Origin of the sequence: Erysipelatoclostridium sp. AM42-17, assembly GCF_003480255.1 — a bacterium.
In the GTDB taxonomy this organism is placed as follows: domain Bacteria; phylum Bacillota_I; class Bacilli_A; order Erysipelotrichales; family Coprobacillaceae; genus Faecalibacillus.
In genome coordinates this window covers 1-47465 of record NZ_QUIN01000019.1, presented here as the reverse complement: position 1 = coordinate 47465, position 47465 = coordinate 1, and the positions used below count along the sequence as shown (strand labels likewise).

Here is a 47465-nt window from a genome sequence, read left to right as displayed (position 1 = left end):
AACCCACGTAGTCAGCTTGGAAGGCTGAAGTTCTACCATTGAACTACACCCGCATGAATAATACTTCTATTTATTTTTTAAATGGAGCGGGTGATGGGAATCGAACCCACGTAGTCAGCTTGGAAGGCTGAAGTTCTACCATTGAACTACACCCGCTTATTTAATTGGTGCCCAGGGCCGGAATCGAACCGGCACGGATTTTAAAGGTCCGCAGGATTTTAAGTCCTGTGCGTCTACCAGTTTCGCCACCTGGGCCTTTGGTGACTCGCAGGCGATTCGAACGCCTGACCCTCTGATTAAAAGTCAGATGCTCTACCAACTGAGCTAGCGAGTCATTTTGGCTGGGGTAGCTGGATTCGAACCGGCGCAATGACAGAGTCAAAGTCTGTTGCCTTACCGCTTGGCTATACCCCAATTTTCAAATGGTGGAGAGGAGTGGATTCGAACCACCGAACCGTTAGGAACTGAGTTACAGTCAGCCGCGTTTAGCCACTTCGCTACCTCTCCATCATGGTGCCGGCTAAAGGACTTGAACCCTCAACCTACTGATTACAAGTCAGTTGCTCTACCAATTGAGCTAAGCCGGCTTATTTAATTAATGGTGGAGGTTAACGGGCTCGAACCGCTGACCCTCTGCTTGTAAGGCAGATGCTCTCCCAACTGAGCTAAACCTCCTTGACCAGTGCCCATTTATAATATCATCTCATTCTTTTGAAGTCAACGGTTTTTTTCATTTTTTTTATATAAGTTTTCGACTTCTCATTTTCTTTCCATTATTTGAAAAAAATGATAAAATATATATGTCTTAAGGAGGACCTTGTATGAACGTATTAGTAACAGGTGGTACTGGTTATATTGGAAGTCATATTTGCGTAGAATTAATTCAAGCAGGACATCAAGTTATTGTTATTGATGATTTTTCTAATTCTAAACCAGAAGTACTACAATATATTAAAGATATTACAGGAAAAGAAGTTAAGTTTTATGAATTTAATGTTTTAGATGAAGTAAAAACAAAATCTGTATTTAAAGAAAATCATATTGATTCAATTATTCATTGCGCTGCATTCAAAGCAGTTGGTGAATCAGTAGAAAAACCTATTGAATATTATACTAACAACTTAATGACAACTTTGATTGTTGCTAAAATGATGAAGAAATACCATGTTAATAACATCGTATTTAGTTCAAGTGCAACTGTTTATGGTGATCCTGAAGTTGTTCCATTAACTGAAGATTGTCATTTAGGTGATACAACCAATCCATATGGAGCAAGTAAAGCAATGATGGAACGTATTTTAACAGATGTTCAACACGCTTGCCCAGATATGTCAGTTACATTGCTTCGTTATTTTAATCCAATTGGTGCTCATCAATCAGGATTACTTGGTGAAGATCCAAAAGGAATTCCTAACAACTTAATGCCATATATCATGAAAGTAGCTACAGGTGAACTTCCATGTTTAGGTGTATTTGGTAATGATTATGACACTCCAGATGGTACCGGTGTTCGTGATTATATTCATGTTGTTGATTTAGCTAAAGGACATGTTCTCGCTATCGAAAAATATAACACACCTGGTGTCCATATTACTAATTTAGGTACCGGTAAAGGATATAGCGTTTTAGAATTAGTCCATGCTTTTGAAAAAGTAAATGGTGTTAAAATTAATTATGAAATTAAACCTCGTCGTGCCGGAGATATTGCCACATGCTATGCTGATCCATCTAAAGCAAAAAAAGAATTAGGTTGGCAAGCAACTCATAATATCGAAGACATGTGTCGTGATACTTGGAACTTTGCTAAAACTCATTTAAAATAAAAGTCAATCATTAGATTGGCTTTTTTATTTATATATGTATTTTTCTTTTCTTTCTTGTGCATTCATCTTCATAATTATGTCATAACACATGTTATTGACAACAGTACAAAATAAAGAAAAAGTTTTTGGTGATTGATTCCTTAGTGATAAAATAAATTTTTTAGCAACGGCATTATGTTTTTCACTTTTTGAACGTGCCATATCTCTTGTTAATCCCGCAGAGATAATTTTTAGACCAAATATTTTTTTCGATTCACGATTGAATAACAGCATAAAATTATACAAATCTAAATTTCTTTTAGGAAGACTTGCAATCGTTTTAGAAATGGTTTCTCTTTCACTAAGTAAAATAATGGCTGTACGATAACTAATTTCATTAAATTCATCAATTTCCCCCTCATTTATATCTGATAAATAATAATAAAGGGTATTCCCTAACAATATAAAAGCTTCTTCATTACTAAGATAATCATGTTGAAACAATCCTTGAGTAGGTAATAACCTTGTTTTTATTCTTTTTCCTCTTAAAGGTCCTGCTTTAATAGTATTTGAAACACTCATATTTTCATTATTAAAATAAGATATTTTCATATAATCCCCCTTTTCATATTATTTTACTATGATTTAAAAGGAAGCTCTGAGCATTCCGTGATAGTCAGATGGTTGTCTAGGAAAAACAACTTTATAATTTTGGTTTTTTATGTGATAGCGATTTATTATTGTTTCATACACTAAAATTTGCTATTATATATAAAAGTGAGGAGGACTTTTCATGAAAATACTTAAAAAATTATGGAAAGAAATAAGTGTTTTTGGATTAGTACTTGTTGTTTTTCTTTGTTTATATGGCTATCGTACTGTTACCCATGTAGAAATGACAACAATTAGCCAAACAAAACTAGAATCAAAAATTAAAGATAAAGATAGTTTTGTCGTTGTTGTTGGTAAAGATAGCGATAATACAACTTTAAATTATCAAGATGTATGCTTAAAATACTTAAAGAAAAATCGTAGAGATCGTATTTATTATGTAAATCTAGATAGCGAAAGTGATGCAACAAAATATATTCAAAAAACATTTAAAACATCAGATGGTACTGTTCCTTCAACTTTTGTTTTAGAAAAAGGAAAAGTGACAAAACAAAAAGATGGTGCTCTATCATATTATCGTTTAGCACAATTATTTAAATAAAAAATCTAGCAGCCAGCTAGATTTTTTTATTATGATAAAAGGCATCTCAATGATGCCTATTTAAATTCAACTATTTTTTTTATAGAACCATTTTGCATATAGATGCGTGGAACACGATTAGAAACTAAACACATAATTTCATATGAAATGGTATTTAAATCTTTAGCCATGCTTTCTAAAGAAATATGAGGTCCAAAAATTTCAACTTCATCACCAACATGAACACGATCATCTACGCGTACCATCATTTGATCCATGCATACACGTCCTACAATTTGATATCGTTGTCCATTAATCCATACATATCTTCCTTGATTACGTCTTGTAAAACCATCAGCATAACCTATTGGTAACGTAGCAATATATTCTTCTTGCCTTGCTTCATAAGTTAAACCATAGCCCACTTTTTCTCCAGGATATATTTTTTTAATCATCGCCACTTTTGTATAAAGTGACATCACTTGTTTAAATTCATCACTTTCTTTACCGGCAGGATCACATCCATACATTGTAATCCCAATTCTTCCTAAATTTGAACGTGTATCTTCATGATAAGCCATAGCCGCAGAGTTACAACAATGAATATATTTAAATTTTAAGTCTCCTACCATATCATAAAAAGTATCAACTTGTTTTTGATAAGCAACATCATCACAATCTGCTGTAGCAAAATGAGTAAAGATACCTTCAATTTCAAATTGATCAGGATTAATTGTAGCAAGTAACTCATGCAATTGTTCTTTTGTTGTCAAACCAATTCGATGCATCCCTGTATCTAATTTAATATGAATCTTTAATTTGTGATGTGGTTCAATTAAATGAGTAAGTAAATGCATGTAATCTAAAGAAACCATCGAAAGAGAAATATCATATTTTATTGCTAAATCTATATCTTCTTTGCTTGTAGGAATAGCCCCTAAAATAAGAATCCCTTCTTTGATTCCTAATTCTCTTAATTCTATTGCTTCTTTTAATGTTGCAACAGCAAACATTTCTATATAGTCAAAGTCTTTTAAAAAACTTGCTACTTCTTTATATCCATGTCCATAAGCATCGGCTTTGATGACTGCCATCAAAGGTCTTTTAAATTGTTGATGAACTTTTTCTACATTATATTTTAAATGATCTAAATCAATTAGTGCATATGTGTCACGTTTTAGAAACATCGATCATACCTCCAGTTACCTTATAAGTATAATCTTTTTTGTTTTATAATTCAATCTACTTCGTTGCACAAGATTGCATACTTGTCATGACTGAGACCATTTCATCTTTAGTTAAGTCCTGAGAATAAATACTGCATATCAATCCAGAATTAATCATTGTAAGTTTATTATTACTATAATATGCAAAACCATCAACCATATCAATCACTTCATCTTGAATAACATTGACTTGTACATCGTCTTTACGTCCATAAGATTCAACAACAGTATAGCTCTTTTCTCCTTTAAATTTTAATACATGATTTTTCTTCCCATCTATGACACTTACGGTTTCACTATCTAAGTCACTACCAAGCATCGCTACCGGATAAAGAATAGAACTATCATAAGATACTCTTGTTTCTTTTTTAGCTTTTTTTAAAACCTGATTTTGGTTAAATTGAGATAATTTTAGTTTGATATGAGGATCAAATGTTGATATTTTTGTTGTAATAATTTCAGTTTCATCTTTATCAAGACAAACAACTCGTTTAGGATTGAGTGCTTTATCAAAGGTCATTTCTTGTGATACAATACGCTGATCATTAGGATACTTTACTTTTGCTTGCACCTTATATCCATCTTTTATCTTTTCTACTTTATTTTTTTCTAATAAGGAAATTAAAGAACGATAAATATAAGGCTTAGGACTATTAGTTGGCCAATCACTTTGAAACTTAAATATCTGGTTCATGGTAGGCGTTAAAACAAAAACACCTTCTTGGTTACGAATAATAATTTGTGCTTGATTCAACGATTTATCGTATAACTCTACTTTATAATATTCATCTTTTTCTTTTTTTAAGTAATCTACTTTGACTTCATAATTTTTAAGTTCATCATTTTGAGCCATTTCCATTTGACATGTTAATTCATAGCGATCATAAGCCTTTACTTTTTCAATCGTTTTATCTAAAGAATGATCTTTAAATTTAAAAAAAATCAATGTCCCTACTAACAATGCCACAACAACTGCTACAATCATATATATCTTTTTCATTATTCTTCCTCCTAAATAAAATTATGAAATGAATATATATTTATGTATAAATAATTGATTAATGGGATAGACTTTGTTTAAGGAGGTAAAAAAATGAATGCAATTCAAAAAACAGCTCTTGTATTTACTATTATTGGTGGTATTAACTGGGGCTTAATTGGTTTATTCCATTTCAATTTAGTTGAGTCATTATTTGGTATCAACAGTTTTCTTACAATGCTTATTTATATTATTGTTGGAATTGCTGCACTTATTAATATTATGCTTTTATTTCAAGATTTAAATCAAAAAGAGTAGCTTTCGCTACTCAATAATAAATGGTGACATATGACCATCTTTCGTATCAATTTTAACTCTGTTTTTAACCATCTTTAACATGGGAATATCATGCTTTGAATCTGAATAAGCAAAAGAATGATCATAATCTATTTCTAGATTATGATTTTTTATTACTTCCATAATCCTATTAATCTTTTCTTCATTCTTACAATTTTTACCAATCATTTTACCTGTATAATGATTATTTTTGATAACCGTCTTGGTACCCAAAATAGCATCTACAGGTAATCTACAATAACGTAAATAAGCCTCTACTGAAGCACTACAAATATAAATCACATATCCTTCTTCTTTTTTCTTTTTTAATTCTTCAATAACATGAGGATAATAATGTTTTTCTACTTCTTCTTCAAAGAAAGCTTGTACTTCTCTTTCACTCATTCTATTTAAAGGAAAAAGTGTTGCACTTTTAGCTTGATTAAAAGAAGCAAGTTTTAACACATAAAGAATACACACTATAGCCATAGGAATTAAATAAATCACACCTAAAGGATGCTTTTTTAAATAGTAACGAATTAACATTGTTCCTGAACTACCATGAATTAAAGTATCATCAAAATCAAAAAAACAAAATTTTTGTTTCATTATATTAACCCCAAAGCAACATCCATCATTTCAGTAAATGTTTTTTCTCTTTCATCTGCTGATGTTTTTTCATTAGACACTAATGAATCAGATACTGTAAATAATGCCATTGCTTCCTTCTTTAATGATGCTGCTGTTGTAAATAAAGCATAAGTTTCCATTTCTACCGCTAAACAACCCATTTTAGCCCATTTACCATTACAATCATCTTGATGATAAAAAATATCTGACGAAATCACATTTCCTACATGATAATTTAAACCTTTTTCTTTACATAAAGTGGCTGCTTGTTGTAATAAATTAAAAGTAGAAATAGCACTAAATGTTCCTGGTAATTCATATTGATGGGCGTAGTTAGAATCCGTACATGCTCCTTGAGCTAAAATAATATCACGAATATGAACATCTTCTTGTAAAGAACCACATGTCCCTATTCTAATAATTCTTTCTACATCATACATCGTATAAAGTTCATAACAATAAATACCCATACTTGGCATTCCCATCCCTGAAGCCATCACTGAAACTGGTTTTCCTTTATATGTTCCTGTATAGCCAAACATATTTCTCACACTATTAAACTGCTCAACGTTTTCTAAATATTTTTCAGCTAAAAATTTTGCTCGTAAAGGATCACCTGGCATCAAAACTGTTTTAGCAATTTGTCCAACTTCTGCTTGATTATGTGGTGTTGACATCTTCATTCCTCCTTATTGTTTAACCTTTCCATCTTTTAAATAATAAATTGTTTCAATTTCATTATTTTCTTTAATCTTTTTTCCTTCAATGGCATTGATTAATCTTGTAACATACTCATCTTTATTACCTGCTCCTAGAACTGCAAAATAACCATCTAAAATAACTAAAGGCCCATAACCATAATGATCTTGATTAAAATCTATAAACTGATTGATATAACCATCATAAGCATTTTTCATTGCTTCAACATTTTGATCACCATCCATGTTCCACGCTTTAATTTTTATATGTTTACCAAACTCCTCTTTAATTGCTGGTAAAACACTCTTTTTAAAATACTGACAATTAGAACAGTCTTCTAAATAAAAATAAGTTAAATGATATGTTTCTTTCCATTCATGTTTTTGACTCGTACAACCTGTTAAAAATAATCCTAAAATTAAAAAAACTTTTATAATTTTTTTCATATTCCACCTCATTTCGTATTATAACCCAAACCTGATTATTTGTATATCTTCTTGCTATATCATTAAAATAATATTTGTTGCATAAAAATAATATTTATAATACAATGTAATCAGAAAGGGGATTACTATGGGATTTATATGGTCGACAAACGAAGTGACAAAAAAGACAGTCACAATTTATAGTTCAAATATTACTTTAAATACTGCTGCATGTCATCATTTTGAAAATGTAGAATATGTTCTTTTAGGGCTAGATCATGAAAATAACTTATTAGGTATTAAACCAGTAGATAAAACAATGATTGAACAAGAACTTTATCCTCAAGATCAATTACATCGTATTTCTATTGGTAAAAGTTATGGAAGAATATCTAATAAAACATTTATTCAAGAACTAGCTCAACTCTATCATCTTGATTTAGATAAAAAGCAAGGAATTAAATATTCTGCTCACTATGATGTCGTCCATCAAATTCTTACTGTAAAATTATAAAGGGGTGAAATCATGATGATTTTAATTTGGCTATCTATTATTATTGTTGCCACAATTATTGAAATTATTACAGTAGATTTAGTAAGTATTTGGTTTGCGATTGGTGGTGTTGGTGCTGCAATTGCCACCCTGCTTCATCTTTCGACATCTATCCAAATCACATTTTTCATTGTTTTAAGTTTCATTTGTATTATTCTTACTAGACCACTAGCAAAAAAGTATCTTAGAACAAATATTGTTCATACTAATTATGATCGTGTTATTGGTCATCATGGAGTGGTCACTAAAAGAATGGACATGGACTCTAAAGGGGAAGTTAAAGTCATGTCTACACTATGGATGGCATGTTCATGTAATGGTGAAACATTAGAAATGGGTGATTATTGTGAAGTGCTTGCTGTGGAAGGTGCACATTTAATTGTAAAAAAAATTAACAAGGGAGAATCTTAATATGTTTACATTTATTTTATGGGTTATTTTAATTTGTATTATTGTGAGTATGATTGGTTCAACAATTCGTATTGTTCCTCAATCAAAAGCTTATGTTGTAGAAAGAATCGGTGCGTATAATCGCACATGTAATGTTGGTTTACACATTCTTATTCCTTTTTTAGATCGTGTCGCTAACAAGGTTTCATTAAAAGAACAAGTCGTTGACTTTGCACCACAACCTGTTATTACTAAAGATAACGTTACAATGCAAATTGATACCGTTGTTTATTATCAAATTACTGATCCAAAATTATTTACTTATGGGGTTGATCGTCCTATTAACGCTATTGAAAATTTAACAGCGACAACACTTAGAAATATCATTGGAGATCTTGAATTAGATGAAACACTCACTTCTCGTGATATTATTAATTCAAGAATGCGTAGTATTTTGGATGATGCGACTGATCCATGGGGAATTAAAGTTCATCGTGTAGAAGTTAAAAACATTATTCCTCCTCGTGATATTCAAGAAGCAATGGAAAAACAAATGCGTGCTGAACGTGAAAGACGTGAAGCTATTTTACAAGCTGAAGGTAAAAAGACAGCTGCAATCTTAAATGCTGAAGGAGATAAGGAATCAACAATTCTACGTGCTACTGCCGAAAAAGAAGCAGCTATCGCAAAAGCTGAAGGTGAAGCAGAAGCATTAAGACTTGTTTATGAAGCTCAAGCTAAAGGGATTCAATATATCAATGATGCTCGTCCTGAACAAGCTTATGTTACATTACAAGGATTTAAAGCTTTAGAAGAACTTGCTAAAGGTGATGCAACAAAGATTATTATTCCAAGTGAATTACAAGGAATGGCAGGGCTTGCTTCATCACTCAAAGAAATCGTAAGTGATAAAAAAGAAAATAAAGAATAAAAGAAGTCATTGACTTCTTTTTATTTTGTTTAAACATATACATATTTTGAGGTGATTTTATGTGTGGTATTTTATGTATGTATAATACTCAAGATAATCTTAATGATAAGACCCATTTGTTTCATAAAATGTTAACATTGATGAATCATCGTGGACCTGATGATTGCCGTGTTCATTATGAAGATCATGTTTTATTAGGACATTGTCGTTTATCAATTATTGATCTTCAGGGAGGAAAACAGCCTTTTGAATATACCTATCAAGGGATCACTTATCAAATTATCTTTAATGGTGAAATTTATAATATGAATTCACTCAAGCAACAATTGATTGATGAAGGATTTCATTTTCATAGTCAAAGTGATAGTGAAGTACTTTTAGTAAGTTATATTGCTTATAAAGAAAAATGTTTAAATAAGCTAGAAGGCATCTTTAGTTTTATTGTCAGTTATCAAGATAAACTTTTTATTGCCAGAGATCATTTAGGTGTAAAACCTCTCTATTATTTACATCAAGATCATACTTTTATTTTTGCTAGTGAAATAAAATCTATTCTCTTATATTTAGGTAAAGCTGTTGTTGATCAAACCGGTATTAAAGAACTTCTTGGCTTAGGTCCTAGTTTAACTCCCGGAAGAACACTCTACCAAAATATTTATAGTCTTAGAGCTGGGCATTATATGTATATTGATCATGATGACTATTATCTTGAACGTTATTGGCAATTAGAAAGAAAATATCATCCCCATAATTATGAACAAACTGTCAAACATGTACGTTCTCTTGTAAATGAAAGTATTCACCAACAACTATTAAGTGATGTTCCCATTTCCTGTATGTTATCAGGAGGTTTAGATTCCAGCATCATCACTGCTCTTGCTACCCAATATGTCAACCATGTTTCAACATATAGTATTGACTACCAAGATCAAGATCAATACTTTAAACCTTATGATTATCAAATGACAAAAGATAGTGATTATATTGATGATATGGTCAATCGTTACCAGACAAACCACTACAATGTTGTCCTTTCACAAAAAAACCTGATTATGTTTTTAAAACAAAGTATGATTGCTAGAGATGGTCCAGGAATGGCTGACATTGATTCTAGTTTTCTACTCTTTTGTAAAGAAATTCATCGTCATCATAAAGTAGTCTTATCAGGTGAATGTGCTGATGAAATATTTGGTGGCTATCCTTGGTTTTATAAAAAAGAACTTTATAGTTTAGATACTTTTCCTTGGATTAGAGACATTGATAAAAGACTTGATTTATTAAATGAAAAAACAAAGAATCTGCATATTAAAGAATATGTTAAAGAACGTTATTTAGATAGTTTAGCAGAAATAGATTATTTTGATCATCACTTCTATGATTCTAATAAAAGAAAAATGATGTATCTTAATATGGAATGGTTTATGCAGACACTCCTTACTCGTAGTGATAGTCAATCTATGTATAATGGCGTTGAGTTAAGGGTTCCTTTTGCTTCTAAAAAGATTGTTGAATATATGTATAATGTTCCTTGGGAATATATGTATCAAGGTAATCGAGAAAAAGGATTATTGCGTGATGCTTTTCAAGACTTTTTACCAGAAGATATCTATAATCGTAAAAAGAATCCTTATCCAAAAACACATTCTCCTTTTTACCTATCCTACATTAAAAATCTACTAATAGAATCTTTATCAGATAAAAATAATATTCTATTCCAATTATTTGATGAAAATAAACTTAAAGAAATGATTGAACATAGTGATAAAATTCATGTTCCCTGGTTTGGTCAATTAATGATGGGACCACAATTACTTGCTTATTTTTATCAAATATACATTTGGGGTAAACTCTATCATATTGAATTACACTTCTAACAAGCAAGGTTATACTCCTTGCTTGTTTTTAAGTTCTACAACAATATTATTATCTTCTATTTTCATATTTTCTATCCATTCATTTTTAATAATGATAGATTCATCATTCACAGTAAGATATCGATTTTGATTTAGATATTCTTTTAAGATTTTATTAAAATCAAAATAAATAAAACCATATTTTATTGTTCCTTTTGTATCAATAATGATGTCATCTTCTACTCTTATTCTAGCAATTAATTTTACTATGGTTTCCATATGATAATATTGGACGAGTAATTGCCCGTGTATATAGTGATCAATATCTATTTCGACCCTTTTTAAAATAATTTCTTGAAAATCAAAATAACGATCATAAAGCATCCAAATGATTCTTTCTAAACTTGTAGCATCAATTTTCATAGACTCACCTAATTTATCATATGCAAATAAATTAAAAAGGCTCTATAATAATACAAATAAAGCCACAATAAGAATACTTGGCAGCATATTAGCTACTTTTATTTTCGTATTCACCGTTAAATTTAAACCCACAACAAAAATTAACATCGATCCTAATACTGAAATATTAAATATCACCTGCTTCGTTAATAGTGGACTAATAAATGAAGCTAACAGCGTGATACAATCTTGAAATATAAATACCGGCACAAATGAAAAAAGTGCTCCCTTTCCCATTGAACTAGCTAATACCATAACAATAATAAAATCTAATATTGCTTTTGCTATTAAAATGGAATAATCTTGATATAAAGCATCTTGAATTGAACCAATAATCGCCATAGCACCAATACATACTGTTAATGATGTAGTAATAAAAGCATCCAAAAACATTGAGTCTCCATAACTATGACTTTTTTGTTTTAGCCATTTTCCAAACTGATTTAATCTTCCTTCTATATCAATAAATTCACCTATCAATGTTCCTAAAACAAGACTTAAAATAATCATCATACTTAAATCTTCTTTGGTTTGAAATCCTTTCAAACCACCACTTAATCCTATAAATAAAACTGCTAAACCTGATGCTTTCAATAATGATTCTTGTATTGTTTGTTTAAGAATCTTTTTAAATTTCATTCCTAATAATCCACCAGCAATAATAGCACTGGTATTGATTATTGTGCCTAAACCAATCATTAACTTCCTCCTTATAAAAAAAGATTGATTTTCATCAATCTATTTTTCAATACTATTATGAATAACATCAAGAATAGTAACCATATCTTGATAATTGATTTGTCCCGGCGCACTGGCTTTACCATCACTAGCAAAAGTAATACTACTTCCGAACTGTTCCCCAGATAAACGAGTAACTAAGCCAAGTGGAGACATTGACATTGTTACAATTGGTTTATTATATTTTTCTCTGGCAACATTTGTAAAATTCATTAATGATAAAACATCTTTTTGATCTTCTGGCATAACTGCAATTTTATAAATATCTGCTTCATATGATTCCATCACATCAAATCTTTGAATTAATGTATCAATTTCTGGTGTTCTTTTAAAATCATGATATGACATAAGCATGAAACATCCTGCTTGATGAATTAAATTTTTAAATTCAATGGCATAGTTTGTTCCTACTTCTACTTCAACATCATAAATATCAAATGCTTTAGATTCAATACCTTGTTCATATAAATGATAATATTCTTTATTTTCTAATGAACTTTGCCCTCCTTCTCGCATAGAACGGCATGTTAAAATAACTGGTTTGTTCAAATTTAAATTCTTAATATCAGCAAATAATGCTTTAACACTACTTTCATCAGATAAATTTTCAAAATAATCTATTCTTAATTCTACTAAATCAAACTGTTTATCTTGTGTTTGTTTTAAACTATTGATAATTGCATCATGTGTCGTTTCAACAACTGGTACACATACTTTGGGTTTCCCTTCACCCAAGATTACATCTCTTACTTTTATAGACATATTTTCACCCTCTTTTACTCACATAATAAGTATAATGATTCTAACAAAAAAGAAAAGTCTTTTTCATAAATTAAAATAAAAAAGATAAACCTAAAGTTTATCTTTTTTGTTCTTTAATTACTTTTTGTCTTGAGAATTCCTCACGTTCTTTTTCTTCTAGTGATTCAGTAATAAATTTTGCTGTTGCTTGAAATTCAGGAATAGAAATATTCTTAAGGGCATTGGCTCTTTTTTGAGTTTTTCTAATAGCGTTAGCTAAACGATAAACTGAGTTTTCTACTTCTGCTAAGATAACAGTTAATTCTTTAACACGATAGAAACATTCAAAAGCATAATCCACTTTCGAATTAGAACGATCCATGTTATAACTACAAACCATTGGTGGTTTACTATAAGAAATTTTAGGAATTTCAACTCCCATTACACTTCGATAAACAATGGAAATTCCATAATCAATAGAAGTGGCATTAACAAGATCACTAATTAATCCTAAAGAGATATTGGCTTCTTGAAGCGCATCATATGCTTGTTGATAAGCATCCGTGATCTGATCACGAACAAGTTTAACATCATCTAGTAATGACATCATTTCTTTAATAAGGACATTTCTTTTTTTATCTAATAAGTCATATCCTGTAATGGCTAATTCTAATGATTTTTTTGTTGCAATCAGATTTCCTTTAGTAGGAACTACTTTCAATGCCATGATTAATCACCTGTTTCTTGTAATTCTTTAATAATCTTTTTCTCTTTAATATTAAAGCGCATAACAGCTTTTTCATGATCATAAAATTCATCTAGTAATTTGTTATCTAGACGATCTAATGCTTCTCTTGGAAGTACAGAAACTAAATCCCATCCTAAATCTAATGTTTCTTCAATTGAACGGTTAGAATCAAAACCTTGATTTAAGAAGTATTCTTCAAATAATTTACCAAATGATAAATATTGTTTATCTAATGGTGATAATTCATCTTCACCAATTACCGATGTTAATGATTTAACATCTTGTACATGAGCATAACATGCAAATAATTGGTTTGCGATGTCTTGGTGATCACTACGGGTATAACCTTCACCAATACCATCTTTCATTAAACGTGATAATGATGGTAAAACATCAACTGGTGGATAAATACCAGCAGAATTTAATTCAGCACTTAATGAAATTTGTCCTTCTGTAATATATCCAGTTAAGTCTGGCACCGGATGAGTAATGTCATTGTTAGGCATTGTAAGGATTGGAATTTGTGTTACTGATCCTTTTGCATCCTTAATAATTCCAGCTCTTTCATATAAAGAAGCTAAGTCTGAATATAAGTATCCTGGATAACCTTTACGACCAGGAATTTCACCCTTACTTGAAGAGAATTCACGTAATGCTTCACAATATGAAGTCACGTCAGTATAAATAACAAGAACGTGCATATCTTGTTTATAAGCTAAATATTCAGCTGCAGTTAATGCACAACGTGGTGTTAAAGTACGTTCGATAATTGGGTCATTAGAAAGATTTAAGAACATAACAACTCTTTCCATAACTCCGGCTTCTTTAAAACTACGTTTGAAGTAGTTTGCTACGTCATTAGTAACCCCCATAGCTGCAAAGACAATTGCGAAACCTTTACCTGATTCATCAGCAACCTTTGCTTGTTTAACAATTTGTACTGCTAAACGGTCATGTGGTAAACCAGATCCTGAGAAGATTGGTAACTTTTGTCCACGAATAAGTGTAGCCAAACAGTCAATAGAAGAAATACCAGTATTAATATAGTTACGTGGATAAACACGGCTTACTGGATTTAATGGTAAACCATTAATATCCATCATTTCTTCTGCATAGATTTCTCCTAAACCATCAATTGGTCTACCTGCACCATTAAAGATTCTTCCTAAGATTTCTTTAGATACAGGTAATTCCATTGGTCTACCAAGTAATCTTGTTTTTGTATTTTCTAGAGATAATTCGTTTGTTCCTTCAAATACTTGGACAACGACTTTTTCTCCTTCAATTTGAACAATACGTCCTGAACGTGTTGTTCCATTATTTAATTGGATTTCAACCATTTCATCGTATGAAGCCCCTTTAACGTGGTCTAAAACGACTAATGATCCATTAATTTCATTTAATCCTACATATTGTAGTGCCATCATCATTCCTCCCTACGCTACAGATTTTACTGCTTCATCAATATCATGATAATAAGTATCTAATTTTTCAATATGATCATTTGGAATATCATATTTCATTTTAATAACTTGTTCAAAGATACCTGTTTCACTAATAGCACGAACGACTTTACCTTGTGCTACAGCTTCTTGACATTTTTTATTTAAATATAGGATAACTTCCATCATCTTTAATTGTTTTTCCATAGGTACATAAGTATCATCTTTATGGAAAGCATTTTGTTGAAGATATCCAACACGAACGACTTTAGCAATTTCCATAATTAACTTTTGATCTTCAGGTAATACATCAGGACCCATTAATTTAACAATTTCATTTAATTTAGCTTCTTCAGCTAAAATATATGAAAGTTCTTGACGGTCACTAACAAACTTAGGACCAACATTTTTATCATACCATTTTTCTAAATCATAAACATAATCACTATATGATTGTGTCCAGTTAATCGCAAAATAGTGACGAGCATAAGCTAATGCTTTATCTAACGCCCAGAAACATCTTACGAAACGTTTTGTATTTTGAGTTACTGGTTCAGAGAAGTCAGCCCCTTGTGGTGATACGGCACCAATGATTGATACTGAACCTTCTGTTCCATTTAAGTTTTTCATATATCCAGCACGTTCATAGAATTGAGATAAACGTGATGGTAAGTATGCTGGGAATCCTTCTTCAGCTGGCATTTCTTCTAGACGACCAGAAATTTCACGTAAAGCTTCTGCCCAACGAGAAGTTGAATCTGCCATGATAGCAACATGATATCCCATATCACGATAATATTCAGCTAAAGTAACTCCAGTATAAATACTTGCTTCACGTGCCGCAACTGGCATGTTTGATGTATTCGCAATTAATACAGTACGATCAGTTAATGGTTTACCACTCTTAGGGTCAATTAATTCACTGAACTCTTCAAGTACTTGAGTCATTTCGTTACCACGTTCTCCACAACCAACATAAACGATAATATCTGCATCACACCATTTAGCAATTTGGTGTTGTGTCATTGTTTTACCAGTACCAAATCCACCTGGAATGGCTGCTGTTCCACCTTTAGCAATTGGGAATAATGTATCAATAACACGTTGACCAGTTACTAAAGGAATAGAGATAGGTAAACGTTCATTGATAGGACGAGGTGTTTTAATTGGCCATTTTTGACATAATGTACATTCATGAACATTTCCTTGTTCATCTTGTACTTTCACTACCCAATCATTAACTGTATATTTTCCATTTTCTTTAACTTCTACGACTGTTCCTTTTAATCCTGGAGCAATCATACATTTATGAACAATTAAGTCAGTTTCAGGACATGTTGCATAAACATCTCCACCTTTTACTTGATCACCAACTTTAACTGTTACTGTTACATCCCAAAGTGCACCGACATCTAAAGAATCAACATCACTACCTGCTTCAATAAAAGCACCTGATTGTTCAGCAATAGCTTTTAATGGTCTTTCAATCCCATCAAAGATATTACGTAAGATTCCTGGACCTAATGTCGCACAAATTGGTGAACCCGTTGAAATAACTGGTTCTCCTGGTTTTAAACCAGTTGTTGTTTCATATACCTGAATCGTTGTAAATTGATCAGAAATAGAAATAACTTCCCCCATTAATTTAGCATGACCTACATAGACCATTTCCAACATTGAAAATGATGAGGCATTTTTTACTTTTACAACAGGTCCGTTAATTGAATAAATTACATTTTCACTCATTGATTAACCTCCCTATCTGATCATTAATCCTGATGTTTTATAAAACCAATCTTTTTGGCTTTCTAACGCAAAATCTAATGATTCATCCACAACAACATGTGTTGTCTTGTTTTCTAAAATAAATCCACCAATTAAAATATCTTGACTTACTTCTACTTCAACTGGTAATTGATAAGCTTTAACTAATTCATCTTTTAAAGCTTGATCTGCTTCTCTTACTTTTAAAACACAGTTTTCCATTTGATATTCTTTAGAAACTGCACTGACACGATTAACTAAATAATCATGATATTCATTTCCTGAAGCAAAAGAAACTAATTTTTCTTTTGCTTCATTAAAAATATCAGCTACAAAACCATCTCTTTTTTCAACTAATTGTTTTGTTCTTGTTTCAAGATTAGCTGCAGCTTCAACACTTGCTTGTGATGAAATTTCAGCTAATTCTTTATTTAATTGAGCACTTGCATCTGCTTTAGCTTCAGCTTTCATTGATTCATATGCTTCTTGTTCTAACTCTTTAGCTTCGCTAAGAATTTGTTCTTCTTCTTTTTTAGCAAGTCTTTCAATTTCTTCTTTCATATAAAGAAAGATTTGTTCTTTACTTTGCATAGCGTCATCTCCTATAACTTCACACCAATTGCTTCAGAGACATACCTATCAATGGTTTCACCAATTTTGCTGTCCCCATGACGGTCAGGTATTTCTACAAGCAATGGTTTTTGTTGTTTCAGTTTGATTTCAGAAATAACATCTGGTGCTAATTCAATTAATTTAGTTGTAATTAAGATAATACCAATTGTGTTATCTTTAAGTTTTTCTTCTAATAATTCTAAGAATTCTCTTCTTTTATGAACAACTTCACCTTCAATACCAACTAAACGTAATCCAATTTGCGTATCGATGTTATCGCTAATTAGATAAAATTTCATATTACCAGCTCTTTCTAGATTTTATTGATAATTAAGATAGAGATTAATAAACCATAGATAGCAACCCCTTCACCTAAGGCTACGAAGATTAATGATTTACCAAAGTTCTTTTCATTTTCAGAGAATGCTCCAATTGCAGCAGGAGCAGCAGCTGCTACGGCAATACCTGCGCCTAATGCAGAGAAACCAGTTGATAAAGATGCAGCTAAGAATCCTAAACCTTGAGCGATAGTTCCTGTAATTGATGCAACACCACTTGCAGCGAATACGCTTGATCCAGACATAGCTAAAGCTAATGTTAATAATACAGCACCAGCAAATCCACTAATGTGTAAAGCTAATCTTGTTTTTGCTTGTTTTACAGAAGCTTTTCCTGTAAATACTTTTACTAATGGTAATGATAATAATACAACGATATATAATGGTACTAAAATTTCTAAAACTGTCATGATAAAATCCTCCTAAAATTACTCTTTAATCGTTTTAAATGGGATACCATTTCCCTCATAATATCTTGAGAACATTTCATAGAATTCAAGACGTAAGACTTGAATACCAACGATCATTCCCTCTAAACACATAACAAAGATGTTACCTAAAATGATAACAACCAGTTCACCAATACTACCGAACATTCCGGCAAGTGTATAAACAACTAACATCATTCCGGCATGGGATAAAACGAACCCACCAACACGTAAGAATGACATCGTATTTGTGATAAAAGATAATACTACTTCAAATAATTCAAAGAAACCTTCAACAAAGAATGCACCAAATCCATTTGGGAACATTGGTTGATGTTCTTCAAATTTTCTAATAAGTGGTTCCTTTAAGAAAATTAAGAAAATAGGAATCACGATAAATACAATCACATATAACGCATTAACAATATTTAATCCGGTAAACATTCCAACAACAGCAACAATAACTGCAACATAGAATGTTACCCCGCAAATACCATTTTGACTTAACAATGCTTCACCAATGTTTTTCTTCTTAAAATTCAAAACAACATTGAAAATCATTGAAATCAAAATCAAGACAACACCTAAACCAATAGCCGCCATTAATAACGTCATTGTATTTTCAGGTGACATCGCGTTAAACATTGGAATCAGTATTTCTTCACTACCAAATACCGAACCAAAGATAATTCCAAAGAAAGCACTAGAAATACCTAAACGCATTCCTACTGCACCTAATTCTAAGTTAAATTTCTTATAAGCAACAAAGCCTACAATTGATAATAAAATACCTTGACCTAAATCGCCAAACATAATACCAAATAACAATGTATAAGATAACGCTACTAATAAAGTAGGATCAACATCATTGTATTTTGGTACACCATACATTTCTACGAACATTCTAAATGGTCTTGCAAACCAAGAATTCTTTAATAATGTAGGTGGTTCTAAACGAACATCTGATGTAGCTGGAAGAACTTCTACATGAACATTACCAATACTTTCAAAATCATTTTTAAAAGCATCAACTTTTTTAGCAGGAACAAATCCTGTAACTGTAAGTTTATCTCCCATAACTACAATATACTTTTGCATAATATAGACTGAATTTAATTCACTGGCAATCGTATAAATACGATTCACTTCATCTATATTATCACTAATAATCTTATCTATTCTTTTTTGTAACTGTACACTATGTTCTTTTGCTGAATTTGTTTCATCTTGGATTTCTGCAATCGCTAAATCTGCTTCACCATGAATGAATTCAGGAATATGAATACGTTCAAAGTAAAGTGAAGTAAAGACATTGTCTACCTCAGGTGCATCTCCTGGTGTTGTAATATACATACACCAAGTATAGCGCTCATCCATTTCAAATGATTTGTAAACAAATGGTAGTGATTCATAAAACTCTAATTTTCCAACATTACTATTAGGAATTTTACCAAATCTGACTTGTAGATACTGACAACTAAATAAATCATCAAAATTGACATCCAAACCAGCAACATGCCTAAGTTGTACGATAGCATCATCATTTTCTTTAATCATCGCTAATAACTGTTCTTTAACAGCATCAATTCGATCAATATCAAGAAATAAATCATCCAAGAATTCTTTAACTTTAACAACATTCAACTGATTACTTTCAGTTTTTACTGTTTGTGCTTGAAAATGATACTTTTCAGTCATTTCTTGAATACGCACTAACAATTCTTCATAAAGATTATCTTTATTATAAACTGTAAGTCCTGCAACACTATCAGTAAACTTAGATGCAAGTTCAGGATGAAAATCATCATGATTATATAATTTCAATAATACTGAGTTATAACAGTCTTTATTGAAATCAACATTGACTAAGTTTAACTTTGTAATTGCCATTGTATCCCTCCTTTATATTTTTATTGTTTTTCTTGTTAACTTCTTAATGATAATTAAAATCACAACCACGATTACATTAAATAAAACAAATAACATAAACAAATGAACACGATCTAAAGGCATTGTAAATAATGCTGGATAAAGATGTTTTGAATAGAAGATACTTCCTTCAATCAATCCACCTACAAAAATCGCAGCGCCCATTCTCTTTAAAATACCTGAAAAATGGTTTTTATTTTTACCTAACAAATATCCTAAAATAATAAGAACAAGTCCTACTCCAAAATCACCAATTAATAGTGCTGCTGAAATCATTAATGATAAGGCAACAACTGTTGTTGGATCAAATGTATCACCAATCTGTGCTGTTAACAGATTTTCAAATGGAGCAAAAACACGATTATTTCTTAAAATTACTGGGCTAATAATATCTCTTTCTTGATAAATATTAACTGGTAATTCATGAATTTGGATACTTTGAATATCTTTTAATTTTGCTTGCATTTGAGTTGCATCAAAATCACTGAATGCATAAATAGCATCTTTATGTGAAAAATCTACAACATATTGGCATTGATCATATAAATGTTTTAAGTGATACACGATTGTATATGTTTGATTTAATTGATCTTTATACTGATTTGCAAGTTTTTCAAGTTTTCCATTTGCTTCTTCAATGAATTTTTCCATATTTGTTTGTTCATTGTCTAATTCTTGAATAGCTTCTTCAAATTTACCATGAGCAAATTCTGGTAAGACATTTTCTTTAAATCCCATTGAATAGAAAATATTATCAATTTCACTCATCTTATCAGTCATTCCACAATACACTAACCATAAATGGTTTTTAGTACGATGTAATTCATGATAAATAAACATGTAATCTTTAAAATATTTAATCTTTTCAACTTGGCTAATTGGTAAACGTCCAAAACGAACTGTTATATAATGTGTATTTTCTAAATCATCTAAAGAAATATTTGATTTCTTTAAATGATTTAAAAGAATTACAGCTTCTTTATTTTCTTGACATTCTGTTTCAAGATTTTCTTTAATTTGAAGAATTGATTCATATTGTTGTTCAACTTCATCAATCATTGATTTAACTTCATTTAAATCAATTTCTTCTTCATGATATTGACCTACTTTTTGTTCAATATTCAATTCACCAAAAATTCTAAGTAAATCATCTAAAGGTTCATTGTAAGGATTGCTTCCATCCATTACTGAAACACCTTTAACTTTATTGACAATCTTTTTAGAATCTTGAGGAAATACATCCTTTTTTAATTTTGTCATTCTAAATAATACTTTCATTAAATCTTGTTGTTCAAATGAAATATTATATAAATGTGTTTGTACAACTGCCATCCACAATACCTCCCTTAAGCATAAATTAACGTTTCTTCAATACTTGATGGATCACGATTATAACGGATACCTTCAATAATATGTTTCAAGTTATCGATTTCTACTCTAAGTAAAATACAATATGTCATATAAACAAGTGGAGCAGATCCCGAAAAACGCATATATCTTTTGGCAATGTTATATTGAATACTATCCATATAGTATTCAATATAAGGATAATCTCGATCATCCTCATATAATTTATACTTTGATTGTGCTAGTAACATTAAAACTTCTTTTTCCCCCGAAGCACAAACAAGTTTATCAATCATTTCTTTTGGTAAGCGTGAATACTCCAAATATAATGATCGACGAATAACTTCTTCGCTTTCGTTAAAATACTTTTTATAACGATAGATTTTAGTAATGTTTTTTAACTCAATTGATGTATAGAATAGATTAAGTAAATCTTTTCTAGTACGTCCAGAAAAGTTATTCTTTATTGATGATATGGCTGTTTCATAATAAAGTTTTTGTAATTTCATCTCTAAACCATTGAAATCAATTGGTGATGAAAAATCAAAATCCTTTAATACTTTATAATACTTTGTATCTTTTAAATACAATACCAAATCTTTAAAACTTTCAATATTAATTAAACCATATAAGTTAAAACTTGTTTTATGACTTAAATAATCTGGAATATCTAAATTAAAACTATTCTTCTGCTTTGCGGCTAAAGACATGACTTTATCCATAATTAAGTCAATTTCAAAACTAGCAAATTGATATAAGTAAAAATCTTGATTCTTACGAGGTGCATACTTCATTAACTTTGCACATCGATCAAAATACTCACGATTTAAAGCAGATTCAACTTGTCCACGATGCACATTACGCACATTAACATCTTTTAAAGCATCACTATAACGTGTTTGTGTTTTTAAGTAAGTGACAGCTTCACCAACTGTTAGCTTTCGTGATAAATCACTATAAACAGTTTCTGTTAATCGGTTACCATACATCGCCTTTGCCTTCGCGCATAATGCATTTGAAGATAATGACATTATTTCACCTTCTTACTTTAAACATCTTTCTACTATTTCTTGAACCCATTTATCTTTGTTTTCACGATATAATGACTCCATTTTGTTCATCGAATCAAGATATTCTTTCTCTTGATTAGCGGCTTCATCTTTATTTTTAGCAAGCAAATCATTTTTATGTTTTTCAACTTCTTCTTTTTGACCTTCAATATACTCATCATAAATTGAAGCTTTCTTATCATTCATGTTTGATTGTGCATCTTTCTTCTTTAATTTTGCACTTTCTACACGTTTGACACATTCACGATCTACTTCTACTAATCTTTGAATAATATCTTCCATCATGTAACCCTCCTTTAAAATTTCCAGACACCTATAAAATGCTCATTATTGGCATCCTATAGCGTATTTTCATTTTTGTCATTAGTAGTTTACTCCCATTATTTTAAAAGTTCAACTACATTTTACTTGAATATCCAAATAAAATAATGTAACCGTTATCGAGTTATTTTGTTATATAAAATTGTTATAATGGCTATATAAAAAAGACATATTTAAAACGAAATAAACCCCTAAATAACTCCGTTCAAATTTGAAGTCCTATTTTACGGTTCCAAGCGGAAATAAACTACGAAACACCTTTCTTGAAACAGGTCCTACAATCATGAGCTGTAATGGTAAAGCCATAATAAAATTTTTAGGTATATTACTTAACCAAATAATAGGTAAAGCATTAAATTGACCCATTGTAACACAAGCTTCTAAAGCACCATATAAAGACATGATAATGACCATACAAACAACCATACATGATGAAATACAAATTGCTATTTTAAGTGGTTTATCATGAGATTTGATTAGATAACGAAAAGCAAAACCTTTAGCTATTTTGGATACAATAACTAAATCAAAAAATAAAGCAAAAATAAAACCAATCGGAAAACCTAACCAAGCTGCCTTGACAACCGCTAAAGTCAATTCACCATGATGAAGTGTCACGTTGTAAATAGACATTACAAAAACCATTAAAAAACATACAATAATTGAATAAATAATACTTTCTCTTTTATTTTGTGGCATATATAATTCCTCCCTTTCAAAAAAATAGTGGAGTCAAAACTCGATTTTGACTCCACTAAGTGTGCATCTCACTGCGTTTATATGCTCAAGCATTTTAACACATCATTTTCCTTTATGTAAGTATTTTTTTTATGATATGATAAATAAAGAAGTGAGGTAGAATTATGATTAAAGAAAGAATTAAACAATTACAAGATTTAATGAAACAGCATGACATTGATCTTTACATTATTCCTACAAGCGATGATCACCAAAGTGAATATGTTGGTGAATACTTTAAATGTCGTCAATTCATGTCTGGTTTTACAGGTTCAGCTGGAACAATGGTGGTAACTCATGACGAAGCTTATCTATGGGTAGATGGTCGTTACTTTATTCAAGCTGAAAATGAAATTAAAGATACTGGTATCCATTTAATGAAGATGGGATTACCCCATGTTTTAACTCTTCACGAATTTTTAAAACAACATCCTGATGATACTATTGGTTTTGATGGAAAAGTGATGGCTTATGGTCAAGTCGAAGGTCTTCCTAATAATATTATTGGTGATTATGATTTAGTTGGTGAAATATGGCAAGATCGTCCTGCTCTTTCCTGTCAAAAAGCTTATCTTTATGATTTACAATACTGTGGGCAATCAAGAAAAGAAAAATTAGAAGCTATTAGAAAAGAAATGAAAGATTATTCTTATCATTTAATTACCAGTTTAGATGATATTATGTGGATTTTTAATATCCGTGGTCAAGATGTTCATTGTAATCCTGTTGTTAATAGTTATGCTTTAATTGAAAAAGATAAAGCTACGCTTTACGTTCAAAAAAATGTCTTTGACCAAAAAGCTATAGAAGAATTAAAGCAAGACGATATCAATATCAAAGACTATTATGACATCTATCAAGATGTTGAATATTTAACAGGTCATATTATGTTAAATAAAAATACAGTAAACTATTCTCTTGTATCTAAAATCATTCATGGTGAAATTGTAAACCAAGATAATCCTTCTCAATTAATGAAAGCTATTAAAAATGATGTTGAAATTAAAGCAACCAAAAACGCCCATTTAAAAGATGGGATTGCAGTCACTAAATTCATGTATTGGTTAAAACATTGTTCAAAAGATCAAATTAATGAAGTTGACATTTCTAACAAATTAGAAACATTTAGAAGTCAACAAGAAAATTTCTTAGACATTAGTTTTGATACCATTTGTGCTTATCAAGCAAATGGTGCCTTAATGCATTATCACGCTAGTGAAAAACAATGTTCATCAGTTCATGATTCAGGATTATTATTAATTGATAGTGGTGGACAATATCTTGACGGAACAACCGATATTACACGCACTTTTGTTTTGGGTGACATTACCCAAGAACAAAAACATGCCTTTACTGTTGCATTAAAGGCAATGTTAAGATTACAAAACGCTCATTTTATCCAAGGAACAACTGGTGCTAATCTAGATATCTTAGCTCGTGGTATCGTTTATGAACACAATCTTGATTATCGTTGTGGTACCGGACATGGTGTAGGACACTTATTAAGTGTTCATGAAGGACCTAACAGTATTCGCCCTCGTGACACGGTTGCCGGTCATAAAACTAACAGTGCTATTTTACCAGGTATGATTACAACTGATGAACCTGGTATTTATAAAGAAGGACAATATGGTATTCGTCATGAAAATGAATTACTATGTGTAAAAGAAGCAGAAAATGAATATGGAACATTCTTAAAATTTGAACCTATTACTTATGTTCCTTTTGATATTGATGGTATTGATGCTTCTTTACTTAATAATGAAGAAATTAAACAATTTAATGAATATCAAAAAATGGTCTATCATAAATTAGAGTCATTTATGACAGACCAAGAAAAACAATGGTTACAAGACCATTTATATATAGCAGGATAAAACCTGCTTTTTTTATAACACATAACGTTTGACTTCAACATGATAATTTTTATAGATGGCTAAAATATAGTCATCTTTTAATTTTTCTACAATTCCATAACGAAAAACATCTTCTTGACTTAAATGATATTGATCAATCAGTTGATGTTTAATTTCCTTTTCATCTTTAATTCTTGTTTGCCACCACTTTTTAGGTTTTACCTTAGCTAAACGTAAATAATCTTCTATTAAATCATCTTGATATTCATGTTTTAAATATTGATCTAAATAACTAAATAACTCATCTAATTGGAACTTAAAGAACTTAAAATGATATTTTTGATAATACTTTCCTAAATCTAAAAAGAAATAGAATGGTGATATTTGACGGCGAAGAACTTTATTCATTGTGATTGGCATTCTACCTGAATTCCAATATTTTTGAAGCGTATCTTCGGCTAAATGAATATCAGCAATATCTTGCTTTGATAAATAGTCACTTGAAATAAGTTCATAAGGGGCCTCTTGTTGGAATTGATAACCATATTTTTGATAGTCCTTTCGTAGACTTGTGCCTCTTAACAGTTTTAAAAATCCTAATTGTAATTCTTTTGGATATAAAGCAAAAACATCATCAAAAGACTTTGCAAAACGTTCTAAAGTTTCTAAAGGCAAACCAGCAATGAGATCAAGATGAAAGTCTATTTTATGATTTGTTTGTAATTGTTTGATAACATCACATAAACGATCAAAATCTTGATATCTTTTAACAATTTCATTGGTTGGTTCATAGGTTGATTGAATTCCTATTTCAAATCGTAAATAATTTTCTGGCGCATTTTCATTAATGAAATCAATAATTCTTTGGTCTAAAACATCCCCATTGATTTCAAATTGAAATTGAACTCCCGAACGATAGTGTTTAAAAATAAAATCTAATATTTCCAGTGCATGTGAGGTTTTAGCGTTAAAAGAACGATCTAATAATTTAATTGTTTTAACATCTGTTTTTAATATTTGTTCTAATTGATTCTTTAAATAATCTATACTAAAAAATCTTAATCCCTTTTCTAATGATGATAAACAATACTGACATTGATATGGACACCCTCTACTTGTTTCAAAATAAAGAACTCTATTTTTCATCTCTGGTAAATCACGAGGTAGCAAATAAGGAGAATCAAGGGTCTCTAAATAACTTAAGTCAACAGGAGGAATAAGACGTTCATCACGATGATCATAGCTACTAATTCCTTGTAGTTCCACTGGCTTATTATTCTCTAAACAATTCAATAATAAATCTAAAGCAACTTCTCCCTCTCCTGCCATCACATAATCTATTTTAAAATGATCTAAAAAATAATGAATATCATAAGTGACTTCAGGTCCACCGATAATAATAATTAAAGAAGGTTGCTTAGCTTTTAGTTTTTCACATAATAATTTAATTAAATCAACATTCCAAATATAAACACTTAAACATAATACATCTAAGTTTTGTTGGTAAAGATCATCTACAATATCATCTAGATTATCTTTAATCGTATATTCCTTAAAATCAATATCATGTTTATCTTTACAAGCAACATATAGTAAACGTAACGCCAATGATTTATGTATATATTTTGAATTTAAAGTACTAATTAATGTTTTCATATTTTCCCTATAAAAAATCTAGAGGTAAACTCTAGATTAATCTTTCTTAAATGATGGTATCACATTTTTATATAAACAATATTCTTCAAAAGTCCATTTGTTTTTAATGATTTCTTTAGCTACTGCTTTTCCAACATAACGAACATGCCAAGGTTCATGGGCAATACCAGTAATGTTGTCAGTTCCTTCTTCAAAACGAATAATGAAACCATAATCACTACAGTGTTTAATAACCCAATCATATTCTTCTGTATCACCAAATACAAGTTTCTTTCCTTCTACTACACTTTGAGCTGTCACATCAATACCTAATCCAGTTTGATGTTCACTACCTCCAGGGATAGCCACATATTCAGCTGCATATTGTCCACCATATTTTGTTTCAAATTCTTTATATGTCTTTGTTTGGTCTGCATAAGAACGATATCCACTATTTAACACTAAATGAAGATCTTCTTTTTCAGCAGCTTTAGCCATTTCTTCAAATGCTTTGGCTGCTGCTTTTCTTAATTTATTATTTTCACAATCAGGAGCCACACTTACATTAGGAACAACTAAATCTTTAGGTTCATAATCTTCCGGTAAATAGAATCCTTTTTTTACTAAAGTTAATAAAGAATCAGGATTGCTGATTTCATATTTAACATTAGCATCTCCATTACTTGAAACAATAAAAGGATAATTCACAATATTGACTGCATAATTATAATCATGAACCTCTTTATATTTTTCAATGTAAGCTAACATATTTTTTAACTTATATCCTTTGACTTTACGGTATTCCTTTGTTGCTTCATTTGTTAAATGATTGTCAATTAAATATTGCATATCTGATTTAGAAGCATCTTTTTTAAGTAATGACCATATTGTCTTTTCATCATAACCCATTGATTTCAATTGAGGAACTTGATTATTAAATACACTATCAACAAATTCAACAACTTCACTATATTTCATCTTCTTATGATAAGACCAATATTTTTCATATTCATCAAATAAAGATACCTTTGATGATTCATGAGCCCAATTTAAAATATGATCCATTTTATCATGAGATAAGATTTCTTTTTCTTCACCACTATCAAATGATGCGACAATCTCATTAGCCGTACTAAAAGAATAACCTTTAACCATTAATTTAATACGATTTAAATTTAAAAAAGCAACGATTGCTACAAAGAGTACAACCCCCGCAATAGCCGCAACAACAACACGATCAACTCGTACTCTTCTCGATTTAGAATTATACGAACTATAATATGAATAATCTGTTTTCTTTTTAAATAATTTCATATGCTCTCCTTTACTATCATTACTATTATAAAAAAATGCATTTTTATTTACAATGCTTTTTTATTTGTTTATTCAATTAACACATAATAAAGAAATAACGATAAATTCGTTATTTCTGATTCAAATATTGTTTTCTTCCTATTTCATATAAATCTTGACCATCACTATCAATAACAACAACTAAGGGCATGTCTTTGACTTTTAAACGACGAATGGCTTCGGGACCTAAATCTTCAAAAGCAATAATTTCACATTCTTCAATACAAGCATTCATCATCGCTCCAGCGCCACCAATAGCACCAAAATAGACACCATGATTTTCTTTAATTGACTGTTTAACAGTATCACTTCGATAACCCTTGCCAATCATTGAACGTAATCCTAAAGGAATCAATCTTGGTGAATAAGCATCCATTCTTCCTGAGGTTGTCGGTCCCCCGCTACCAAATACCTTACCTGGTTTACTTGGCGTTGGTCCTACATAAAATATTGTTTGATCTTTTAAATCAAAAGGTAACGGTTTATTTTCATCAAGTAAAGCAACTAAACGTTTATGAGCAGCATCGCGACCAGTATAGATGACCCCACTTAATAAAACTTCATCACCTGCATGTAATTGCTTAATCTTATCTACAGTTAAAGGTGTATGTAATTGAATCATAGTTCTACCTCCTTATGACGCGCAACATGACAACAAATACTTACAGCGACAGGCATTCCAGCAATATGAGTTGGAAAAGTTTCAATATTTAAAGATAAAGCTGTTGTTTTTCCACCATATCCAGCCGGACCAATTCCAGTTTGATTAATCATTTCTAATAATTCATCTTCTAAAGCTGCATATTGTTGATTGGGATGATGACTACCAATTTCTCTAATCATAGCTTTTTTAGCAAGCATCGTTACTTTATCAAAAGAACCACCAATACCTACCCCAATCACCATTGGTGGACAAGCATTAGGTCCAGCATCATTAACAACCTTTAAAACAAAATCTTTAACTCCTTGTAAACCATCACTTGGTTTTAACATTTTAATTTGACTCATGTTTTCTGAACCAAATCCTTTAGGTGCTAAAACAATTTTAAATATATCACCAGGAACAATATCATAATAAATAATAGCAGGTGTATTATCTTGAGTATTAACACGATTAAACAAAGGATCTTTAACTACTGATTTTCTTAAATATCCTTCTTGATAACCTTGACGTACCCCTTCTTCAATAGCTTCTTTTAAACTTCCCCCTTGAATATGAACTTCCTGTCCCATGGTAACATAGACAAAAGCCATTCCCGTATCCTGACAAATAGGCATTTGATTTTCACTAGCTAGTGAAGCATTATCAATAATGACTTGTAATGTCTTTTTAGCTAACTTTCCATCTTCTTCAAGTTGTTTATCTTTAATTGCTTTAAATACATCATGTGGTAATTGACAAGCCGCTTCCATGCACATCTTTTTAATGGCAGCTGTAATATCTTGACATTGTACTTCTTTCATAATCTTCCCCCTATTCAATAATCTTTTCTTTTACATCTGGATAATAAATTGAATAATATCTAAGTGACATTAATTCCATAGCCGTAAGAAGTGTATGTTTCCCAGTTTTTCTTTGACTACTTTTTCCTAAGACAATCTTATAATCTATAGGTACATCTAACTGAATCTCTGGATTGTTTGTTATTAAAACAATCTTACAATGTGCCTTTTTTAAATAAGCCATGACTTTAGAACTACTGCGAGCATAATAACCATTAACAGTCACAATAATCGCCACACTATTTTCATCTAAAGATTTAGCACAATCAATTTGTCGATCCAATTCCATATAAGCCATAGTAAACTTCTCTAACATTAATAAATCAGTTTGAAAATGCAATGCTGCTGAATGAGAAAACTGAGTTCCAAAAAAAGCAACCGATTCACTATCATGAATCAACTTTAAAACTTGATCAATGACATGCCAATCTAATGTTTTTGATAATTGACTAATTGCCAAGCATACTTGATCACTATAATATTGAGTACAAGCTTGAGGATCATTTTTCATCATATCTAAAGGTACATTAATTAAATTATTAAATTTTCGACTATCTGGCGCAAAAGAAGCACATTCTTGTTTTAAATGAGCAAAATTTTCATAACCTAATGCACGACAAAAGCGAGAAATCGTAGCCGGAGAAACAAAACAAGCGCGGGCTAATTGACTAATCCCCATTGTAGCCACTTCTGCAAAATGATGAGCCATGTACCATGCAATATTATAATTTGTATCCTCTTCACTTGCTGTATCTAAAAATATAATTAATCGGTAAAATAAACTCTTCACTTTTGTGTCCTCCTGTATCTTGAAATCATTATACACTATGTCTTGTTATTTGTGTATGCTTGTTTTTTAAATTCACTTTCCCACAATTTTTGACAATTCTTCCTTTTTTTAAACATTCTTTATTTCTATACTAACAGTGTAGTCAAAAAGAAAATCAATTCATTTTCCCTCCCCAAAGGTGACTACATTCCTAGCTTTCCCTCTAGGAATTCATAATAAAACTGTTCTTTTCCCTAACAGTTCAAGGAAAGTGTATCACTTTCCTTTTTTATTTGACAAAAACGGCACACTATAATACAAATATAATAAGGAAAGGAAGGATAGTATGTTAAAAGAATTTAAAGAATTTGCAATCAAAGGAAACATGATTGATCTTGCTGTTGGGGTAATTATTGGGGGCGCTTTTAATTCATTAGTCACATCATTAGTTAATAATATTATGATGCCCATTCTATCCCTGGTTACTGGTCGTTTAGATTTTAATAATTTATTTTTTGCACTAGATGGTCAACATTATAAAACTTTAGAAGCTGCTAAAGCAGCCGGCGTTTCTACAGTCAATTATGGAACATTTATTTCTGGTGTGATTAATTTCCTTATTATGGCATTTGTTGTATTCTTGTTTGTAAAGGCAATGAATAAACTTCGTAACAGTGACAAAGAACCTGCTCCTGTTACAACTAAGATTTGTCCTTATTGTAAAAGCGAGATTTCAATCGAAGCTACTAAATGTCCACATTGTACAAGTGATCTATAAAAAATATTCCTAGTCATTCAACTAGGAATATTTTTATTTTAATATTTCTTTATAAACACGTAATACATTTTTATAAAAAACTTTTTCTATTTCTTCTTGGCTTAAACCTGCTTTTTCTAATGCTTTAGCTAATTCTTGCATTTTATCACAATGATCCATTTCTAGTTCACTATCAATACCATCAAAGTCAGTTCCTAAACCAATACAATCAATACCTGCCAAATCTTTAATATACATAATATGTTTAACCATATCCTCAATACAACTTCTTGCATTTCCACCAGGTTGTTCATGTAAAAAATCACCACAAAAATTAATGCCCATGACACCGCCTCGACTAGCTAGTTTTAAAATCATATCGTCAGACATATTTCTTGCCACGTGGCATAATGCTCTAGCATTAGAGTGACTGGCAACAAACGGTTTTGTTGTATGATGATAAACATCATAAAATCCTGCATCGCTTAAATGAGAAACATCAATAATCATACCTAATCGTTCCATTTCTTGAATGTACTCTATACCAAAATCTGTTAAACCATCTTGAGTATTTATTTTTAAAGTATCTTCATAACATTTAGCGCGTGTAAAATTAGGATATCCTATTCCGTTAGCAAAATTCCAAGTGAGTGTAATCATTCTTACACCTAAACGATAGAAATGTTGTAATAAAGATAAGTCATTTTCAATCACATTACCTTCTTCTATTGTAAGTAAACTTGACATGACTCCTTCTTTTTGATGATCAATAATATCTTGATAACAAAAAACAGGTTTAATATATTCTGGATATTTTTCTATTTCTTGATAGTAATAATTGATAAGTTTATTTGCTGTAATAAAAGGATGAGGGTGATCATCTAAATGAACAAACATAGCAAAATTTTGTAATAGATAATCCCCTTGTTTCATTTTCTTTAAATCAATATGCGCATCATTTTCTAATAATGAACCATTTTTGTTCTGCAAATGATTCTCATATAGTTTTAAAATTGTATCACAATGCATATCAATTACATGCATTAAAGATTCCCCTTTCCTTTATATGTATAATGATAACTTACACATCCAAGTCCACCATGACAAGTAAGAACAGCCGGTAACAAATGTGTTTCTACTTCAATTCCAGGAAACATCGTATGAAAAAGTAATTTAGCAGCAGTCGCCCTTTTAGCGTTATCAGCATGACAAATATAAATTTTATATTCATCACTATTAACACCATCTTCCTTAAATTTATCAACAATCATTTTTCCCATTTTAGCTTCCGTACGACACATTCCATACTTATCTACACTTTGCCCTTTTTCATCTAAACAAAGTAAAGCTTTTATTTTTAACATTGTTCCCATTCTTGCAGCCATTGGTGATAAACGTCCACTTCTAGATAATTGTTTAAAATTATCTGGATGTAAAAAAGAAAAACTATGCGCTGTCTTTTCTTCTAACATCTTCATAATTGAATCAACATCATGTCCTTCATCTGCCATCTTTTTAGCAGTTATTGCCATATCCATGACCGGTGCCCCTACTTGTCGGCTATCATAAATGTAAACATTTTCTAACCCTACCGTATCTCTAGCAAGATGGAAGCCGTTATTTGTTCCACTTAAATCACTAGAACATGTAATAATGATAATGGCATCATAATTTTCTTTTTGCCATTGTTCCATCTTTTCAATCAAATAACCTGTATTAGGTTGACTCGTAGATGGTGTTTGATCATCTTTTAAATACTGATAAAGTTCTTCAGTAGAAATATCTTGTTGATCTTTATATTCTTGACCATCAAGTAATACACTAAGAGAAATCAATTCAATGCCATATTCATTGGCGATATCTAAAGACATCGCACTTGTTGTATCTGTTACAATTAAATATTTATTCATAGTCGGTCTCCTTAAAATTCAATTTCAAACGTTTGATAGTCGTCCGTTAATTCTTGATACTTCTTTAACCACTGATAAGCTTCTTGAAATTCTTCTTCACTAAATCCATCTGCTATTTCAAAGTGAATTAATTTACACATATCATAAATACTTTGCCATAAAGCATCAAAAGGATGTTCTTGTTCCTTTTGATCTGCACATTCACTTTCTTGATAGACAATAAATTGATGTGCGATTTTTGTTGCTTGTTCTCTTTGTTTATCCATATTCTTCTCCTCTATTATTATTCTGATTTAATCATTATTTATATTAAAGAAATCTAATGTATATGATAATACGCTTGACTTCTTTCTATTCTTAAATTGTTTTCTTCACCTGGAAAGTGAAAAGGATTCATTTTTGTTTGCTTAAATTCTTTTATCACATCTTTAGCGTCTTGATATAATTCATCAAAAGACATGAGTCCATACATTCTAGGTGGAAGCAAATAGAAAGGAATCTTGGGATGATGAGCTTTTACATATCGTTTCATTTCAAAGTTTAAATGAGGACAACACATCACAATATCATAGTTTCCAATCTTTTCATCAACCAATTTAAAAGGATAAAAATCTATCAAAACCTCATCTTGTAAGTTTTTATCTTTAATTTCATTTTGCATTTTTACAGTGAGGTAACTTGAAGAAAAACCCCCACCACAACACAATAATATTCTAATCATGTCATTGACCTCCAACTATATCCATTATACCTAAACATTTTATAAAGGTAAATAGATTTATCATAAATAATCATATTATATGTTTTTTCTTATCGTTAAATGTGGTATCAATTACCACTTTTGTGTATGCTAAAAAATTTAAACTTTTTTCTCAAAAACACTTGCACGAATCAAAAAGCTATGATAATATACTAGAGCACTGTTAAGTTGCTTGAATAGCTCAGTTGGTAGAGCAATCGGCTGTTAACCGATCGGTCGTAGGTTCGAGTCCTACTTCAAGCGCCATGTGGCTCGTTGGAGAAACGGTTAACTCACATGCCTTTCACGCATGCATTCACGGGTTCGAATCCCGTACGAGTCACCATATTTTTTGGAGGTTTAGCTCAGTTGGGAGAGCATCTGCTTTACAAGCAGAGGGTCAGCGGTTCGAGCCCGTTAACCTCCACCATTTTTTATAAGCCGGCTTAGCTCAATTGGTAGAGCAACTGACTTGTAATCAGTAGGTTGAGGGTTCAAGTCCTTTAGCCGGCACCATAAAATGACTCGCTAGCTCAGTTGGTAGAGCATCTGACTTTTAATCAGAGGGTCAGGCGTTCGAATCGCCTGCGAGTCACCATTTTTTATGCGGGTGTGGCGAAACTGGCAGACGCACTAGACTTAGGATCTAGCGCCTATGGCGTGCAGGTTCGATTCCTGTCACCCGCACCAATTAATAAAATTCCTCGATTATATCGAGGTTTTTTTATTTTCATTATAATTGACTTAACCTTTTATATTTGGATATAATAGAATGGCACTTTATTGAAGGAGAATATTATGGAAAACAATAAAAAATCAAGCTTTTCCGGACGACTTGGCTATGTTATGGCTGTTGCTGGATCAGCTGTTGGACTTGGAAATATTTGGCGTTTCCCCTATTTAGCCGCTAAGTATGGAGGCGGAACTTTCCTCGTTACTTATGTTATTTTAGCTTTAACAGTTGGATTTGCCTTACTGCTAAGCGAAACAGCACTAGGAAGAAAAACTCGTAAAAACCCAATTCAGGCTTATCATCAACTAGGAGCCAAAAAATTACGTTTTGGAGGATGGCTTAATTCTATCATTCCGATGTTAATTGTTCCTTATTACTGTGTTGTTGGTGGTTGGGTGTGTAAATATTTATACGCTTATCTTACTGGTGCAGCACATAAACTTACGCAAGATAATTACTTTACTCAATTTATATCCGACCCTATTTCCCCTGCTTTTTGGTTAGTTGTTTTTGCACTATTAACATTTATCGTTGTTATTAAAGGAGTTGAAAAGGGAATTGAAAAAGTAAGTAAAGTTTTAATGCCTTTACTTGTTGTCATGGCTGCTTTTATTGCTGTATATGGTTTAACAACACCTGGAGCTATTGAGGGATTGAAATATTATCTCATTCCTGATTTTTCTCGTTTTAGCATTATGACCGTTATTGCAGCTATGGGACAAATGTTTTATTCATTATCAATTGGTATGGGTATTTTATTTACATATGGTTCTTATATGAAAAAAGATGTTGATATGGAAAAAGCCATTACCCAAGTAGAAATCATGGATACTTTAATTGCTTTTCTTGCTGGTTTAATGATTATTCCTGCTGTCTTTGCTTTTTCTGGAAAAGGAAGTCTTAATGCCGGAGCATCTTTAATGTTTATTACTATGCCTAAAGTTTTTGATTCTCTAGCTTTAGGACATATCATTGGTGTAGTCTTTTTCCTACTAGTATTATTCGCAGCATTAACTTCAGCAATTTCACTTACTGAATGTGCTGTTGCTACATTTATGGAACAATTCCATTTTTCAAGAAAAAAAGCCGCACTTACTTCTTTAATTGGTATTCTAGCATTAGGTATCCCAACTTCTTTAGGATATGGCTTATTAAGTTGGATTCAACCATTAGGTATGACCATCCTAGATTTCTTTGACTTTATTACCAATTCATGTATGATGCCAATTTCTGCCTTATGTACAGTATTACTCGTTATTAAAGTCACTGGATTTAAAACCATTCATGATGAAGTTGCTTCAACCTCTGCCTTTAAAAGAGAAAAAGCTTACATCTTTTCAATGAGATATATTTGTATTCCAACACTCATTATTATTTTACTAAGTTATATATTATCTACATTTGGTTTTATCACATTATAAACTTTAAGGTATACACAAAAAAGTGTATATCTTTTATTTTATGATAATGCCTAACATAGTTGATAATTCAATAGCTTGAAATGTATTGACAACAAGATCACGTAAACTATCAAAATCTAAACGTATTCCTTCAATATCACTATCACTGACATCAATTTTTTGACTTTTCACCCTCATCCATTCACTCTTTTGTAATGTACATCGACTAAAGCAACAATATTTCATGTTCAAATCATAAAAAGCTGTTTCTTTCATTATACATTCTTTAAAAAACGTTCTTTTAAATCTTACTTGATCAAAGCTTGAATAAGGCATCAAGCACTGATCAAAATGCACATCTTCTAAAAGTCCATCACAAAAGCGTATCCCACTCATTCTGCATTCAATAAATTCCACCCTTAAAAATCTTTGCTTTGAAAAATCTAAATTACTTAAATCACAATGATCAAAAATAACATCAACAAAATCACACTCTTGAAATTTTCCAACAAAACTCACTTTTTTAAAAATACAACTTGATAATCTTTGATGGTCATGATAATTATTATCTATTAAATTTTCTACCTCAATTTCTTCTATCACATCTTTATCTTCAATATAATCAACTTTTGTAAGTTGATTTATTTTAGGTTTATTTCTATTCACCTTTTCTTCCTCCATTTTCTTGTAATTTATATTCTATTATATCTTCTTAATTGAAGCAAATAATGCTATAATGAAGCAATAGGGGTGGATAGAATGTATATTAAAGATGATGAAATAAATAAATACTTTAACAAACTCAATTGGAAAAAAGCACACCATCTTTTTAAACAACAAACTATTTGTCAAATGTCGGTAATTAAAGATGCAAATACTTACCAAATCATTGGCGGTGTGTTAGACGAAGGGCAAAATCATCAATGTCATGTTTCTATAGACAAAAGTGGAAATATTCTTCATTTTGGATGTGATTGCCAAGACAGTAAACCAGACGAACTTGCCTGTCAGCACATTGGAGTTTTATTATTGAAATTTTATGGTTTAGAAATGTCAGATATTCCATACTCTTTCAATCAAAAAATTAACGAATCTGTTCAATTAGAGAGCATTAAAGCAAAACAAGAGAGTGAACACATTCAAAAACAAATTCAAAAAAGTCATCAACTTATTGATATTTATAAAAAACAAATTAAAGCAAAGCAGATGCCACTGGTAAGCCCAGTTCATCTTATTCCTAATATTAAAACAAGTTTCGATCGCTTGTACTTATCTTATAAAATAGCTCACGATAAAAGCTATGCTATTAAAAGTATCCATGATTTTATTTATGACATTAAAACAAATCAAGTTATTCAATATGGTAAGACTCTTACAACTGATCATCAATTAAGTTCTTTTGACCATTCTAGTCAAAAACAAATTCAGTTTATTGAAGAATACTATAAACAATTTCACGACGATAAAACAATTCGTTTAACTAATGAAAACATTGATGATTTCTTCTATCATCATTTTGATAATTTAGATATTAATATTAACTTCACCACAATTGATTTAAATAATCTTACTTTTACTATCAAAGATGAAGAAGACTTTATTACAATTGAAAATAAAAAAACAGACGGTATTACTTTTATTGGACACCAATATATTTATTATTTTGATTATTATACTTTAAACCGTTATTCTAAGGCATGCAGTGAAGCTTTAAAACCATTACTTACATTATTAGAAAAAGAACCATTAATGATCTCTCATGATGATATTTCACTATTCTCAAAATATATTATTGATAGTGCTATTCCATATGTTAACTTTGAAGGAGATCATATTGATGATTATCTTCCAGTTGATGTTTCCCTACTTGTTTATGTAGATATCAACAATAATAACGAACTTACAGTTTCTTTAGAATATCGAGATGACCAAGGTGAAACTATTCTAGATGATATCAATTCACTTATCTTACCTTTAAAATTAGATCAAGTTTTAGAGACACTTAACCAATATTTACGCTATGACGATATTACGAATATGTATTATCTATATGACGAAGAGGACATTTATTATTTCATCACTGAAATTCTTCCTTCATTAAATCATAGTTGTGAAATTTACATAAGTGAAGAAATCAAACAATTTAATAAACCTAGAAATCTTCAATTAAATGCAGGAATCCATTTAAAAAACAATTTACTTGAAATCGACTTAAATAGTATTCATGTCGATAAAGAAGAAATAAAAAATATCATTCTTGCATTCCAACATAATAAGTCTTATCATCGCTTAAAAAATGGAGAGTTCATTAACTTAAATGATGAAACATTAAAAGAAATATCACATCTTATTTCAGACTTAAATATTGATGAAAATAAAATTGAAGACGGCAAAATCGTGGTCGATAAATATCATTCACTTTATATAGATCAATTTGCTAGTCAGTCACATATTCAATTTACTCGTGATGAACAGTTTTCTCATTTAATTGATCACATCAAAAAACCAAATACAACTTCATTCACTGTTCCTAAAGCTTATCAGCCTATTTTACGTGATTATCAGGTCACTGGTTTTAAATGGCTTAAAACCATGTCTGAATATGGCTTTGGGGGTATTCTAGCCGATGATATGGGGCTTGGTAAAACATTGCAAATGATCACTTTATTAGAAGACTGTAAAGATGAAAATCATGTCAGCATTGTTATTTCACCAGCAACTCTTATTTATAACTGGGCTGATGAAATCAATAAGTTTTCTAAAGATTTAAAGACATTATGTATTGCTGGACCATTATCTTCCAGACAACAAGCAATCGCTCAAATTAAAGATTATGATGTTGTTATTACATCATACGATTATATTCGTCGTGATTATGAATTATATAAAGATTATACTTTCTATTATCTTATTTTAGACGAAGCTCAATATATTAAAAATCAAAGTACCAAAAACGCTCAAGCAGTAAAAGAAATTAATGGTTTTCATCGTTTTGCTTTAACCGGTACCCCAATTGAAAACTCATTAGCTGAATTATGGTCAATCTTTGACTTTTTAATGCCTCATTACTTATATAATTATCATTATTTTAAAGAGAACTTTGAAGCACCTATCGTTAGAGATGAAGATCAAGAAAAACAAAAGAAATTGAAACAAATGGTGGAACCATTCATTTTAAGAAGAACCAAAAAAGAAGTTCTAAACGAACTTCCAGATAAGATTGAAAAGAATGTGATGATTTCCTTTACACCAGAAGAAGAGAAAATCTATCTTGCAAATTTAAGTCAAATTAATACTGATTTACAAAATGCTATTCAAGTTAATCATGTAGACCGTATTCAAATTCTAGCAATGATGACAAGATTACGTCAATTATGTTGTGATCAACGTATTGTTTATCCTCAAACAATGGAACCTAGTTCAAAATTAAAAACTTGTATGGATATTATTGCGACAGCTAAAGAAAGTGGTCAAAAAGTCTTATTATTCTCTTCATTTACAAGTTCTCTTGATTTAATAGAAAAAGAACTAAGAAAGAACGATATTTCATATTATGTGTTAACTGGTTCTACAACCAAAATAAAACGTCATCAACTTGTTAATGCTTTCCAAAAAGATGATACGACTGTTTTCCTTATCAGCTTAAAAGCAGGTGGTACTGGTCTCAACTTAACAAGTGCTTCTGTCGTTATCCACTATGACCCATGGTGGAATATGTCAGCTCAAAATCAAGCAACAGACCGTGCTTATCGTATTGGTCAAACAAACAATGTTCAAGTATACAAACTTGTCATGAAAAATTCAATTGAGGAAAGAATTCAAAAATTACAAGAACAAAAACAAGATTTATCTAATATGTTCGTTGAAAACAATAAAGGAACGATTACTTCCATGTCTATTGAAGATGTTGTTTCCTTATTCCAATAAAAAAAGGGATTAAAGATCTGAAATCTTTAAATCCCCTTTTTTTATGTAATTGAGCTTCCTAAACGCCTTATAGAACATAAGTGTTAAAATTGCCGGTAATAAAACATCAACAATCAATAAGATAATCCAAACTTGATTACCACCCATAACAGAAGCCGCCTCAATTAAGCCAACCAACCCTGCTGTTCCCATTCCTGAACCAATCGGTGTACAAACGATATGACATAAAACCGTAGAAATAGGAGCGACAATAATTGAAGATAAAATTGGTGGTAACCATATTACAGGTCGTCTAATGATATTTTTAAACTGTAACATACTTGTTCCTATCGCTATTGCAATAACATCACCAATATCATTATCATCAATACTCATCATTGCAAAGCCAATCATTTGGCAACAACATCCCGCTAAAGCTGCCCCAGCTGCTAAACCATTTAATCCAAGCATGACACCAATCGCCGCCGAAGAAATGGGTGCAGTTAAAGCCATCCCCATTAAAACACCAACTACAATAGACATAAATAAAGGCTGTAAGGCAACTCCATCATTAATAAGTCCTCCAAGCCATACAATTACTTGCGAAATATAAGGACCTATATATTTAGATACAATTCCTGCAACAAGAATTGAACAAAACGGAACCAATAAAATATCTATTGGCGTTTTCCCTTGAATAAGTCTTACCACCTCAATAGCCACAATCACTGTAACATAAGCAATAATTGGATTACCACTTTGAATCGTTCCATTACTAAACGTTCCTGCACCTATTGCTCCTGCAATAATAGCCGCAATTAGATTCAAACCCTTTGCTTCAATAACATAACCAATTCCAACTCCAATCGCAGGACCCATAAGATAACTTGCTATCGTACCCCAACTCGTTAATTCTGAAACATTTAAAAATGTTCCTAACTGTTTTAAAATCGTACCAATGATTAAACTACAAAAGAAACCATAAGCCATACCATTTAAAGTATTAACAACATAATTCCCCTTACCTCTTGAATAAGCCATTCTTTATTACTCCTTTTCACGTATTCTTTCATGTGTTTCTTGAATACGTTTTTTTACTAAATAGGGAAAGGCTTTTAGAATACGCCTTGACCCATAACGATAATGTTTATTCTTTAATTCAATATTAATTTGATCAATCAAACCTCTTAAAGTCTTAATATTTTTTAAGTGTTCTAACTCAACTTCATAATCGGCAAACTTTTGATGGATTCGCATTTGTTCTCTTTCCAACACTTTAACCATTTCTTCCATTTCCTTTTTAAGATGAGTAGCAATATGTACCGAACGAATAAGATCAACAACAAAAATCGTTACCAATATAACAATCAGTACAATTTGTACAGTATAAGGAATAAGTGCTAACTTTTTATCAAAAAAAGGTTGAATAAGACACGTTGCTGCTACACTAAATAAACCAAAGCACACGAATCCTTCCAAACATACTCTTCCGTTTAAATTAAACGGTTTCTTTGAATAATCCCACCAGCGTTCATGAAACATCTTTTCCATGGCCCATGAAGTCAAATACTCTACTACACAAGCAATCAATCCACCCAATAAAAAGATACTATATATTGGATAATGGACCCCTTCCATTCTAAAAAACAACACTACAATTAAAGCTCCACTGCCATAAATCGGTAACATCGGTCCATTTAAAAAACCTCTATTAACAAACTTTTTCATGTAAATAGCGTGAATCATAATTGATTCCCAAATCCATCCACAAAAACTATAAATAAAAAAGGATAAAATATAAATGAATAATTGTTCCATAAAGTTGTTCCTTTCTTTTTAGTTATTATATCATATGCTTTTATTTTTGCATTCTTTCTTATAAAAATAAAAAACCTGTATAAACAGGTTCATTTACTATTGGTGGAGCCAAGCGGGATCGAACCGCTGACCCCCTGCGTGCAAGGCAGGTGCTCTCCCAGCTGAGCTATGGCCCCAGTTATAAATTTTAATGGTGGGCCTGAATGGATTTGAACCATCGACCTCACCCTTATCAGGGGTGCGCTCTAACCAACTGAGCTACAGGCCCATAAAATTTATATCATCTATATTAAGCAATTAATTAATGGTGGGCCTGAATGGATTTGAACCATCGACCTCACCCTTATCAGGGGTGCGCTCTAACCAACTGAGCTACAGGCCCATCAATCGACTGCCCATATATATTAACATGATATATCTCTATTCGTCAACACTTTTCTTTATTTTTTTTACATTTTATTCAAGTATTTTTTTACTCTGTTTTTTGTCCTTTTTTGTTGCCTCTTGATCATATTCTATCAAACCCTTAACGATTTGTTCTACCAGTTTTCTTTGATAATTTTCATTTCTTAGTTGACCACACTCATTATAATTAGACATAAATCCACATTCAATCAAAACCCCAACTGTTTGGGTTGCTCGTAAAACTCTAAAACCACATCCACTAATAGGTTTGCGACTATGCGTTACTTCTTTTAAATGTCTATCTATTTTGTTTGCTAGTGTTTTACCTTTTTTACTACGATAGTAATGAAAAACTTGTGAACCCCACGCCTTTGAGTTATTGGCAGCATTTTGATGAATACTTAATAAATAATGAGCTTGATGCTTGTCAATCTCTTTCACTCTCAAATACATATCATCTTGTTTTGAATAATGATGATTTCTTTTGGTCATATCATAATCACCGTCTCTTGTTAAATAGACTATTGCTCCATAATATTCTAATTCACTTTTTAATAGCTTCGATATGGATAAATTAATATCATCTTCCTTATATCCATATTCCATGGCTCCATTATCTAAACCACCATGTCCAGGATCAATCACAACATATCGATACTTTAAAGGTGTTGCATGACTTTGACTATATACCTTTTGATAGAAATAAAAAGGAATCATTAAAACACACACTATAATAATAATCATGATACACTTTCTTTTCATAAATTCACCTGTTTTAATATATGTCTTGATTATTTTATTATGATATGATGTGAAATATCTATTATTCTAGTGTATACTTGAAACGAAAGAAGGTTGAAATATGAAAAAGAAATGCTGGTGTGGTAGTCAGCTTGTCTACGATGTATGTCATGAAGAATTTGATAAAAAATTAAAATATTATAAAAAACATGGTTATAAAGTACCTACTCATAAAATGATTAAAAATCAAAAACAAGTTGAAGCAATAAAGAAAGCTGCTGTTGTGAATAATGGTTTATTAGATTATATTGAAAAAAACATCAAAATTGGTATGACAACTCAAGATATAGATGATATGGCAGTAGCGTATACTTCAAGTCATGGTGGATATTCTGCTGATTTAAATTATCAAGGATATCCAAAAAGTATTTGTACTTCAGTAAATGATGAGGTTTGCCACGGTATTCCTGGTAACTATGTATTAAAAGATGGAGACATTATTAATGTTGATGCAACAACTGGTGTCAATGGTTATTATGCAGATGCTTCAAGAATGTTCATGCTAGGTCATGTTAGTGAAGAAGCAAAACGTTTAGTTAAAGTAACTAAAGAATGTTTAGAAGAAGGTATGAAAGCTGTAAAACCATGGAAAAGCTGTATTGGTGATATTGGTGCTGCCATTGAAAAACATGCTCATTTAAACGGATATAGTGTTGTTCAAGAATTTTGTGGTCATGGTATTGGTTCAAGCATGCATGAGGATCCTTATGTTTTTCATTTTAAACCAAACGAAAAAACAGAAATTATTGTTCCCGGTATGGTCTTTACAATTGAACCTATGATTAATCAAGGAACAAGACATATTCATTTAGGGTACGATAATGATTGGACAGTTTATACTGATGATGGTAAATTATCTGCTCAATGGGAACATACATTCTTGGTTACCGAAGATGGCGTAGAAATCATTTCTCAATAAAATGTTTCATTAATTGAAATATTTTTTATTTTTTAAAAGAAAAAGACCTCTTAAAAACCATATATAATATTGGGAGGTGAAAAAATGAATAATTCAGCGATATTTAATAATCCTCATTTTTTTAAATACATATTTTCCGATTCTCAAGACCCTGATACTCAAAAGCTTCTCAGGATATTAGTTGAACCATATATTAAAAAAAGAATTAAATCAGCTAAAGTTGATCCTGACTTTAAAAATTATCTAGGTACAAAAGCAACTGTTAGAGTTGATTGTATAACAGAAGATGATGAAAATATTACTGTTGAACTCATTTTGCAATAATAAAAATACGTTCGGTTTTGATACTGAACGTATTTTTATTTTCTATTTACATAATTAAAAGCCATCATCATTGCTGCGTATAAGACACCCGCTATTGGCCATATAAACCAACTATATTGACCTTGTCCATTACCATAAGGCCCAAATGTATAGAAAAAGTAAATAGCACTCACAATAAGCCAATAAATACCACTCACCATACTCTTTAGTGATTTTTTTGCTTTTTGTTTTTTGGTATACTCTCCTTCTTCTAAAATCTTTGCATAAGCATAATAAACTGTTCCCCCATATACAAATGCATAGACCCCAAGTGAAACAACAATAAGTGTTATACAAACACCAAAGACAACAAAGATTTCAGACATAGTCATTGAAACAAAGATACCCAAAACCGATAGGATACATAGTGATGTTCCTATTATATTTAACTGATTATAACGATTTTGAAAATTCTTTTTCTCAGTTTTAATATACTCTTTTACTCCCTGTTCACAAATAAATGCTTCAGTTTCTAAATACTGATAGGATTTCACTTGATTGGCAAAGTGTAAAAACAAAATAACGGCTATAGCTACACAAACAATTAAAAATGACAAGCCAATACCACAAGCAAGGTCTTCACTTAATCTCAAAGAACTGTATTCACTTAACGCTGATAAACCAATTAATAACACTGGTGAAACAATACATAACGATGTCGCTAAAGCGATAAAAGGTGCAGCCTTTTTTCTTAATGTTAAATAATTCATTGCTTGTTCCTTACTTAAATAATAATCTATTTCATTTTGTTCTACTTGATCATGATGATAATCTTCTAATAACAAATAATCTGTTGTTACTTGAAAGATTTTACTTAATTGAATTATTTTTTCAGTATCCGGCAATGATTGTCCACTTTCCCATTTAGACACAGCTTGTCTTGTCACATTAAGTTGATAAGCCAATTCTTCTTGAGACCAACCTTTTTGTTTTCTTAATGATGTAATTTTTTCAGATATTTTCATATTATCCCCTTTCTTTGTATCTTCATTTTATACAAAAGTACTAAATTTGACTACCAACCAGGCTTTTCTATTTGTCAACTAGAGGTTGCTAATGAGATAAATGCATCAAATATAACAAAATAGTACTTCTTAATGAAGTACTAAAAATTTTATAATTCATAATAATACAAACAAATATTTTGATAAGAACCATCTTTCATACAAAAACCATGCGGTACTGTTCCAATTTGTACAAAGCCAAGTCTTTCATACAAATGCCTTGCATGAACATTATTTTCTACAACCGCATTAAACTGCAAAAGCTTAAACCCTAACTTCTTTGCTTGTACAAGACAGTCACTAACCAATTTTTCACCAATATGTTGTCCTCGACAATCAGATTTGACAGCATAGCTGGCATTGGCTATATGACCACATCGACCAATATTATTAGGATGAAGAATATAAAGTCCGACGACTTTCCCTTGGTCAGTGGCTACACCACAATAACTTTGTTCTTTAAAAAATATATGCCCACTTTCTTCATCAAGATAATCAACTTGGGGAAAAGCCACACCTTCTTCAACGACTTCATTCCAAATTTGAATCATTGCTAGAACATCATCTTCGTTATACTTTCTCAATTCCATAATAAAGCTCCTTTAACTTATCTTAAGTCACAAACTACTATAATAAAAATATTCTATATTTCTACAAAGGTGACATCATTTCCGTGTTTTTGTATTAACGCTACTAAATCATCTGTATTCATCCAAATGGTCGCCGTATTCTCATTAGGATGAATGCCTATTTTTTGTCCTTTAAATTGTACATCCAAGTAAAAATGTACACATCGTTTATCATCGTTCAAAACTCCTAACGGGCTTACAGCCCTGGTTTTAAATTCATCATAGCCACTAAATCCTCTGGAGATGCAAAAGAAAGATTTCGCAATCCATGTTGTTTACGAAAAGCTTTTAAATTAACACGTTGATTGCCTTTTACAGTAATCAAATAATAATTTTTCTTTTTATCATCTCTAACAAACAAATTCTTTGCATCCCATTCAGGATTGGGTAATTCAACATGTGTAAGTTCTTCCATATTGAAAACGGCATCATGTTCAGTCACTTCAAATTGAATATTGTGTTCTTTTAGATATTGATAAATCTCTTCCTTTTTCATATACTTTCCTTCATATTAAAATTATAATAAATACACTTTTTAATTTTTCTTTAACTTATAGGATGGATGATAAAGCCCTGTTGGTTTATAAAATTCATCCCTTACATATTGAAATCCCAGCTTTATTAATAACTTTTGAGATGCTTTATTTTTAGGATGATGTCCCGCAAATAAACTTTCTGCGTGTAAATAATTCAATGCATAATCAATCACTGCTTTACAAGCTTCTAATGCATAACCTTTGTTCCAAAACTGAGGTCGTAAATGTATCCCCATTTCATATTGATAATCTTTATATGGTCTTAATCCACAACATCCTATTAATTCATGACTATCCAAAATAAATATCGGCCAGTATTGTACATGATATTTCATTTGGTTTGTCATCTCTAATTTTAAACGATGCGTTATCTCTTCTTCGCTCATTTTACCACTAGCACAAATATATCTTGTTACTTGTGGATTTCCCCACAAACTTCTAGCTAATTCAACATCTTCTTCCCAAGTTGAAAACGCTATTCTAGATGTTTTCATAAAATATGATCTTTCCATTACCTTCTCCAAGTCCACTATCAAGCATATATAAAATACTATCTCTGTCAGGATAAGAATAAGCAATTGGTAATTCATTTTTACTTATTTTTAAAAATCCTGATCTTTCATAAAAATAATGTGATGTTTTTGCGACAGAGGGCATATCCAAAATGATATGTTCAACTTTGTTCTTGTATGATATAAACGTACCTTGCCAGTACATAAATATCACTTTATCCTT

At 30.9% G+C, this 47465-nt stretch carries 51 protein-coding genes and 16 tRNA genes; 19 read left to right on the top strand and 48 right to left on the bottom strand.

Translation table 11 applies throughout. The features are described 5' to 3' along the window. Positions 1 to 82: 82 nt before the first annotated feature. From DW911_RS08095 to DW911_RS08065, 7 genes are all read right to left on the bottom strand, one after another. A tRNA-Gly gene (locus tag DW911_RS08095) sits at positions 83 to 156 on the bottom strand. 9 nt (positions 157 to 165) lie between these two features. Then, positions 166 to 255: transfer RNA gene (locus tag DW911_RS08090), tRNA-Leu, on the bottom strand. 3 nt (positions 256 to 258) lie between these two features. Next, positions 259 to 334, bottom strand: a tRNA-Lys gene (locus DW911_RS08085). A gap of 4 nt (positions 335 to 338) precedes the next feature. Next, positions 339 to 414: transfer RNA gene (locus DW911_RS08080), tRNA-Gln, on the bottom strand. Positions 415 to 423: 9 nt separating this feature from the next. Beyond that, positions 424 to 507: transfer RNA gene (locus DW911_RS08075), tRNA-Tyr, on the bottom strand. Positions 508 to 511: 4 nt separating this feature from the next. After that, positions 512 to 587, bottom strand: a tRNA-Thr gene (locus DW911_RS08070). Between the two features lie 12 nt (positions 588 to 599). Next, positions 600 to 675 (bottom strand) — tRNA-Val (locus DW911_RS08065). 146 nt (positions 676 to 821) lie between these two features. Here DW911_RS08065 and galE point away from each other — a divergent pair. After that, a complete protein-coding gene (gene galE / locus DW911_RS08060) occupies positions 822 to 1823 on the top strand; it encodes a UDP-glucose 4-epimerase GalE (protein ID WP_118433331.1) in 1002 nt (333 codons plus the stop codon). Positions 1824 to 1847: 24 nt separating this feature from the next. On the opposite strand, the gene DW911_RS08055 is transcribed toward galE, so the two are convergent. Then, a complete protein-coding gene (locus DW911_RS08055) occupies positions 1848 to 2414 on the bottom strand; it encodes a hypothetical protein (RefSeq protein ID WP_118433329.1) in 567 nt (188 codons plus the stop codon). Positions 2415 to 2595: 181 nt separating this feature from the next. On the opposite strand from DW911_RS08055, the gene DW911_RS08050 reads away from it, so the two are divergent. Then, complete coding sequence (locus tag DW911_RS08050) at positions 2596 to 3015, top strand: hypothetical protein (RefSeq protein WP_118433327.1); 420 nt, start codon at positions 2596 to 2598, stop codon at positions 3013 to 3015. 56 nt (positions 3016 to 3071) lie between these two features. On the opposite strand, the gene alr is transcribed toward DW911_RS08050, so the two are convergent. Together alr and DW911_RS08040 are read right to left on the bottom strand one after the other, a co-directional pair. Continuing rightward, positions 3072 to 4181: an alanine racemase gene (gene alr, locus DW911_RS08045; protein ID WP_118607686.1), complete on the bottom strand. Its 1110-nt coding sequence runs from the start codon at positions 4179 to 4181 to the stop codon at positions 3072 to 3074. A gap of 55 nt (positions 4182 to 4236) precedes the next feature. Further along, the gene (locus tag DW911_RS08040) at positions 4237 to 5220 is read right to left on the bottom strand and encodes a LolA family protein (RefSeq protein ID WP_118433323.1); all 984 of its coding nucleotides are present in this window, start codon (positions 5218 to 5220) and stop codon (positions 4237 to 4239) included. Positions 5221 to 5313: 93 nt separating this feature from the next. On the opposite strand from DW911_RS08040, the gene DW911_RS08035 reads away from it, so the two are divergent. After that, entirely contained in the window at positions 5314 to 5517 is a 204-nt protein-coding gene (locus tag DW911_RS08035; RefSeq protein WP_118433321.1) for a DUF378 domain-containing protein, read from the top strand. A 6-nt stretch (positions 5518 to 5523) separates the two neighbouring features. On the opposite strand, the gene DW911_RS08030 is transcribed toward DW911_RS08035, so the two are convergent. Genes DW911_RS08030 through DW911_RS08020 form a run of 3 tightly spaced genes read right to left on the bottom strand, consistent with a single transcriptional unit; the run spans position 5524 to position 7310 of the window. Then, entirely contained in the window at positions 5524 to 6144 is a 621-nt protein-coding gene (locus DW911_RS08030) for an HAD family hydrolase (RefSeq protein ID WP_118433319.1), read from the bottom strand. Beyond that, positions 6144 to 6842, bottom strand: a complete 699-nt coding sequence (deoD, locus tag DW911_RS08025; RefSeq protein ID WP_118433317.1) for a purine-nucleoside phosphorylase — start codon at positions 6840 to 6842, stop codon at positions 6144 to 6146. The genes DW911_RS08030 and deoD overlap by 1 nt, the downstream gene beginning before the upstream one ends. 12 nt (positions 6843 to 6854) lie before the next feature. After that, positions 6855 to 7310: a hypothetical protein gene (locus DW911_RS08020; protein ID WP_118433315.1), complete on the bottom strand. Its 456-nt coding sequence runs from the start codon at positions 7308 to 7310 to the stop codon at positions 6855 to 6857. A 127-nt stretch (positions 7311 to 7437) separates the two neighbouring features. On the opposite strand from DW911_RS08020, the gene DW911_RS08015 reads away from it, so the two are divergent. The 4 genes from DW911_RS08015 to asnB are packed head-to-tail and all read left to right on the top strand — an operon-like array spanning position 7438 to position 11037. Next, complete coding sequence (locus DW911_RS08015) at positions 7438 to 7803, top strand: hypothetical protein (protein ID WP_118433313.1); 366 nt, start codon at positions 7438 to 7440, stop codon at positions 7801 to 7803. Positions 7804 to 7815: 12 nt separating this feature from the next. Continuing rightward, on the top strand, positions 7816 to 8253 hold the full coding sequence (locus DW911_RS08010; protein ID WP_233541864.1) for an NfeD family protein: 438 nt from the start codon (positions 7816 to 7818) through the stop codon (positions 8251 to 8253). Position 8254: 1 nt separating this feature from the next. After that, positions 8255 to 9163 (top strand): SPFH domain-containing protein, encoded by a 909-nt coding sequence (locus tag DW911_RS08005; protein WP_118433311.1) that lies wholly within the window; start codon positions 8255 to 8257, stop codon positions 9161 to 9163. A 59-nt stretch (positions 9164 to 9222) separates the two neighbouring features. Next, the gene (gene asnB, locus DW911_RS08000) at positions 9223 to 11037 is read left to right on the top strand and encodes an asparagine synthase (glutamine-hydrolyzing) (RefSeq protein ID WP_233541863.1); all 1815 of its coding nucleotides are present in this window, start codon (positions 9223 to 9225) and stop codon (positions 11035 to 11037) included. A 9-nt stretch (positions 11038 to 11046) separates the two neighbouring features. On the opposite strand, the gene DW911_RS07995 is transcribed toward asnB, so the two are convergent. From DW911_RS07995 to DW911_RS07930, 14 genes are all read right to left on the bottom strand, one after another. Further along, a complete protein-coding gene (locus DW911_RS07995; protein ID WP_118433309.1) occupies positions 11047 to 11439 on the bottom strand; it encodes a hypothetical protein in 393 nt (130 codons plus the stop codon). 42 nt (positions 11440 to 11481) lie between these two features. Continuing rightward, the gene (locus tag DW911_RS07990) at positions 11482 to 12177 is read right to left on the bottom strand and encodes a DUF554 domain-containing protein (RefSeq protein ID WP_118433307.1); all 696 of its coding nucleotides are present in this window, start codon (positions 12175 to 12177) and stop codon (positions 11482 to 11484) included. 39 nt (positions 12178 to 12216) lie between these two features. Continuing rightward, a complete protein-coding gene (gene aroD, locus DW911_RS07985) occupies positions 12217 to 12978 on the bottom strand; it encodes a type I 3-dehydroquinate dehydratase (protein WP_118433305.1) in 762 nt (253 codons plus the stop codon). A 97-nt stretch (positions 12979 to 13075) separates the two neighbouring features. Beyond that, on the bottom strand, positions 13076 to 13684 hold the full coding sequence (locus DW911_RS07980; protein WP_118433303.1) for a V-type ATP synthase subunit D: 609 nt from the start codon (positions 13682 to 13684) through the stop codon (positions 13076 to 13078). A gap of 2 nt (positions 13685 to 13686) precedes the next feature. Continuing rightward, positions 13687 to 15129: a V-type ATP synthase subunit B gene (locus DW911_RS07975; protein ID WP_118433301.1), complete on the bottom strand. Its 1443-nt coding sequence runs from the start codon at positions 15127 to 15129 to the stop codon at positions 13687 to 13689. 12 nt (positions 15130 to 15141) lie between these two features. Beyond that, entirely contained in the window at positions 15142 to 16893 is a 1752-nt protein-coding gene (locus DW911_RS07970) for a V-type ATP synthase subunit A (RefSeq protein WP_118433299.1), read from the bottom strand. A 12-nt stretch (positions 16894 to 16905) separates the two neighbouring features. Next, positions 16906 to 17502 carry a V-type ATP synthase subunit E gene (locus tag DW911_RS07965; protein WP_118433297.1) on the bottom strand — a complete coding sequence of 199 codons (597 nt, stop codon included), beginning with the start codon at positions 17500 to 17502 and terminating at the stop codon, positions 16906 to 16908. Between the two features lie 11 nt (positions 17503 to 17513). Then, on the bottom strand, positions 17514 to 17822 hold the full coding sequence (locus tag DW911_RS07960; protein ID WP_118433295.1) for a V-type ATP synthase subunit F: 309 nt from the start codon (positions 17820 to 17822) through the stop codon (positions 17514 to 17516). Positions 17823 to 17836: 14 nt separating this feature from the next. Beyond that, entirely contained in the window at positions 17837 to 18271 is a 435-nt protein-coding gene (locus DW911_RS07955) for an ATP synthase subunit C (protein ID WP_118607685.1), read from the bottom strand. Between the two features lie 18 nt (positions 18272 to 18289). Further along, on the bottom strand, positions 18290 to 20179 hold the full coding sequence (locus DW911_RS07950; RefSeq protein ID WP_118607684.1) for a V-type ATP synthase subunit I: 1890 nt from the start codon (positions 20177 to 20179) through the stop codon (positions 18290 to 18292). Positions 20180 to 20191: 12 nt separating this feature from the next. Further along, positions 20192 to 21550, bottom strand: coding sequence for a hypothetical protein (locus tag DW911_RS07945; protein WP_118433289.1), 1359 nt, complete (start codon positions 21548 to 21550; stop codon positions 20192 to 20194). 14 nt (positions 21551 to 21564) lie between these two features. Then, complete coding sequence (locus DW911_RS07940) at positions 21565 to 22596, bottom strand: V0D/AC39 family V-type ATPase subunit (RefSeq protein ID WP_118433287.1); 1032 nt, start codon at positions 22594 to 22596, stop codon at positions 21565 to 21567. A gap of 12 nt (positions 22597 to 22608) precedes the next feature. Next, positions 22609 to 22917: a hypothetical protein gene (locus tag DW911_RS07935; RefSeq protein WP_118433333.1), complete on the bottom strand. Its 309-nt coding sequence runs from the start codon at positions 22915 to 22917 to the stop codon at positions 22609 to 22611. Positions 22918 to 23175: 258 nt separating this feature from the next. Next, positions 23176 to 23655, bottom strand: coding sequence for a DUF2798 domain-containing protein (locus DW911_RS07930; protein ID WP_118433285.1), 480 nt, complete (start codon positions 23653 to 23655; stop codon positions 23176 to 23178). Positions 23656 to 23819: 164 nt separating this feature from the next. Here DW911_RS07930 and DW911_RS07925 point away from each other — a divergent pair, with 164 nt between their 5' ends. Next, positions 23820 to 25571 carry an aminopeptidase P family protein gene (locus DW911_RS07925; protein WP_118433283.1) on the top strand — a complete coding sequence of 584 codons (1752 nt, stop codon included), beginning with the start codon at positions 23820 to 23822 and terminating at the stop codon, positions 25569 to 25571. Between the two features lie 12 nt (positions 25572 to 25583). Here the strand turns inward: DW911_RS07925 and DW911_RS07920 are convergent, their stop codons facing one another. The 5 genes from DW911_RS07920 to DW911_RS07900 form a co-directional block, all read right to left on the bottom strand. Continuing rightward, a complete protein-coding gene (locus DW911_RS07920; RefSeq protein WP_118607683.1) occupies positions 25584 to 27206 on the bottom strand; it encodes a B12-binding domain-containing radical SAM protein in 1623 nt (540 codons plus the stop codon). Between the two features lie 36 nt (positions 27207 to 27242). After that, on the bottom strand, positions 27243 to 28499 hold the full coding sequence (locus tag DW911_RS07915; RefSeq protein WP_118433279.1) for a M15 family metallopeptidase: 1257 nt from the start codon (positions 28497 to 28499) through the stop codon (positions 27243 to 27245). 109 nt (positions 28500 to 28608) lie between these two features. Further along, complete coding sequence (locus DW911_RS07910; protein WP_118433277.1) at positions 28609 to 29160, bottom strand: Fe-S-containing hydro-lyase; 552 nt, start codon at positions 29158 to 29160, stop codon at positions 28609 to 28611. Next, the gene (locus tag DW911_RS07905) at positions 29157 to 30002 is read right to left on the bottom strand and encodes a fumarate hydratase (protein ID WP_118433275.1); all 846 of its coding nucleotides are present in this window, start codon (positions 30000 to 30002) and stop codon (positions 29157 to 29159) included. The genes DW911_RS07910 and DW911_RS07905 overlap by 4 nt, the downstream gene beginning before the upstream one ends. A 10-nt stretch (positions 30003 to 30012) precedes the next feature. Then, positions 30013 to 30831 (bottom strand): MurR/RpiR family transcriptional regulator, encoded by an 819-nt coding sequence (locus DW911_RS07900; protein ID WP_118433273.1) that lies wholly within the window; start codon positions 30829 to 30831, stop codon positions 30013 to 30015. A 325-nt stretch (positions 30832 to 31156) separates the two neighbouring features. Between DW911_RS07900 and mscL the strand changes: the two genes are divergently transcribed. Then, complete coding sequence (gene mscL, locus DW911_RS07895) at positions 31157 to 31588, top strand: large conductance mechanosensitive channel protein MscL (protein WP_118433271.1); 432 nt, start codon at positions 31157 to 31159, stop codon at positions 31586 to 31588. Positions 31589 to 31621: 33 nt separating this feature from the next. Here mscL and DW911_RS07890 read toward each other — a convergent pair whose 3' ends face one another. The 4 genes from DW911_RS07890 to DW911_RS07875 are packed head-to-tail and all read right to left on the bottom strand — an operon-like array spanning position 31622 to position 34198. Beyond that, positions 31622 to 32611 (bottom strand): dipeptidase, encoded by a 990-nt coding sequence (locus DW911_RS07890; protein ID WP_118607682.1) that lies wholly within the window; start codon positions 32609 to 32611, stop codon positions 31622 to 31624. Further along, on the bottom strand, positions 32611 to 33477 hold the full coding sequence (locus DW911_RS07885) for a DegV family protein (RefSeq protein ID WP_118433267.1): 867 nt from the start codon (positions 33475 to 33477) through the stop codon (positions 32611 to 32613). The genes DW911_RS07890 and DW911_RS07885 overlap by 1 nt, the downstream gene beginning before the upstream one ends. Before the next feature lie 11 nt (positions 33478 to 33488). Then, positions 33489 to 33743: a hypothetical protein gene (locus DW911_RS07880; RefSeq protein ID WP_118433265.1), complete on the bottom strand. Its 255-nt coding sequence runs from the start codon at positions 33741 to 33743 to the stop codon at positions 33489 to 33491. A gap of 53 nt (positions 33744 to 33796) precedes the next feature. Then, positions 33797 to 34198, bottom strand: a complete 402-nt coding sequence (locus tag DW911_RS07875) for a PTS sugar transporter subunit IIB (RefSeq protein ID WP_118433263.1) — start codon at positions 34196 to 34198, stop codon at positions 33797 to 33799. Between the two features lie 209 nt (positions 34199 to 34407). Between DW911_RS07875 and DW911_RS07870 the strand changes: the two genes are divergently transcribed. The 7 genes from DW911_RS07870 to DW911_RS07840 all read left to right on the top strand — a co-directional run bounded on the left by DW911_RS07870 (position 34408) and on the right by DW911_RS07840 (position 36370). Then, a tRNA-Asn gene (locus tag DW911_RS07870) sits at positions 34408 to 34483 on the top strand. Between the two features lie 3 nt (positions 34484 to 34486). Beyond that, positions 34487 to 34562: transfer RNA gene (locus DW911_RS07865), tRNA-Glu, on the top strand. A gap of 8 nt (positions 34563 to 34570) precedes the next feature. Next, positions 34571 to 34646, top strand: a tRNA-Val gene (locus DW911_RS07860). A gap of 10 nt (positions 34647 to 34656) precedes the next feature. Then, positions 34657 to 34732, top strand: a tRNA-Thr gene (locus DW911_RS07855). A 6-nt stretch (positions 34733 to 34738) separates the two neighbouring features. Then, positions 34739 to 34814: transfer RNA gene (locus DW911_RS07850), tRNA-Lys, on the top strand. Positions 34815 to 34822: 8 nt separating this feature from the next. After that, positions 34823 to 34906: transfer RNA gene (locus DW911_RS07845), tRNA-Leu, on the top strand. A 108-nt stretch (positions 34907 to 35014) separates the two neighbouring features. Next, complete coding sequence (locus DW911_RS07840; protein ID WP_118433261.1) at positions 35015 to 36370, top strand: sodium-dependent transporter; 1356 nt, start codon at positions 35015 to 35017, stop codon at positions 36368 to 36370. A 33-nt stretch (positions 36371 to 36403) separates the two neighbouring features. Here DW911_RS07840 and DW911_RS07835 read toward each other — a convergent pair whose 3' ends face one another. Next, entirely contained in the window at positions 36404 to 37015 is a 612-nt protein-coding gene (locus DW911_RS07835) for a pentapeptide repeat-containing protein (RefSeq protein WP_158568215.1), read from the bottom strand. Between the two features lie 93 nt (positions 37016 to 37108). Here DW911_RS07835 and DW911_RS07830 point away from each other — a divergent pair, with 93 nt between their 5' ends. Further along, positions 37109 to 40276, top strand: coding sequence for a DEAD/DEAH box helicase (locus tag DW911_RS07830; protein ID WP_118433257.1), 3168 nt, complete (start codon positions 37109 to 37111; stop codon positions 40274 to 40276). Positions 40277 to 40285: 9 nt separating this feature from the next. Here the strand turns inward: DW911_RS07830 and DW911_RS07825 are convergent, their stop codons facing one another. From DW911_RS07825 to DW911_RS07800, 6 genes are all read right to left on the bottom strand, one after another. Then, positions 40286 to 41296, bottom strand: coding sequence for a PTS transporter subunit IIC (locus DW911_RS07825; protein ID WP_118433255.1), 1011 nt, complete (start codon positions 41294 to 41296; stop codon positions 40286 to 40288). Between the two features lie 6 nt (positions 41297 to 41302). Beyond that, positions 41303 to 42073, bottom strand: coding sequence for a putative ABC transporter permease (locus tag DW911_RS07820; protein WP_118607681.1), 771 nt, complete (start codon positions 42071 to 42073; stop codon positions 41303 to 41305). Positions 42074 to 42173: 100 nt separating this feature from the next. After that, positions 42174 to 42249 (bottom strand) — tRNA-Ala (locus DW911_RS07815). 15 nt (positions 42250 to 42264) lie between these two features. After that, a tRNA-Ile gene (locus DW911_RS07810) sits at positions 42265 to 42341 on the bottom strand. A 37-nt stretch (positions 42342 to 42378) separates the two neighbouring features. Further along, positions 42379 to 42455 (bottom strand) — tRNA-Ile (locus DW911_RS07805). A 74-nt stretch (positions 42456 to 42529) separates the two neighbouring features. Continuing rightward, a complete protein-coding gene (locus DW911_RS07800; RefSeq protein WP_118607680.1) occupies positions 42530 to 43240 on the bottom strand; it encodes an N-acetylmuramoyl-L-alanine amidase family protein in 711 nt (236 codons plus the stop codon). A gap of 100 nt (positions 43241 to 43340) precedes the next feature. Here DW911_RS07800 and map point away from each other — a divergent pair, with 100 nt between their 5' ends. Further along, a complete protein-coding gene (gene map / locus DW911_RS07795) occupies positions 43341 to 44198 on the top strand; it encodes a type I methionyl aminopeptidase (protein WP_118607679.1) in 858 nt (285 codons plus the stop codon). Between the two features lie 84 nt (positions 44199 to 44282). After that, the gene (locus tag DW911_RS07790; protein WP_118433247.1) at positions 44283 to 44522 is read left to right on the top strand and encodes a hypothetical protein; all 240 of its coding nucleotides are present in this window, start codon (positions 44283 to 44285) and stop codon (positions 44520 to 44522) included. Between the two features lie 35 nt (positions 44523 to 44557). On the opposite strand, the gene DW911_RS07785 is transcribed toward DW911_RS07790, so the two are convergent. The 5 genes from DW911_RS07785 to DW911_RS07765 form a co-directional block, all read right to left on the bottom strand. Continuing rightward, a complete protein-coding gene (locus DW911_RS07785) occupies positions 44558 to 45526 on the bottom strand; it encodes a helix-turn-helix domain-containing protein (protein ID WP_118433245.1) in 969 nt (322 codons plus the stop codon). A 149-nt stretch (positions 45527 to 45675) separates the two neighbouring features. Continuing rightward, on the bottom strand, positions 45676 to 46155 hold the full coding sequence (locus DW911_RS07780; RefSeq protein ID WP_118433243.1) for a GNAT family N-acetyltransferase: 480 nt from the start codon (positions 46153 to 46155) through the stop codon (positions 45676 to 45678). A gap of 235 nt (positions 46156 to 46390) precedes the next feature. Continuing rightward, positions 46391 to 46690: a YbaK/EbsC family protein gene (locus DW911_RS11010; RefSeq protein ID WP_199589156.1), complete on the bottom strand. Its 300-nt coding sequence runs from the start codon at positions 46688 to 46690 to the stop codon at positions 46391 to 46393. Positions 46691 to 46729: 39 nt separating this feature from the next. Next, a complete protein-coding gene (locus DW911_RS07770) occupies positions 46730 to 47242 on the bottom strand; it encodes a GNAT family N-acetyltransferase (protein WP_118433241.1) in 513 nt (170 codons plus the stop codon). Further along, on the bottom strand, positions 47211 to 47465 hold a 255-nt coding region (locus DW911_RS07765), incomplete at its 5' end, for a hypothetical protein (protein WP_233543050.1). The genes DW911_RS07770 and DW911_RS07765, both read right to left, overlap by 32 nt.

Coding starts and splice junctions, on each gene's coding strand:
- DW911_RS07840 (WP_118433261.1), top strand. CDS start 35,015: ATGGAAAACAATAAAAAATCAAGCTTTTCCGGACGACTTGGCTATGTT.
- alr (WP_118607686.1), bottom strand. CDS start 4,181: ATGTTTCTAAAACGTGACACATATGCACTAATTGATTTAGATCATTTA.
- DW911_RS07885 (WP_118433267.1), bottom strand. CDS start 33,477: ATGAATAAATATTTAATTGTAACAGATACAACAAGTGCGATGTCTTTA.
- DW911_RS08030 (WP_118433319.1), bottom strand. CDS start 6,144: ATGAAACAAAAATTTTGTTTTTTTGATTTTGATGATACTTTAATTCAT.
- DW911_RS07780 (WP_118433243.1), bottom strand. CDS start 46,155: ATGGAATTGAGAAAGTATAACGAAGATGATGTTCTAGCAATGATTCAA.
- DW911_RS07820 (WP_118607681.1), bottom strand. CDS start 42,073: ATGGAACAATTATTCATTTATATTTTATCCTTTTTTATTTATAGTTTT.
- galE (WP_118433331.1), top strand. CDS start 822: ATGAACGTATTAGTAACAGGTGGTACTGGTTATATTGGAAGTCATATT.
- DW911_RS07825 (WP_118433255.1), bottom strand. CDS start 41,296: ATGGCTTATTCAAGAGGTAAGGGGAATTATGTTGTTAATACTTTAAAT.
- DW911_RS07915 (WP_118433279.1), bottom strand. CDS start 28,499: ATGAAATTATTTAAAAAGAAAACAGATTATTCATATTATAGTTCGTAT.
- DW911_RS08035 (WP_118433321.1), top strand. CDS start 5,314: ATGAATGCAATTCAAAAAACAGCTCTTGTATTTACTATTATTGGTGGT.
- DW911_RS07930 (WP_118433285.1), bottom strand. CDS start 23,655: ATGCCACAAAATAAAAGAGAAAGTATTATTTATTCAATTATTGTATGT.
- mscL (WP_118433271.1), top strand. CDS start 31,157: ATGTTAAAAGAATTTAAAGAATTTGCAATCAAAGGAAACATGATTGAT.
- DW911_RS07970 (WP_118433299.1), bottom strand. CDS start 16,893: ATGAGTGAAAATGTAATTTATTCAATTAACGGACCTGTTGTAAAAGTA.
- DW911_RS08040 (WP_118433323.1), bottom strand. CDS start 5,220: ATGAAAAAGATATATATGATTGTAGCAGTTGTTGTGGCATTGTTAGTA.
- asnB (WP_233541863.1), top strand. CDS start 9,223: ATGTGTGGTATTTTATGTATGTATAATACTCAAGATAATCTTAATGAT.
- DW911_RS08010 (WP_233541864.1), top strand. CDS start 7,816: ATGATGATTTTAATTTGGCTATCTATTATTATTGTTGCCACAATTATT.
- DW911_RS08050 (WP_118433327.1), top strand. CDS start 2,596: ATGAAAATACTTAAAAAATTATGGAAAGAAATAAGTGTTTTTGGATTA.
- DW911_RS07925 (WP_118433283.1), top strand. CDS start 23,820: ATGATTAAAGAAAGAATTAAACAATTACAAGATTTAATGAAACAGCAT.
- DW911_RS07905 (WP_118433275.1), bottom strand. CDS start 30,002: ATGAAAGAAGTACAATGTCAAGATATTACAGCTGCCATTAAAAAGATG.
- deoD (WP_118433317.1), bottom strand. CDS start 6,842: ATGTCAACACCACATAATCAAGCAGAAGTTGGACAAATTGCTAAAACA.
- DW911_RS08015 (WP_118433313.1), top strand. CDS start 7,438: ATGGGATTTATATGGTCGACAAACGAAGTGACAAAAAAGACAGTCACA.
- DW911_RS07890 (WP_118607682.1), bottom strand. CDS start 32,611: ATGCATGTAATTGATATGCATTGTGATACAATTTTAAAACTATATGAG.
- DW911_RS07785 (WP_118433245.1), bottom strand. CDS start 45,526: ATGAAAATATCTGAAAAAATTACATCATTAAGAAAACAAAAAGGTTGG.
- DW911_RS08020 (WP_118433315.1), bottom strand. CDS start 7,310: ATGAAAAAAATTATAAAAGTTTTTTTAATTTTAGGATTATTTTTAACA.
- aroD (WP_118433305.1), bottom strand. CDS start 12,978: ATGTCTATAAAAGTAAGAGATGTAATCTTGGGTGAAGGGAAACCCAAA.
- DW911_RS07770 (WP_118433241.1), bottom strand. CDS start 47,242: ATGGAAAGATCATATTTTATGAAAACATCTAGAATAGCGTTTTCAACT.
- map (WP_118607679.1), top strand. CDS start 43,341: ATGAAAAAGAAATGCTGGTGTGGTAGTCAGCTTGTCTACGATGTATGT.
- DW911_RS07975 (WP_118433301.1), bottom strand. CDS start 15,129: ATGGCACTACAATATGTAGGATTAAATGAAATTAATGGATCATTAGTC.
- DW911_RS07990 (WP_118433307.1), bottom strand. CDS start 12,177: ATGATTGGTTTAGGCACAATAATCAATACCAGTGCTATTATTGCTGGT.
- DW911_RS07995 (WP_118433309.1), bottom strand. CDS start 11,439: ATGAAAATTGATGCTACAAGTTTAGAAAGAATCATTTGGATGCTTTAT.
- DW911_RS07910 (WP_118433277.1), bottom strand. CDS start 29,160: ATGATTCAATTACATACACCTTTAACTGTAGATAAGATTAAGCAATTA.
- DW911_RS07935 (WP_118433333.1), bottom strand. CDS start 22,917: ATGGAAGATATTATTCAAAGATTAGTAGAAGTAGATCGTGAATGTGTC.
- DW911_RS07830 (WP_118433257.1), top strand. CDS start 37,109: ATGTATATTAAAGATGATGAAATAAATAAATACTTTAACAAACTCAAT.
- DW911_RS07955 (WP_118607685.1), bottom strand. CDS start 18,271: ATGACAGTTTTAGAAATTTTAGTACCATTATATATCGTTGTATTATTA.
- DW911_RS07965 (WP_118433297.1), bottom strand. CDS start 17,502: ATGCAAAGTAAAGAACAAATCTTTCTTTATATGAAAGAAGAAATTGAA.
- DW911_RS07880 (WP_118433265.1), bottom strand. CDS start 33,743: ATGGATAAACAAAGAGAACAAGCAACAAAAATCGCACATCAATTTATT.
- DW911_RS07875 (WP_118433263.1), bottom strand. CDS start 34,198: ATGATTAGAATATTATTGTGTTGTGGTGGGGGTTTTTCTTCAAGTTAC.
- DW911_RS08005 (WP_118433311.1), top strand. CDS start 8,255: ATGTTTACATTTATTTTATGGGTTATTTTAATTTGTATTATTGTGAGT.
- DW911_RS07920 (WP_118607683.1), bottom strand. CDS start 27,206: ATGAAAACATTAATTAGTACTTTAAATTCAAAATATATACATAAATCA.
- DW911_RS07800 (WP_118607680.1), bottom strand. CDS start 43,240: ATGAAAAGAAAGTGTATCATGATTATTATTATAGTGTGTGTTTTAATG.
- DW911_RS07960 (WP_118433295.1), bottom strand. CDS start 17,822: ATGAAATTTTATCTAATTAGCGATAACATCGATACGCAAATTGGATTA.
- DW911_RS07945 (WP_118433289.1), bottom strand. CDS start 21,550: ATGGCAGTTGTACAAACACATTTATATAATATTTCATTTGAACAACAA.
- DW911_RS08055 (WP_118433329.1), bottom strand. CDS start 2,414: ATGAAAATATCTTATTTTAATAATGAAAATATGAGTGTTTCAAATACT.
- DW911_RS11010 (WP_199589156.1), bottom strand. CDS start 46,690: ATGAAAAAGGAAGAGATTTATCAATATCTAAAAGAACACAATATTCAA.
- DW911_RS07940 (WP_118433287.1), bottom strand. CDS start 22,596: ATGTCATTATCTTCAAATGCATTATGCGCGAAGGCAAAGGCGATGTAT.
- DW911_RS07980 (WP_118433303.1), bottom strand. CDS start 13,684: ATGGCATTGAAAGTAGTTCCTACTAAAGGAAATCTGATTGCAACAAAA.
- DW911_RS07790 (WP_118433247.1), top strand. CDS start 44,283: ATGAATAATTCAGCGATATTTAATAATCCTCATTTTTTTAAATACATA.
- DW911_RS07950 (WP_118607684.1), bottom strand. CDS start 20,179: ATGGCAATTACAAAGTTAAACTTAGTCAATGTTGATTTCAATAAAGAC.